General features: G+C 52.6%; 62 protein-coding genes, 1 tRNA gene and 1 other RNA gene (1 of these 64 running past the window's edge). 34 read left to right on the forward strand and 30 right to left on the reverse strand.

Annotated features, from left to right (window positions below):
- Positions 1-969: the 3' portion of a cell division protein FtsZ gene (gene ftsZ, locus SYNCC9902_RS07795; protein ID WP_011360320.1), read on the forward strand. 177 nt of this gene lie to the left of the window's left edge; only the last 969 of its 1,146 coding nucleotides appear in the window; the start codon falls outside the window, past its left edge; it ends in the stop codon at positions 967-969.
- 14 nt (positions 970-983) lie between these two features.
- Here the strand turns inward: ftsZ and ffs are convergent.
- Positions 984-1,080, reverse strand: an RNA gene (ffs, locus tag SYNCC9902_RS12140) — signal recognition particle sRNA small type.
- Between the two features lie 43 nt (positions 1,081-1,123).
- Between ffs and panB the strand changes: the two genes are divergently transcribed.
- On the forward strand, positions 1,124-1,936 hold the full coding sequence (gene panB / locus SYNCC9902_RS07800; protein ID WP_011360321.1) for a 3-methyl-2-oxobutanoate hydroxymethyltransferase: 813 nt from the start codon (positions 1,124-1,126) through the stop codon (positions 1,934-1,936).
- Here panB and hemW read toward each other — a convergent pair.
- A complete protein-coding gene (gene hemW / locus SYNCC9902_RS07805; RefSeq protein WP_011360322.1) occupies positions 1,863-3,065 on the reverse strand; it encodes a radical SAM family heme chaperone HemW in 1,203 nt (400 codons plus the stop codon). The two genes, panB and hemW, sit on opposite strands and share 74 nt — an antisense overlap.
- 39 nt (positions 3,066-3,104) lie before the next feature.
- Between hemW and SYNCC9902_RS07810 the strand changes: the two genes are divergently transcribed.
- The 5 genes from SYNCC9902_RS07810 to cbiB all read left to right on the forward strand — a co-directional run bounded on the left by SYNCC9902_RS07810 (position 3,105) and on the right by cbiB (position 7,686).
- Positions 3,105-4,271: a PIN/TRAM domain-containing protein gene (locus SYNCC9902_RS07810; protein WP_011360323.1), complete on the forward strand. Its 1,167-nt coding sequence runs from the start codon at positions 3,105-3,107 to the stop codon at positions 4,269-4,271.
- A gap of 29 nt (positions 4,272-4,300) precedes the next feature.
- The gene (locus SYNCC9902_RS07815; RefSeq protein ID WP_011360324.1) at positions 4,301-4,972 is read left to right on the forward strand and encodes an ATP-dependent Clp protease proteolytic subunit; all 672 of its coding nucleotides are present in this window, start codon (positions 4,301-4,303) and stop codon (positions 4,970-4,972) included.
- A gap of 45 nt (positions 4,973-5,017) precedes the next feature.
- Complete coding sequence (locus SYNCC9902_RS07820; protein ID WP_011360325.1) at positions 5,018-5,620, forward strand: ATP-dependent Clp protease proteolytic subunit; 603 nt, start codon at positions 5,018-5,020, stop codon at positions 5,618-5,620.
- A 61-nt stretch (positions 5,621-5,681) separates the two neighbouring features.
- A complete protein-coding gene (gene ilvC, locus SYNCC9902_RS07825) occupies positions 5,682-6,677 on the forward strand; it encodes a ketol-acid reductoisomerase (RefSeq protein ID WP_011360326.1) in 996 nt (331 codons plus the stop codon).
- Positions 6,678-6,705: 28 nt separating this feature from the next.
- Positions 6,706-7,686, forward strand: coding sequence for an adenosylcobinamide-phosphate synthase CbiB (gene cbiB, locus SYNCC9902_RS07830; protein ID WP_011360327.1), 981 nt, complete (start codon positions 6,706-6,708; stop codon positions 7,684-7,686).
- A gap of 27 nt (positions 7,687-7,713) precedes the next feature.
- Here the strand turns inward: cbiB and SYNCC9902_RS07835 are convergent, their stop codons facing one another.
- Positions 7,714-8,472 carry a sugar transferase gene (locus tag SYNCC9902_RS07835; protein ID WP_011360328.1) on the reverse strand — a complete coding sequence of 253 codons (759 nt, stop codon included), beginning with the start codon at positions 8,470-8,472 and terminating at the stop codon, positions 7,714-7,716.
- Positions 8,473-8,503: 31 nt separating this feature from the next.
- On the reverse strand, positions 8,504-9,730 hold the full coding sequence (locus tag SYNCC9902_RS07840; protein WP_041425122.1) for a glycosyltransferase: 1,227 nt from the start codon (positions 9,728-9,730) through the stop codon (positions 8,504-8,506).
- Between the two features lie 63 nt (positions 9,731-9,793).
- On the opposite strand from SYNCC9902_RS07840, the gene SYNCC9902_RS07845 reads away from it, so the two are divergent.
- A complete protein-coding gene (locus tag SYNCC9902_RS07845; RefSeq protein ID WP_011360330.1) occupies positions 9,794-10,063 on the forward strand; it encodes a hypothetical protein in 270 nt (89 codons plus the stop codon).
- A gap of 82 nt (positions 10,064-10,145) precedes the next feature.
- On the opposite strand, the gene SYNCC9902_RS12735 is transcribed toward SYNCC9902_RS07845, so the two are convergent.
- The 4 genes from SYNCC9902_RS12735 to SYNCC9902_RS07865 form a co-directional block, all read right to left on the reverse strand.
- Entirely contained in the window at positions 10,146-10,322 is a 177-nt protein-coding gene (locus tag SYNCC9902_RS12735) for a hypothetical protein (protein ID WP_198001731.1), read from the reverse strand.
- Complete coding sequence (locus SYNCC9902_RS07850) at positions 10,323-10,586, reverse strand: hypothetical protein (RefSeq protein WP_011360331.1); 264 nt, start codon at positions 10,584-10,586, stop codon at positions 10,323-10,325.
- Between the two features lie 355 nt (positions 10,587-10,941).
- Positions 10,942-11,238, reverse strand: a complete 297-nt coding sequence (locus SYNCC9902_RS07860; protein ID WP_156771107.1) for a hypothetical protein — start codon at positions 11,236-11,238, stop codon at positions 10,942-10,944.
- A gap of 178 nt (positions 11,239-11,416) precedes the next feature.
- Positions 11,417-12,457, reverse strand: coding sequence for a transcriptional regulator (locus SYNCC9902_RS07865; RefSeq protein ID WP_232179202.1), 1,041 nt, complete (start codon positions 12,455-12,457; stop codon positions 11,417-11,419).
- A gap of 552 nt (positions 12,458-13,009) precedes the next feature.
- Here SYNCC9902_RS07865 and SYNCC9902_RS07870 point away from each other — a divergent pair.
- Together SYNCC9902_RS07870 and SYNCC9902_RS07875 are read left to right on the forward strand one after the other, a co-directional pair.
- Positions 13,010-13,552, forward strand: coding sequence for a YqhA family protein (locus tag SYNCC9902_RS07870; RefSeq protein ID WP_011360334.1), 543 nt, complete (start codon positions 13,010-13,012; stop codon positions 13,550-13,552).
- A 290-nt stretch (positions 13,553-13,842) separates the two neighbouring features.
- On the forward strand, positions 13,843-14,580 hold the full coding sequence (locus SYNCC9902_RS07875; protein WP_011360335.1) for a GAF domain-containing protein: 738 nt from the start codon (positions 13,843-13,845) through the stop codon (positions 14,578-14,580).
- Between the two features lie 67 nt (positions 14,581-14,647).
- Here the strand turns inward: SYNCC9902_RS07875 and SYNCC9902_RS07880 are convergent.
- The 3 genes from SYNCC9902_RS07880 to glyQ form a co-directional block, all read right to left on the reverse strand.
- A tRNA-Ser gene (locus tag SYNCC9902_RS07880) sits at positions 14,648-14,734 on the reverse strand.
- Positions 14,735-14,761: 27 nt separating this feature from the next.
- Positions 14,762-16,594, reverse strand: coding sequence for a ComEC/Rec2 family competence protein (locus tag SYNCC9902_RS07885; RefSeq protein WP_232179203.1), 1,833 nt, complete (start codon positions 16,592-16,594; stop codon positions 14,762-14,764).
- A gap of 96 nt (positions 16,595-16,690) precedes the next feature.
- Positions 16,691-17,563, reverse strand: a complete 873-nt coding sequence (gene glyQ / locus SYNCC9902_RS07890; protein ID WP_011360337.1) for a glycine--tRNA ligase subunit alpha — start codon at positions 17,561-17,563, stop codon at positions 16,691-16,693.
- A 357-nt stretch (positions 17,564-17,920) separates the two neighbouring features.
- Here glyQ and SYNCC9902_RS07895 point away from each other — a divergent pair, with 357 nt between their 5' ends.
- From SYNCC9902_RS07895 to SYNCC9902_RS12145, 3 genes are all read left to right on the forward strand, one after another.
- Positions 17,921-18,457, forward strand: a complete 537-nt coding sequence (locus SYNCC9902_RS07895; protein ID WP_232179204.1) for a hypothetical protein — start codon at positions 17,921-17,923, stop codon at positions 18,455-18,457.
- 136 nt (positions 18,458-18,593) lie between these two features.
- The gene (locus tag SYNCC9902_RS07900; protein ID WP_011360339.1) at positions 18,594-19,079 is read left to right on the forward strand and encodes a hypothetical protein; all 486 of its coding nucleotides are present in this window, start codon (positions 18,594-18,596) and stop codon (positions 19,077-19,079) included.
- Positions 19,080-19,288: 209 nt separating this feature from the next.
- Positions 19,289-19,654 (forward strand): DUF2237 family protein, encoded by a 366-nt coding sequence (locus SYNCC9902_RS12145; RefSeq protein WP_011360340.1) that lies wholly within the window; start codon positions 19,289-19,291, stop codon positions 19,652-19,654.
- Here SYNCC9902_RS12145 and SYNCC9902_RS07905 read toward each other — a convergent pair.
- Positions 19,651-19,974 (reverse strand): Nif11-like leader peptide family RiPP precursor, encoded by a 324-nt coding sequence (locus tag SYNCC9902_RS07905; RefSeq protein WP_011360341.1) that lies wholly within the window; start codon positions 19,972-19,974, stop codon positions 19,651-19,653. The two genes, SYNCC9902_RS12145 and SYNCC9902_RS07905, sit on opposite strands and share 4 nt — an antisense overlap.
- A 315-nt stretch (positions 19,975-20,289) precedes the next feature.
- On the opposite strand from SYNCC9902_RS07905, the gene SYNCC9902_RS07910 reads away from it, so the two are divergent.
- The 3 genes from SYNCC9902_RS07910 (at position 20,290) to SYNCC9902_RS07920 (ending at position 24,233) form a co-directional block, all read left to right on the forward strand.
- The gene (locus SYNCC9902_RS07910) at positions 20,290-21,318 is read left to right on the forward strand and encodes an AraC family transcriptional regulator (RefSeq protein ID WP_011360342.1); all 1,029 of its coding nucleotides are present in this window, start codon (positions 20,290-20,292) and stop codon (positions 21,316-21,318) included.
- Positions 21,318-22,274: a helix-turn-helix domain-containing protein gene (locus SYNCC9902_RS07915; protein WP_011360343.1), complete on the forward strand. Its 957-nt coding sequence runs from the start codon at positions 21,318-21,320 to the stop codon at positions 22,272-22,274. The genes SYNCC9902_RS07910 and SYNCC9902_RS07915 overlap by 1 nt, the downstream gene beginning before the upstream one ends.
- A gap of 729 nt (positions 22,275-23,003) precedes the next feature.
- Positions 23,004-24,233 carry a HEAT repeat domain-containing protein gene (locus SYNCC9902_RS07920; protein ID WP_011360344.1) on the forward strand — a complete coding sequence of 410 codons (1,230 nt, stop codon included), beginning with the start codon at positions 23,004-23,006 and terminating at the stop codon, positions 24,231-24,233.
- A gap of 157 nt (positions 24,234-24,390) precedes the next feature.
- Here SYNCC9902_RS07920 and SYNCC9902_RS07925 read toward each other — a convergent pair whose 3' ends face one another.
- From SYNCC9902_RS07925 to hisF, 3 genes are all read right to left on the reverse strand, one after another.
- A complete protein-coding gene (locus SYNCC9902_RS07925; protein ID WP_011360345.1) occupies positions 24,391-24,741 on the reverse strand; it encodes a hypothetical protein in 351 nt (116 codons plus the stop codon).
- Between the two features lie 94 nt (positions 24,742-24,835).
- On the reverse strand, positions 24,836-25,537 hold the full coding sequence (gene ubiE / locus SYNCC9902_RS07930) for a bifunctional demethylmenaquinone methyltransferase/2-methoxy-6-polyprenyl-1,4-benzoquinol methylase UbiE (protein WP_011360346.1): 702 nt from the start codon (positions 25,535-25,537) through the stop codon (positions 24,836-24,838).
- Positions 25,534-26,310 (reverse strand): imidazole glycerol phosphate synthase subunit HisF, encoded by a 777-nt coding sequence (gene hisF, locus SYNCC9902_RS07935; RefSeq protein ID WP_011360347.1) that lies wholly within the window; start codon positions 26,308-26,310, stop codon positions 25,534-25,536. The genes ubiE and hisF overlap by 4 nt, the downstream gene beginning before the upstream one ends.
- A gap of 57 nt (positions 26,311-26,367) precedes the next feature.
- Between hisF and SYNCC9902_RS07940 the strand changes: the two genes are divergently transcribed.
- From SYNCC9902_RS07940 to SYNCC9902_RS07950, 3 genes are read left to right on the forward strand one after another with little or no spacing between them, the layout of a single operon-like run.
- A complete protein-coding gene (locus SYNCC9902_RS07940; RefSeq protein WP_009789358.1) occupies positions 26,368-26,583 on the forward strand; it encodes a cytochrome b6f subunit PetP in 216 nt (71 codons plus the stop codon).
- 11 nt (positions 26,584-26,594) lie between these two features.
- Positions 26,595-27,548, forward strand: coding sequence for a chlorophyll synthase ChlG (gene chlG, locus SYNCC9902_RS07945; protein WP_011360348.1), 954 nt, complete (start codon positions 26,595-26,597; stop codon positions 27,546-27,548).
- Positions 27,545-29,623, forward strand: a complete 2,079-nt coding sequence (locus SYNCC9902_RS07950; RefSeq protein WP_011360349.1) for a transglycosylase domain-containing protein — start codon at positions 27,545-27,547, stop codon at positions 29,621-29,623. Before chlG ends, SYNCC9902_RS07950 begins: the two co-directional genes overlap by 4 nt.
- On the opposite strand, the gene SYNCC9902_RS07955 is transcribed toward SYNCC9902_RS07950, so the two are convergent.
- Together SYNCC9902_RS07955 and SYNCC9902_RS07960 are read right to left on the reverse strand one after the other, a co-directional pair.
- Positions 29,599-30,936 carry a 16S rRNA (cytosine(967)-C(5))-methyltransferase gene (locus SYNCC9902_RS07955; protein WP_011360350.1) on the reverse strand — a complete coding sequence of 446 codons (1,338 nt, stop codon included), beginning with the start codon at positions 30,934-30,936 and terminating at the stop codon, positions 29,599-29,601. The genes SYNCC9902_RS07950 and SYNCC9902_RS07955 overlap by 25 nt on opposite strands.
- 3 nt (positions 30,937-30,939) lie before the next feature.
- Positions 30,940-31,317 carry an MGMT family protein gene (locus tag SYNCC9902_RS07960; protein ID WP_049749446.1) on the reverse strand — a complete coding sequence of 126 codons (378 nt, stop codon included), beginning with the start codon at positions 31,315-31,317 and terminating at the stop codon, positions 30,940-30,942.
- A 119-nt stretch (positions 31,318-31,436) separates the two neighbouring features.
- On the opposite strand from SYNCC9902_RS07960, the gene trmH reads away from it, so the two are divergent.
- Together trmH and SYNCC9902_RS12740 are read left to right on the forward strand one after the other, a co-directional pair.
- On the forward strand, positions 31,437-32,126 hold the full coding sequence (trmH, locus tag SYNCC9902_RS07965; protein WP_011360352.1) for a tRNA (guanosine(18)-2'-O)-methyltransferase TrmH: 690 nt from the start codon (positions 31,437-31,439) through the stop codon (positions 32,124-32,126).
- Between the two features lie 65 nt (positions 32,127-32,191).
- Positions 32,192-32,365 (forward strand): hypothetical protein, encoded by a 174-nt coding sequence (locus tag SYNCC9902_RS12740; protein ID WP_198001732.1) that lies wholly within the window; start codon positions 32,192-32,194, stop codon positions 32,363-32,365.
- Between the two features lie 11 nt (positions 32,366-32,376).
- Here SYNCC9902_RS12740 and SYNCC9902_RS07970 read toward each other — a convergent pair whose 3' ends face one another.
- Both SYNCC9902_RS07970 and SYNCC9902_RS07975 read right to left on the reverse strand, forming a co-directional pair.
- A complete protein-coding gene (locus tag SYNCC9902_RS07970) occupies positions 32,377-32,592 on the reverse strand; it encodes a hypothetical protein (RefSeq protein WP_011360353.1) in 216 nt (71 codons plus the stop codon).
- Between the two features lie 31 nt (positions 32,593-32,623).
- On the reverse strand, positions 32,624-33,445 hold the full coding sequence (locus SYNCC9902_RS07975) for an ABC transporter permease (RefSeq protein WP_011360354.1): 822 nt from the start codon (positions 33,443-33,445) through the stop codon (positions 32,624-32,626).
- 81 nt (positions 33,446-33,526) lie between these two features.
- Between SYNCC9902_RS07975 and SYNCC9902_RS07980 the strand changes: the two genes are divergently transcribed.
- Positions 33,527-34,963, forward strand: coding sequence for a sensor histidine kinase (locus tag SYNCC9902_RS07980; protein ID WP_011360355.1), 1,437 nt, complete (start codon positions 33,527-33,529; stop codon positions 34,961-34,963).
- A complete protein-coding gene (locus SYNCC9902_RS07985) occupies positions 34,960-35,304 on the forward strand; it encodes a hypothetical protein (protein WP_011360356.1) in 345 nt (114 codons plus the stop codon). Before SYNCC9902_RS07980 ends, SYNCC9902_RS07985 begins: the two co-directional genes overlap by 4 nt.
- 339 nt (positions 35,305-35,643) lie before the next feature.
- Here SYNCC9902_RS07985 and lepA read toward each other — a convergent pair whose 3' ends face one another.
- Positions 35,644-37,452, reverse strand: a complete 1,809-nt coding sequence (lepA, locus tag SYNCC9902_RS07990) for a translation elongation factor 4 (RefSeq protein ID WP_011360357.1) — start codon at positions 37,450-37,452, stop codon at positions 35,644-35,646.
- 65 nt (positions 37,453-37,517) lie between these two features.
- Here lepA and SYNCC9902_RS07995 point away from each other — a divergent pair, with 65 nt between their 5' ends.
- Complete coding sequence (locus tag SYNCC9902_RS07995) at positions 37,518-37,844, forward strand: DMT family transporter (RefSeq protein ID WP_011360358.1); 327 nt, start codon at positions 37,518-37,520, stop codon at positions 37,842-37,844.
- A gap of 9 nt (positions 37,845-37,853) precedes the next feature.
- Here the strand turns inward: SYNCC9902_RS07995 and SYNCC9902_RS08000 are convergent, their stop codons facing one another.
- Complete coding sequence (locus SYNCC9902_RS08000; protein ID WP_011360359.1) at positions 37,854-39,362, reverse strand: malate:quinone oxidoreductase; 1,509 nt, start codon at positions 39,360-39,362, stop codon at positions 37,854-37,856.
- A gap of 80 nt (positions 39,363-39,442) precedes the next feature.
- Here SYNCC9902_RS08000 and SYNCC9902_RS08005 point away from each other — a divergent pair, with 80 nt between their 5' ends.
- Together SYNCC9902_RS08005 and SYNCC9902_RS08010 are read left to right on the forward strand one after the other, a co-directional pair.
- On the forward strand, positions 39,443-39,688 hold the full coding sequence (locus SYNCC9902_RS08005) for a NifU family protein (RefSeq protein ID WP_011360360.1): 246 nt from the start codon (positions 39,443-39,445) through the stop codon (positions 39,686-39,688).
- Positions 39,689-39,819: 131 nt separating this feature from the next.
- Positions 39,820-40,998, forward strand: coding sequence for an aminotransferase class V-fold PLP-dependent enzyme (locus SYNCC9902_RS08010; protein WP_049749490.1), 1,179 nt, complete (start codon positions 39,820-39,822; stop codon positions 40,996-40,998).
- Here the strand turns inward: SYNCC9902_RS08010 and SYNCC9902_RS08015 are convergent.
- The 3 genes from SYNCC9902_RS08015 to yidD form a co-directional block, all read right to left on the reverse strand.
- The gene (locus SYNCC9902_RS08015; RefSeq protein ID WP_011360362.1) at positions 40,989-42,497 is read right to left on the reverse strand and encodes a UDP-N-acetylmuramoyl-L-alanyl-D-glutamate--2,6-diaminopimelate ligase; all 1,509 of its coding nucleotides are present in this window, start codon (positions 42,495-42,497) and stop codon (positions 40,989-40,991) included. The two genes, SYNCC9902_RS08010 and SYNCC9902_RS08015, sit on opposite strands and share 10 nt — an antisense overlap.
- Before the next feature lie 260 nt (positions 42,498-42,757).
- Complete coding sequence (locus SYNCC9902_RS08020) at positions 42,758-43,024, reverse strand: glutaredoxin family protein (RefSeq protein WP_011360363.1); 267 nt, start codon at positions 43,022-43,024, stop codon at positions 42,758-42,760.
- A complete protein-coding gene (gene yidD / locus SYNCC9902_RS08025) occupies positions 43,024-43,302 on the reverse strand; it encodes a membrane protein insertion efficiency factor YidD (protein ID WP_041425480.1) in 279 nt (92 codons plus the stop codon). The genes SYNCC9902_RS08020 and yidD overlap by 1 nt, the downstream gene beginning before the upstream one ends.
- A 75-nt stretch (positions 43,303-43,377) precedes the next feature.
- Between yidD and rpsD the strand changes: the two genes are divergently transcribed.
- Both rpsD and SYNCC9902_RS08035 read left to right on the forward strand, forming a co-directional pair.
- The gene (gene rpsD / locus SYNCC9902_RS08030) at positions 43,378-43,986 is read left to right on the forward strand and encodes a 30S ribosomal protein S4 (RefSeq protein WP_009789340.1); all 609 of its coding nucleotides are present in this window, start codon (positions 43,378-43,380) and stop codon (positions 43,984-43,986) included.
- 454 nt (positions 43,987-44,440) lie between these two features.
- Entirely contained in the window at positions 44,441-45,391 is a 951-nt protein-coding gene (locus SYNCC9902_RS08035) for a carbamoyl-phosphate synthase (RefSeq protein ID WP_011360365.1), read from the forward strand.
- Positions 45,392-45,659: 268 nt separating this feature from the next.
- On the opposite strand, the gene SYNCC9902_RS12565 is transcribed toward SYNCC9902_RS08035, so the two are convergent.
- The 3 genes from SYNCC9902_RS12565 to SYNCC9902_RS12575 form a co-directional block, all read right to left on the reverse strand.
- On the reverse strand, positions 45,660-45,812 hold the full coding sequence (locus SYNCC9902_RS12565) for a hypothetical protein (protein ID WP_156771108.1): 153 nt from the start codon (positions 45,810-45,812) through the stop codon (positions 45,660-45,662).
- 2 nt (positions 45,813-45,814) lie between these two features.
- The gene (locus SYNCC9902_RS12570; protein WP_156771109.1) at positions 45,815-45,958 is read right to left on the reverse strand and encodes a hypothetical protein; all 144 of its coding nucleotides are present in this window, start codon (positions 45,956-45,958) and stop codon (positions 45,815-45,817) included.
- Positions 45,959-46,471: 513 nt separating this feature from the next.
- Entirely contained in the window at positions 46,472-46,672 is a 201-nt protein-coding gene (locus tag SYNCC9902_RS12575; RefSeq protein ID WP_156771110.1) for a hypothetical protein, read from the reverse strand.
- Positions 46,673-46,692: 20 nt separating this feature from the next.
- Here SYNCC9902_RS12575 and SYNCC9902_RS08040 point away from each other — a divergent pair, with 20 nt between their 5' ends.
- Together SYNCC9902_RS08040 and SYNCC9902_RS08045 are read left to right on the forward strand one after the other, a co-directional pair.
- Positions 46,693-47,010: a hypothetical protein gene (locus tag SYNCC9902_RS08040; protein ID WP_156771111.1), complete on the forward strand. Its 318-nt coding sequence runs from the start codon at positions 46,693-46,695 to the stop codon at positions 47,008-47,010.
- A 185-nt stretch (positions 47,011-47,195) separates the two neighbouring features.
- Complete coding sequence (locus SYNCC9902_RS08045) at positions 47,196-47,801, forward strand: DUF4079 domain-containing protein (RefSeq protein ID WP_011360366.1); 606 nt, start codon at positions 47,196-47,198, stop codon at positions 47,799-47,801.
- Positions 47,802-47,848: 47 nt separating this feature from the next.
- Here the strand turns inward: SYNCC9902_RS08045 and SYNCC9902_RS08050 are convergent, their stop codons facing one another.
- Positions 47,849-49,540: a mechanosensitive ion channel family protein gene (locus tag SYNCC9902_RS08050; RefSeq protein WP_011360367.1), complete on the reverse strand. Its 1,692-nt coding sequence runs from the start codon at positions 49,538-49,540 to the stop codon at positions 47,849-47,851.
- A gap of 158 nt (positions 49,541-49,698) precedes the next feature.
- Positions 49,699-50,277 (reverse strand): Maf family protein, encoded by a 579-nt coding sequence (locus SYNCC9902_RS08055; protein ID WP_041425132.1) that lies wholly within the window; start codon positions 50,275-50,277, stop codon positions 49,699-49,701.
- Between the two features lie 112 nt (positions 50,278-50,389).
- Between SYNCC9902_RS08055 and SYNCC9902_RS08060 the strand changes: the two genes are divergently transcribed.
- From SYNCC9902_RS08060 to SYNCC9902_RS11805, 4 genes are all read left to right on the forward strand, one after another.
- Positions 50,390-50,710: an Npun_F0494 family protein gene (locus SYNCC9902_RS08060; protein ID WP_011360369.1), complete on the forward strand. Its 321-nt coding sequence runs from the start codon at positions 50,390-50,392 to the stop codon at positions 50,708-50,710.
- A gap of 13 nt (positions 50,711-50,723) precedes the next feature.
- Complete coding sequence (locus SYNCC9902_RS08065) at positions 50,724-52,214, forward strand: cobyric acid synthase (protein ID WP_011360370.1); 1,491 nt, start codon at positions 50,724-50,726, stop codon at positions 52,212-52,214.
- A 217-nt stretch (positions 52,215-52,431) separates the two neighbouring features.
- The gene (locus tag SYNCC9902_RS08070) at positions 52,432-52,671 is read left to right on the forward strand and encodes a 2Fe-2S iron-sulfur cluster-binding protein (protein WP_041425484.1); all 240 of its coding nucleotides are present in this window, start codon (positions 52,432-52,434) and stop codon (positions 52,669-52,671) included.
- Positions 52,672-53,330: 659 nt separating this feature from the next.
- Positions 53,331-54,140, forward strand: coding sequence for a DUF3598 family protein (locus tag SYNCC9902_RS11805; RefSeq protein WP_011360373.1), 810 nt, complete (start codon positions 53,331-53,333; stop codon positions 54,138-54,140).
- Between the two features lie 13 nt (positions 54,141-54,153).
- Here the strand turns inward: SYNCC9902_RS11805 and SYNCC9902_RS08085 are convergent, their stop codons facing one another.
- A complete protein-coding gene (locus SYNCC9902_RS08085; RefSeq protein ID WP_232179205.1) occupies positions 54,154-54,810 on the reverse strand; it encodes a helix-turn-helix transcriptional regulator in 657 nt (218 codons plus the stop codon).
- Positions 54,811-54,973 lie beyond the last annotated feature (163 nt).

Genomic DNA, 54,973 nt, shown 5'->3' on the forward strand with positions numbered 1-54,973 from the left:
TATCGCGTTCTCAATACGGATGCGCAAGCGCTGATCCAGTCGCAGGCCATTCACCGCCTGCAACTCGGCCAAACCTTGACCCGAGGACTAGGTGCCGGCGGCAACCCCACCATCGGCCAAAAAGCTGCGGAAGAATCCCGCACCGATCTGCATGATTCGCTGCAAGGCGCCGATTTGGTGTTCATCGCGGCTGGCATGGGCGGCGGAACAGGAACGGGTGCTGCCCCCGTTGTCGCGGAAGTCGCCCGTGAGATTGGTGCCCTCACCGTCGGCATCGTCACAAAACCCTTCAGCTTTGAAGGGCGTCGGCGCATGCGCCAGGCCGATGAAGGAATTGCTCGGTTAGCTGAGCACGTCGACACTCTGATTGTGATTCCGAACGATCGCCTCCGTGATGCAATCGCAGGCTCACCGCTTCAAGAAGCATTCCGCAGCGCTGACGACGTTTTGCGGATGGGTGTCAAAGGCATTAGCGACATCATTACTTGCCCTGGCCTTGTCAACGTTGACTTTGCCGATGTCCGCTCGGTGATGACCGAAGCCGGAACAGCACTTCTCGGCATTGGCATCGGGTCTGGTCGTTCCCGTGCGATCGAAGCAGCACAAGCGGCAATCGCCAGCCCACTTCTGGAAACAGAACGCATCGATGGAGCGAAGGGCTGTGTCATCAACATCAGCGGTGGCAAGGACATGACCCTTGAGGACATGACCACAGCCTCTGAAGTGATTTACGACGTGGTGGATCCAGAAGCCAACATCATTGTTGGTGCCGTCGTTGATGAAGCGCTTGAAGGAGAGATTCACGTCACCGTGATCGCTACAGGCTTCGAAAACAACAAGACCTATCGCTCTGAACGCACAAATCGCGTCTCCAGCAATCCTTTATCGCCGCAAATCGCGGAGGAAAATGGAGCCCGGATTCCTGAGTTTTTAAGACGCCGGCAACAGGAAACCGAAAACCAGAGCTGATATCAGCATTGTTTGGTGACCCGGAGTCCACGCCTGTCCTGAGCATCCCGTGTGGCTGCTACCTTCCGGTCCTGACCAGATTTGGGCGTCAGAACCGCATGGGTCCGAGTCACTGCGATGCTAGCAATGTGATGCAGGGGAGAGCAAAAGTTTCATGCGTCCCTTCGACCTGATCCGTTTCAAGCAGAGCGGACGCCCAATCACCATGCTGACGGCTTGGGATTGCTTGTCGGCTGCCCTCGTTGAGGCGGCTGGGGCCGACGTGGTTTTGGTGGGTGATTCGTTGGGGATGGTGGCGCTGGGCCATGCCACAACGCTGCCAGTCACCCTCGATCAAATGCTGCATCACACCCTGGCTGTAGCCAGAGGGTTTACGGCATCCCATGACCAGCAGCCGCTGCTCGTTTGTGACTTGCCCTTCCTTAGCTATCAATGCGGTCCAGACCTTGCTGTGGCTGCCGCAGGAAAACTGCTCAAAGAATCCTCCGCAGCGGCGGTGAAACTAGAGGGAGCAGATCCCGAGATCGTGGCTGTGGTGGACCGGCTAGTGCGAATGGGCATCCCGGTCATGGGTCACTTGGGCCTGACGCCTCAAGCGGTGCATCGTTTGGGGTACCGACGCCAAGCCCTGGATCCAGTGAGTCAAGACCGGCTGATCGAACAGGCCTTGACCCTGGAAAAAACAGGTTGTTTTGCCCTCGTGCTGGAGCATGTCCCCAGTGAGCTGGCCGCGCGAGCAAGGCATGAGCTCGGAATTCCTGTGATTGGCATTGGCGCCGGAGACGACTGCGATGGGCAGGTCCGTGTCACAGCAGATCTCTTGGGCCTGACCCCACATCAACCTCCATTCAGCCCCCCCCAATTGAATGGACGCCAGCTTTGTATTGAGGCCCTCAGGGGCTGGATACAGGAGCACCAGAGCAGCTCTCCCACCACAGCACCACCTCAAGCAGAACCCGATTGCTGAGGGCCATCCCCTCTGGATCTTTTAAACACCAGCGACCGGCACGCCGCTGCATCAATCCCTCTTTGAGGAATGGAGCCCATCGCTCTTCCAAGGATGTGATCTGAGCAGAGCTCAGATCGAATGCAGTCAAATCCATTCCCTCCTCACGCCGCAAGCCCACCAGCAGCTGCTCATCGAGGGGCACTCCGAATCCACCCTCCGGTTCGCGAGGATCGTTTAACCACGCTGAATAGGCCTCACGGGTCCGCGGTCGAGCGACGCGTTCTCCCCATGGGGCGGATGTTGCCCCCATGCCAAATCCCCACCAACCGGATCCGCTCCAATACACCCGGTTGTGCCGCGATGCATGGCCAGGTCTTGCATGGTTCGAAATTTCGTAGCGGCGAAAACCCGCTTCGGATAGGCGCGAGGATGTCAGTGCCATCAGATCGCACGAAACATCGTCGTCGGGCAAGGTCAGGTCACCGTGATGAAGCCTGTGGTGGAAAACGGTTCCAGGTTCAACAGAAAGGTCGTAGATCGAGATATGAGGCGATCCACAGGCGATGGCCTGATTCAATTGATGGCACCAGTCCTCAAGGGTCTGCCCAGGGAGGCTCTGAATCAAATCCAAGCTCCAGGAGCTCAGTTCACCAGACCGATGGGCATCGTCCATCCATTCGCAGGCCTCTAAAAGATCCTTGGAGCGATGGCGTCGACCCAATTGTTCCAAGACCCCATCGTCAAAACTTTGCCCTCCAAGACTGATCCGATTCACCCCAAAGGCCAAAACTTCCTTCAGCTGATGCTGATCAAAACTGGCGGGATCCATCTCCAGGGTGATTTCCGCACCTTCTTGCAGGCCATAACGCAACCGAAGCTGACCCAGTAACTCGGCGATCTGAGCTGGGCTTAAAAGCGATGGAGTTCCGCCACCGAAGTACACCGTTGAAAGCGGTGGACCCTTTGGCGCAGAAGCGATCTCGTGATGCAAGACCTGGAGATAACTTTGGATCGAAGCACTCCCTGGTCCCTGGCCACCGCGGGCCCGATCTCCGAGGGGAACAACAGCAAAGTCGCAGTAGTAACAGCGACGGTGGCAGAAGGGAATGTGGAGGTAGGCGCTGCGAGGTGGAGCGGGATAAGGCATGCTTCGATTATTCGGACTGAGCTGCCACGACCTGAACCCATGGTGGATCCGCTCATCCTGCTGCTGTTCATCCTCTCTGGCTCAGCCGCTGGGTGGATGGGAATTCATCTCCTTCCGATCGGGGTGGTGAATGAAACCACCGATGCGGAACAACTTCGTTTGATCCTGACCGCGTCAGGCGGTGGCATCGGATTGATCGCTGGATTGGTCTTCAAAAGGCTGCGGATCAGCCTGATGCAGCAGGTCCGCACGATGCCGACCGACCTGCTCGTGAGCCGAGCCTTGGGATTAATCCTGGGCTTGCTGGTAGCCAACTTGTTGCTGCTTCCAGTTTTGCTGCTGCCTTTCTCTGGCGGCGTTGCCTTAGTGAAGCCACTTCTGGCAGTCGTTAGCAATGTGTTTTTCGGAATTTTGGGAAGCAACCTTGCCGAAGTGCACGGTCGCACCCTGCTTCGACTATTCAACCCAGCAAGCACAGAGGCGCTTCTTGTGGCCGATGGGGTGCTCACCCCTGCCACCGCAAAAATCCTCGATACAAGCGTGATCATCGATGGACGGATTCGCGGCATGCTCGCCTGTGGCCTGTTGGAAGGTCAGGTGATCGTTGCGGAGTCTGTGATCGATGAGATGCAGCAACTGTCGGATTCCACCAACATCGAAAAACGGGCTAAAGGGCGACGAGGACTGAAATTACTGAGAGATTTACGTGAAACCTATGGCCGCAGGCTGGTGATCAACAGCACCCGGTACGACGGCAAAGGCACCGACGACCGATTGCTTCAGCTCGCAGGCGATACCGGCGGAACTTTGGTAACAGCAGACTTCAACCTGGCCCAAGTCGCTCAAGTGAAATCCCTCAAAGTGATGAATCTGAGTGAGCTAGTCATTGCGCTTCGCCCAGAAGTACAACCCGGTGATGAACTCAATTTAAAAATCGTTCGGGAAGGCAAAGAATCCAGCCAAGGAGTTGGCTACCTCGAAGACGGAACGATGGTGGTGATCAATGATGCGCGGGAACTCATTGGTCAGCGTCGTCCTGTCGTGGTAACCGGTGCCTTACAAACACCAACCGGTCGCATGGTGTTTGGTCGGCTCGAGACCAACAAAGACAGCAAAACCACTAGTAAGGGAAAAAGTCAGGGCAAGACCGAGGCCAAGACCAAAACTGATCAAACCACGACTCAACGACCCATCGACCCCCGCTAGGCTTTTTTCACTCGAGATGATGCGAGGAAATGACCACGTCTGCTCCTTATTACGGCGACGGCGCCGCAATGAGAACGCCTCCTCCCGATCTCCCTTCTTTGCTTCTCAAAGAACGGATTGTTTATTTGGGGCTCCCACTTTTCTCCGATGACGATGCCAAGCGTCAAATGGGCATCGATGTCACTGAATTAATTATTGCCCAGCTGCTTTTTCTGGAATTTGATGATCCAGAAAAGCCAATTTATTTCTATATCAATTCGACGGGAACGAGTTGGTACTCGGGTGATGCCATTGGCTTTGAAACAGAGGCTTTCGCCATCTGCGACACCCTTCGCTACGTCAAACCTCCCGTACACACGATTTGTATCGGCCAGGCCATGGGAACCGCGGCAGTGATTCTGTCTGCCGGAACCAAGGGTCAGCGGGCTGCTCTGCCCCATTCGTCCATCGTTTTGCATCAGCCTCGCAGTGGCGCTCAGGGGCAGGCGACCGACATCCAGATCAGAGCCAAAGAGGTTTTGCATAACAAGCAAGCCATGCTCGAGATCCTCTCCAACAACACGGGGCGCACCGTCGAAGAGTTGAGCAAAAATTCCGACAGGATGAGTTACCTCACCCCCCACGAAGCCGTCGAATTCGGCCTCATCGACAGGGTCTTGAGTAGCCGTAAAGACCTCCCTGGCTCCACAACAGCCAACTAATCGTTTTCGATATCCATTTTTTTCACCACTTCCCCGACCTGACCCATGCCGATCGGTACTCCCAGCGTTCCTTATCGTCTTCCCGGCAGCCAAATGGAGCGCTGGGTCGACATCTACACCCGTCTTGGTGTGGAAAGAATCCTTTTCCTCGGATCTGAGGTCAACGACGGCATTGCCAACAGCCTCGTTGCACAAATGCTCTACCTCGACTCTGAGGACAGCAGCAAACCGATCTATCTGTACATCAATTCCCCAGGTGGCTCCGTCACCGCAGGCTTAGCGATCTACGACACCATCCAATACGTCAAAAGTGAGGTGGTCACAATTTGCGTGGGTCTCGCCGCCTCCATGGGGGCTTTCCTATTGGCGGCCGGTACGAAAGGCAAGCGGGTGGCTCTGCCCCACAGTCGGATCATGATCCACCAACCCTTGGGTGGTACGAGTCGTCGTCAGGCCAGCGACATTGAAATCGAGGCACGTGAAATCCTCCGAATGAAAGACATGCTCAACCACTCTTTGGCAGACATGAGTGGTCAGACATTCGAGAAAATCGAAAAGGACACGGACCGCGACTACTTCTTGAGCGCTGAAGAAGCCATGGCGTACGGCCTCATCGACCGTGTGATTTCTCACCCGACCGAAGCCTGAGCCAAATCAGACGGTGCCTGCGTAAGCTTTTGCACTGCTTCGCTTTGCAAACCCGCCCCGGATGGCCCAGCTCTTTTACGACTCCGACGCCGATCTTGGTCTGCTAAATGGCAAGACCGTAGCGATCATTGGCTATGGCTCCCAAGGCCACGCCCACGCCCTCAACCTCAAGGACAGCGGCGTCAACGTCGTCGTGGGTCTGTATGAGGGCAGTCGCTCGGCGGAGAAAGCCAAAGCCGACGGGCTTGAGGTTTTAACCGTGGCCGAGGCCTCCGCCAAGGCGGACTGGATCATGGTGCTGCTTCCTGATGAATTCCAGAAGGACGTTTACGAGAAAGAGATTGCTCCCCACCTCAAGAGCGGCAAAGTTCTGAGCTTCGCTCACGGATTCAACATCCGTTTCGAGCTGATCAAGCCCCCGGCTGATGTCGATGTGGTGATGATCGCGCCAAAGGGTCCAGGTCACACCGTGCGCTGGGAATATCAAAACGGGCAAGGCGTTCCGGCCCTCTTTGCGATCGAACAGGACGCCTCTGGCAATGCACGGGGCCTAACAATGGCCTACGCCAAAGGCATCGGTGGAACTCGGGCCGGCATTCTTGAAACCAACTTCAAGGAAGAAACAGAAACCGACCTCTTCGGTGAACAAGCCGTCCTTTGCGGAGGCCTCTCAGAACTCGTGAAGGCGGGCTTCGAAACGTTGGTTGAAGCTGGGTATCAGCCTGAATTGGCTTACTTCGAGTGCATGCATGAAGTGAAGCTGATCGTGGACCTGATGGTGAAGGGCGGGCTCACATCCATGCGGGATTCCATCTCCAACACCGCCGAATATGGCGACTACGTGAGTGGACCACGCTTGATCACGGCCGACACCAAAGCCGAAATGAAGCGAGTACTGGCGGACATCCAAGACGGAACATTCGCGAGGAACTTCGTAGCGGAATGCGATGCAGGAAAACCTGAAATGAAAAAGATCCGGGATCGCGATGCCCAACATCCCATTGAGAAGGTTGGCAAGGGGCTTCGGTCGATGTTCAGCTGGCTGAAAGACGCCTGATTTGATCATTGTTCAGCCCGGAATTTGGGTGGTTGCGGCCGCCGCCGGGCTGGATTGGTTGATCGGAGATCCAGCCCAGATTGTGCATCCCGTTGTGGTGATGGGCTGGTTCATCGGGCAAACGCGAACCCTGTTGGAAAGGGTGGTGGGTGACAATCCCATAGCCCTCAGGCTTGGGGGTGGAGTGATCACCCTGGGGGTGGTGCTGGGTAGCGGCACCGTGGGATGGACGATCGAGCGCTTGTGTTTTGCTCCATCACCCATCCATGCATTGGGCTGGAGCCTGCTGTTGATTGGTTTGGCCAGTGCCCTTGCCGCCCGAAGCTTGCGATCCAGTGTGAGTGCCGTGGTTAAGGCATTGCCAACGTCACTCGGCGAGGGAGATCTCGCGACAGCCCGCCAACGACTCAGCTGGATTGTGGGCCGTGATGTTTGCGAACTCAATGAGCAGGAGATTCTTCGAGCAACAGCGGAAAGTGCTTCGGAAAATGCTGTAGATGGCCTGTTTGCACCGCTGTTTTGGATGCTCCTCGGATTGGCCCTTTGGGGAATCAGCCCCAATCTCCCCGGTCCATTAGCCCTGGCTTGGGCCTTTAAAGCAAGCAGCACCTTGGATTCCATGCTCGGATACCGAACGGGTCGCCTCTACTGGATGGGCACCGCTGGAGCTCGTCTCGACGATCTCCTCACCTGGATTCCCTGCCGAATAGTGATGGTGACGTTGCCGCTCGTCGCGCAGCCATGGAGCCGATGGACTGAGTTGGTCCGAGCTGCGGAGCACGATGGAGCCCCTGATCCATCGCCAAATGCAGGCCGCTCGGAAGCGAGCTTCGCTCATTGCGCCGGCATTCGCCTCGGAGGCCGCAATCGCTATGGAGCCAACTGGGTCGATAAACCGATCTTGGCTGAACACTGCCCGTCACCCGATCGAACCGCAATTACGCGGGTACTGAACCTCAACCTAAAGCTCGAGCTCTTCTGGCTTCTTGGGATGATCTTGATCTGGTGAGCTTGAGACAGTTGTCAGACGAATGCCTTAATAAGCGCCACGATCCATAGGCAACAACAACACTCCGAAGGTGCGAAGAATGATGGCGAAATCAAGGACGAATGAACGACCTCGGGCGTAAGCCAAATCGAGTTTGACACGCTTTTTGTAACTGAGATTGTTGCGACCACTGACCTGCCAAAGACCAGTGAGACCAGGACGCACAGCCGCCACTTCATCCATATAAGGTCCGTAACGAGTCAATTCTTTGTCGACAATCGGCCGCGGGCCAACGACACTCATTTCTCCGCGCAGAACATTGATGAATTGCGGTAATTCGTCAAGGCTCGAACGTCTTAGAAACTTTCCGACCCAAGTGATTCGAGGGTCGCTCTTGAGCTTGAAATCTCGTTCATATTCAGCTCTAAGTTCGGGATCCTCCGACAAAACCTTCGCAAGCACAACATCAGCGTCAGGGCGCATCGTGCGGAACTTGATGCAACCAAAACGTTGATAATCCCGACCCACACGTCGCTGAACGTAAAAGACGGGGCCAGGTGAGCTGAGTTTGATTAAACAAGCCAGAAGAAGAAGAACAGGTGAACCCAAGCCCAAAACAGCCAGGGAAAACACCACATCTCCAGTGCGCTTCAGTCCCCGTCCTTTTCTGCTCTGCTGGCGAATCAATGATTCCGCGGTGAGGGTGGAAGGCGGGCCTGATATCACAGCCAAATGGGGGCGATAAGCCCCCCGCCCGATTCCCAAACCGGTGGTTTTACGCAGAGAAGGCCGGGGGGCCGTCGTCAAAGGCTCAGTTTGCGTCTCAACACACTCAACGTCAGGAGAACAGCCCTGGCACCTTGGCGGGGTCACTCGCCGCAACGGCACAGCGCATCTGGTGACCTGCCCATGACCGACGCATGGACGCCTCAAAACGGGCCGCAAACGCTTCCGGACGAAAACGTTCGGCCCAAGACCTGATGCTCTCTGCATGGAACGACTCAAGCCGATGCTGCTGAAACCACTGAACGGCCTGGATCACCGACTCCACCGATTGGTCGGGGAAAAGCACACCAGTGGGCTGTGAACAGCCTGCTGCAGCGCAACGCACCGTATCGAGCAAGCCACCACGACCGAGGCCGATGACTGGAGCCCCTGCCGCCATGGCTTCAACTGGCGCAATCCCGAAATCTTCAAGCCCGGCGTATACAAAGGCGCGACAGCGCGACATCAACGTTTCCACCTGGTGTTGGGACTGACGCCCTAAAAGGGTGATGTTGGACCCTGCGAGCGCCTCCAAGCGCGCGCGCTCTGGGCCATCGCCAACAACCAATAGAGGAAGACCAAGCCGATTGAATGCCTCAACAACCAAATCAACGCGTTTGTAAGGAACCAATCGACAAACACAGAGAAACGTGTCGTCGCGTGGGGACTGCCAACGAAAGCGCGCCACATCGACGGGGGGATGAATCACCTCAGCCTCACGTCCCCAGAACTTGCGAATCCGACGGGCGGTAAAGCGAGAGTTGGCAATGAGATGGTCCACACGCTGGGCACTGAGTTGATCCCATTGCCGCAACGCATGCAATTGCCAGCGAATGAGGGGCCCTAGCCCCCGTCGAGCCAAGGCTGAGCGCTGGAGGTAGGCATGCATCTGGTCCCAGGCATAACGGACCGGCGTGTGCACATAACTGATATGGAGTTGGTCCGGCGAGGTGAGCACCCCTTTCCCGACAAGGTGACTACTGCTGATCACCAAATCAGCATCGCCAAGATCAATTTGCTCAATCGCCATCGGAAGGAGTGGCAGATATTGCTGCACATGGCTCACTCCCCACGGCAAATGCTGAATTGCACTGGTGCGGATTGAACGGCCCGACAACCAACTACCTCGGCGTTTGCTTTCACCATCAACGAGAGCCGCCAGAATGGGTTGTCGCTCGAGATCGGTTAGCAAGCGATCCAATGCCTCAACCACCAGCTCAGCCCCACCGGTTGATCGAGGGGTAAACCATTCATGAACAAGAGCAATGCGCCGGGGCAACGCATCGGAGGCCGGCGACATGATCTTTGACGAAGTATCCATACAAATTCTCTCAGCTCGTTGCAGGGTCCTTAGGAGCTCACGATGCTGGTGAACATGTACAGCTCGAACCTAACGATCAACACCCTCCTTGAGGAGGCGTTGAACGAACCGGACATCGGCACAACCAGCCGATTCCGATGGCACGCAACCGCCATCGGAATCGCTGCCCTTTGGACGGAAACCAATACGCCGAGCACTCCCCCCTTCGAGGATGCTCTGAAGGAAGGATTAACAGTGGGCTTGGACCTCAGCCGCGAAGAACGCGAATTTCACCAAGTGGAACAGGGACTTGTGCTTCTTTTTCATTCTTGATCAAGTCCGTACAAGCCAATGGTTCATCAATGGCCATTCTTCAATCGAACCAGCAATCCCATCGGGGACATATCCCGCCACCTCAGCCTTCAGGATCCCAGCATTCACTCCATTCCACTAAAAGTTGTTCAAGAGTCAAAGAGTTATAAAATCCTCTCCATTTCTTTTCAGAATTAGCGTCGAAGGCCACAAGCGAGACGAGTAAGGCAATGGCTTGCTCTCGATCGAGGCGGTGATTGGATTCAGTAAAAAATTCCATTCATTGCTTTCCGGCAGAAAGATTCACTTTTGCCACTTTTAAAGCCTCTTCGCAGGCCTTTCGATCATCTCCATCAATATCCCCCTGACTACCGTTCAGACGAGCCTCAAGAAAAGCAATTTCATCCATCCAATACTCCTTACCCTTGGGCGAATCAGCAGTCATTTCATTAAAAAGGTCGACACAATCATTGTGACTAGTACAGTCTAGATTTACAATAGACGCGTAGACAAACAGAGATAAATCTCTGACGAGCGTCAGCAATGATCAACACAGAAGAACTGCAAAAATGTTAAAAATTTTCATTGGTATGGTCCTTGGATATCTACTCTTCACATCCCCCCAAGCAAGACGCATTACCGGAGACCTACTTCGTAGTGCAGCCGAAACGATCTCGCCAGAGGAGGAACGCCATCAGCCACCAGCCTCAATCGATCAGACAACCAAACCAGCCCTGAAAGAGTTCGACGCAAAAACAAACAACGCACCACTCAGAATTGAACATCCTGATATTCAATGAAAAAGCATTTACTCTTTGTTGCAACATTTTGGCTTGGAGGATTCACTACACTCATGTTGACTTTTTATCTGATCATCTCCTTAAGATAAGCAGATTCTTTCAATCCCTACGCTTCACAAACCCTTCCCATAGTGGGCTTGACAGCACATTGCCGAGAAGATCAAGAAGTTCTGATCCAGAATTTGTTAGGCGCTCAGCTTGAATGCCAAGAAGGTACTCATGTTGAACTCCCCGACCACGCTGACGAGAACAAACAATCATGACATCGTCATATTGAATCGGGAAATCACTTGTAAATCTCACATCAAGAATCCCTTCTGCAATAAAAAGAAGGAAATCACAAACAACTTGATTGATATATTCCTCATCATCCCGCAAGTCGCCACAGCGAATCATTTGATCCCTCGTTTGCGGCGTATACGTGACAAACGAAAAGAACAGTCGAGACTGCGTTGGTTGCAGATAAATTCGATAAAATGGCTTATAAGACATTACACAATTCAAAATTTAAAAAGTGTTTTTCTTGCAATAGCAATAAGCGATTAAATCTCAAGAAATACTCCACAATAAGCTTCTATGAACTGGAGCGAGTCTTCAGATCAAGCCACTCTTTACCATAGGAATCTGTAAACCACGATGAATTGTATTTACGAAGTCCAAATGCACAATAGGCAGTACTGAGACCTTCACCCAGACGTTTTGAAAACATCTCACCCTCAACATCCTTGGTTGTGAACTCAGCAGAGACAGCATCCATCACCCTTTGCTCAAACTCAGCTTTACCGAGAAGGAAACGCTCCGACTCAACACAAACCTTGAGCTGGCGCAGCGCCTCATCAATCGCCAAGACACGCACGGGCTGGCCTCTCTCATAGAGGCGGTAGTTCGAGGAAACAGTCTTGGGTTTGTTTTTGCATTTATATTTTTTCTTTGCTTTATCGGAATCTTTTTTGAGTTTCTTGATTTCCTTATGAAACTCTTCAAGATCATCCAAACCAGGTTTGATTCGAAATGAAGGGTCAAGCAAATCCTGTTTTAATACATTCACAACAGAATCTTTTGCGGGATCACCCACCATCGCCTCAGCGATAAACAGAATCAACTCTTCACGCCTGAACTCAAGATGAGGGGTGTATCGGGTTTTTTGCAAAGCACCCACACAGGAGTGATACGTACTGGTGGTGACCTTGGTATCACCAATCGTTCGCTCGACAATCTCCTCAACATCACCGCGTTGTTCCAACGGCAATGTTTGAAGAAGCGATAATGCCCTTGGTTTACCAAGAATCCAACGAACTAAGGCACGCTTCTTCGCCCCTTGAACAAATCGCTTGTCATAGCTCTTGTGTCCTGATGATTTCATCAGGGAGTTAATGGCAATCGGAATTTCTAAGGAGCAGTGAGTCAGCACTTCATGGGCAACGTTCCCAGGATCCAACGACGAGGCCTTCTTAAGACGCGCCAGCAAGTCACTGACGGGGTCTTGACTAAATGCATCCCAACATGACTGGATACGCGAACTAACAAATGTTCGGTGATCTTTTCGGAGGGAGCACCAGGCCCTTAAAACGAAAACTCCATCGTCATATTCATATACCTCCTCGGTACGAATCATCCGAGAGGATGATTTACCGGCCTTGCTCACATAATCGATCCGAAGAGTGTCTGTGGCAAGAAACTTATTGCAACAGATCGGGCTGTTCTTAACCGCCTCACTCTCAGTTGTTTTGCGCTGAGTCCCCGAGACCCTGGACAGATCAGCCGTGGATTCCTTGAATCGCTCCAGAAAGGGGGTGGCACTGCTGCTTGAGGTCCGTGGGCTTGGACGCCCTCGTTTTAAGACACCATTGGGGCCGTCTCGCAAGGCATTCCGAAGTTTTTCATAGGACGACTCCCCAATCACACGTTTGAGCAATTGACGCGCAGATGCCCTTAAACCCATCTCAGATCAACAACTTTTCCATAGTTTAAACCTGTAAAAATGATTCGGCCTAACAGCGTGAAACCCATCGAACCGCCAGATGAGGGGCCGTCCCACAAAGAATTCATTCAATCAAGCAAAATGGTTTAAAGCTTGGTTTAAATTTCACTGAATCATCAAGCATTCCCAAACAACAACATATGAGTAATAATCCACTAAAGAGCAACAACTAGAAACGAGCTTGCCATGAATACAAATACCTCGCAGAACAGAAGGAATCGCATTGAAGCAAACTTTGAAAGATGGCTATGGCGCTTCAGGCTGATCAGTATTATTCCCGTTTTAATGAGCCTTTTAGGAAGCATAAGCTGTTTTATTTTAGGAACACAGGAAGAATTATCGGCACTGCATAAACTCTTTAATGGGCACTTCGATTCTGATAAAAGCATCCTCCTTCTTGGCAAAGTCGTAGGAGGAATTGATTACTATGTGATTGGAATAGCATTGCTTATTTTCGGCTACGGTGTCTACGAATTAATTATCTCTGATATCGACCCTCGCTTACAAGACTTAACTGACGACAGAAGAAATATTCTTAGTATCAATTCGCTCGAAAGCCTCAAACAAAAACTGACCAATGTCATTATCGTTGCCTTAATTGTAACGGCATTTAAGTTAATGATTAGCTTTGAGGTCGATTCAATTGTTGAGGTTTTTCAGTACTGCGGATGCGTTCTAATGCTTTCATTTAGTGCTTGGCTCGTCGGCCAGAATAACAACAACCATTGAAGCCTTGCACATAGAAATTATCAATGAACGAAAACTGACTGGACAGGCGCTATGCAGCAACTACATTAAATCAAGCCATATCAGTACAGCCTCTTTTTATTGAGCAACTCCTAATCAGGCGTATATCCCAAGAGAGCTCTATACGGCACTTAAAGCCGATAATTATTGGGTATTAAATCAGTACAAAGCTTCATGACTCGACACTTAAACAATTTCAAATAAATTTTTATTCTCGTTTTTGTCCAATGACGAGATTGCGTCCAAGATTAAAGAAATAGATTGCCGCAACGTTGAAGACCCCGGAAATCCCTATAAATGAAGCAGAACGCCTGAAAGCACTCAGTGAATACAGGATTCTTGGAACGAAACCGGAACAAACCTACGACGACATTACAAAAATAGCTTCTCTCACCTGCGACACACCAATCGCTCTGCTCAGCCTGGTCGATACCAATCGCCAATGGTTCAAATCAAAAGTGGGCGTTGATGTCGAAGAAACAGTACGAGACTGGTCATTCTGTGCCCATGCGATTCACTCCCCTGAGCCATTAATTATTGAAGACGCACTACAGGATGAACGTTTCGTCGATAATCCGCTGGTAAAAGGAGACCCTCAGATCAGACTCTATGCAGGTTTTCCCTTACAGAATGATCAAAACCATCGCATTGGAACCCTTTGCGTCATTGATCGTAAGCCCCATGGCCTCACAGATGTTCAGTGCGAAATCATGGAATCACTGGCAAGGCAAGCGGTTTCTTTTCTTGAGTTAAGGAAGAGATCAATCAAGCTCATTGAATCTTTTTGCTCTCTAACAGATGCAGGAGGAATTATTAGTACTTGCTCTTACTGCCGCAAGGCAAAGGATACGAGCGGACACTGGATGCATCTCGATAAATACTTATCATCTCGCACAAACTTAAACTTCAGCCATGGCATCTGCGATACATGCATTGAAGAACATTTTCCCGATGTTCTTCAAACATGGAGAGCAGAAGAGAAAGCCAATACAAAAGAAACGGCAATCTAATAGATGGTATTTTGTTGCCAAAATCGTATCTCTTTCAAGGCAATTTCTCAACAAGTTTTTTTTTAAACGGAGAGGGAGGGATTCGAACCCTCGAGGGTGTTACCCCTACACGATTTCGAGTCGTGCGCGATCAACCGGGCTCTGCCACCTCTCCTAAACGTCAAAAAGACGCATTTCGATTCTAAGGGTCCACCCGCATGGCGTCTTTGGCCTTTAAACGATGCAGCCAACGTTGCTGATCCTGCGTGGGCTTAAAACCCAGCCATGTTCCTGTCCATCGACCTGATCGAGCACTAGACGATCGGCCTGCTGCCCAAAGCACTTGAGGCTTGGGCAGCAGGCGCCATCGTTGCTCACCAGCTTGCAGCTGAAAAGCCTGCCCCTTATCAGTTAGCAACGAGAGCACCAGGCCCTCGCTCCGCAAGCGTTGTCCCTTCAACAGGGGGAGGTGTCCCTGATGCGGAGCCTGGACATGCTCCGCCATCGACATCCAGCATCCCATCGCCTCCGAAGCCACAGGATCCAACAGAACAATCCCATCCAAACGACGATGTCCATGGGAATGCGCCAGTTGCTTGGCAAAACGACAACTTTGCGGTTCGGCATGGGTACTCACCAGAGCGGCCCGACCGCGATGACGAGCCAACAGCCAGTGGCGGCCAAAGCGCGACGCAACCACAACCCCATCCCCCAGCTGCACAACGGCATGGAGAAAAACGGCACTCAAAAGAGTCACCACGCCAAAACCACGTAATCCGCGTTGGGAGCTAATAACCCAAGGAATCAAACCAAAAGCCATTAGCAGCACCACCCAAGGCTGCGGATGACCGCTCAGTAATTGGGCTGCGGGCCAATGGCTAATCCAGTGCACCAGGGAAATCAACATCCCCGCGAGTTGCTGCACGGGCCAAGACAATCCCACCAAAAGAGGGTGGGGCAAGAGCAAGGCGACCACCGCTAGGCCCATCGCCGACAACGTGAGGGGAGCCAACAGGGGTGCCGCCAGCAGATTGGCCACCAGCGCGTAAAGCGGTGTGGATCCGAAATGAAGTAATTGAAGCGGCAGGGTCCAGATCAAGGCCGCCCAAGACACCGCGATTGCAGAAGCCAGCCAACGGATCCTCGATGGACAGCAGCGCAAAAGTTGTTGTTCCACACCGGGGGCCGACAAGGTGAGGCCAGCAGTGGCAGCAGCACTGAGTTGAAAGCCAACGGATTGGGCCCAATCGGGACGAATCAACAACATCAGAATCAAAGTAAATAGCAACACGCCCGCTCCCCGACTGCGCTGATCTGACTCGCGGATCAGCAATGCCGTCGCCCCCATCAACACCGCACGAACTACCGATGGTTGCCCCCCCGCGAGGGTGAGAAACATGAGCAAGGCAGAACATCCGAGCGACACCCGAAACGGACGGGATAGGCCACGGGCAATGGCCAAGACCGCGCCGAGAACAACCGACAAATGAAAGCCAGAAGCCGCTAAGGCATGCGATAAGCCAGCAACACGGAAGGCTTCGCGCAACTCAGCCGGAAGTTGAACTTGGGCCCCACCGAGAACAAGGGCCGCAAGCAGACCACCGCGTTGGGGACCCGCCACCTGCTGAAACCGTGCGGCAACCGACCGACGTGCATCCGCAATAGGAGTCCAAGATTTGTGCAACACCTGCCACTGATCCGCCCGGAGCTGACTCCAACTACCGAGCCGATGAAGACGGCTAGCAGGCCCAGACACAAGCCGATGAACACCGGCCTGCGGCGCCTTCAACGCACCGGTGAGCTTCAACTGCCAGCCTTGCTGGGGAGGATTTAGGCAAGGTTGCAGGACCACCTCAGTGCGGCCGCGAAAGCGACGACCATCGATACGGTCCACAGCGATCAAGGCCGAACAGCTGGTGTCGAAAACCCGGGCATCAGCGTGCAACCGACCGATCAGTTCAACGGTGCGGCCATTCAGCAGAGATGGATCATGGGCGCCAGGTGATGGGGCCCCCCACAACAGCCCCTTGATCAACAAAAACAGGAACAGACCGAGGGCGATGTAATCAATGGATCGGCGCGTTGGCAGAGCGATACCCGCAGCTAACGCGAGTGTTCCCCCCGTTCTTGGTTAGTTACTGGGAAGCAGCGGGAAACCCAAGGCCTCGCGTTCCACTAACCAGGCCTCTGCCACCTTTCGAGCCAAATTGCGAATCCGGCCGATGGTGGCGGTGCGTTCCGTCACCGAAATCACACCACGCGCCTCGAGCAGGTTGAACGTGTGGCTGCACTTGAGCACGAAATCGAGAGCTGGTGCGGGTAACTGCTGATGGATTAGATCCGACGCCTCAGCCTCATAAATGGCAAACAATTGCTTGAGCCGATCTGGATTGGAGGCCTCAAAGTTGAATTTGCATTGACCTTTTTCAAAGGGGAGCCAAATGTCGCCGTATTTACGGTCGGCGTTCCAGCTCAGATCCCAAATGCTCTCAACATCCTGGAGATACATCGCCAAACGCTCCAACCCGTAGGTGATCTCAATCGAGACAGGCTTGCAATCCAGTCCGCCACATTGCTGGAAGTAAGTGAATTGGGTGACTTCCATACCATCCAGCCATACCTCCCAACCCACACCCCAAGCGCCAAGGGTGGGGGATTCCCAGTTGTCTTCAACAAAACGAATATCGTGATCTGCTGCCTTGATTCCCAACGCCTCCAGGGAAGCGAGGTAGGTCTCCTGGATCGCGTCAGGGGACGGTTTAATCAGAACCTGATATTGGAAGTAATGCTGCGCCCGGTTGGGGTTATCTCCGTAGCGGCCATCCGTCGGACGGCGGCAGGGCTCGGGGTAAGCCACAGCCCAAGGCTCAGGCCCAATGGCACGAAGCACCGTATGAGGACTCATCGTGCCAGCCCCTTTTTCCGTGTCGTAGGGCTGCAGCAACAAACAGCCCTGGTTGGCCCAGAAACTGTTCAGCGTGCCGATGATGTCTTGAAAGTGCATATGTCGGTCTTTTCAAGTGGTGGTGGGGTGTTTGGGCGGAAAGCATTGTTGTTTGCTCGTTGATCCCGCCGGAACAACAAGGCTATTTTCCCAAATGATGTGCAGGGTGAATTGGGAACCACCTTCAAACAAAACCACGTCACAGGACGACAGACAACCCACAGCCCCCCTGAAAACTTTTCAATTGTTTTAAAACGGAGCAAAAAAACAGACCAACAACAACATCAAAAGAATCATTGAGAGTGAACTAGAAATTATCAAGAGCCGGGACTGATATAGTAGGAAGATATAAACATAAGTTGAATTGAGCTTTCTCAACAAGAAACTCGCATCAACAGCTAAAAAACCATGAATCACATGGCAATATCAAGGGGAACGATTCTTCTTTTAGCAATACTTACATTGACGTCTTGCGTCAGACGACATAGTTCGAGGGACGAGGCACAAAAGGCATCAATAGCGTGGATCAACCAAGGTGGCACAGTCACTGTATTAACGCTACCGAATGAAAATGAGATCAAAGCGCAATGGAGACGAGAGCGAATCGCGGAAAACAATAAGTGTGAGTTTGCGAAACAGGAAATAGAAGAGCTCGAACGGTCTGTTCCACCAGATAATTTTGAAGAGAATGAAATTCAAGGTCAGTACAAAGACTTGATCGCGACAAGAGATGATACTTGCCGTGACCGTAAAATCCTAGTCGAAAAAATAGACTTAGCGGACAAACAAGAAGAAAAAAACCGAGAATGCATAGACAACGAACAATCAATGCAATTCATTTGCACAGAAAGAAATATACCGACTGACATGATTTCAAAAGAAGACTGGGACAAATGGCCACGAAAACAAAGTTACTTTGCATATAAACAATACGGAATAAACGATAAGGAATAGTGGAATACATCCCAAAACCATGTCTCAACTCACTTCACACTTATACATCAATCATCACATTAAAATAGTATACTTAGACACAAATGTCTAGACGATGAGGCCATAATATTCCACAAGAACACAGCACAAGCACTCAATGAAATGGCTAAGATCTAAAATAAACTCTCTTAAGAAATATCTAACGGCCAGCGGCATAAACAGCAGAGAGGACAGCCTTAATTACAAAATTAATAATGGAACAATTCAATGCAACTGGACGATCAGGAAAAGCTCAAAAAGATTGATCGATGAAAATTTTAATTCGGCTTTATTTCTAAGAGTTAGAGATATATCAGGAGATGGAACCAACGCTTCTGTGACGCTCGAGACGACAACAAGCACAAATCATGCAGACATTCATCTTCCGACCACTCAAGGCAAGATCTTATTAGAATTGGGATATAAAGCCTACAAAGGTGATTTCATAACGCTAGAATATAAAATATTCAATTTAGGCGAGAAGAAGATCAAAGCGATAAGGTATATCGATTGGTTTAATATTGAGCCGGATAATATTCATCAACAAATGTACGAAATGGCCACTAGAGGTGTTCCAACTGGTGGCTCAGAACAGCGAACCTAAAACTCGAGGCATCATTCAAATCGGTAATCTCATCAGACCCAACTCAATGGCCTAGCGACAGAATGATTACAGCAAAGCGCAACAGCAGCATTTCGCGAAACTCATTTATGAACACTGTGGGCATTATTGCTGATTGAAAATAGTGGTTAGGCAAAATTAGGATTATTTATAACAAGTCTTGGATAACCAAGCTAATTACGACTTCAGGAATGCTCTTCAACCTACTAGGAAAACCATTAAAAATATGTGGATGCAGCCCAAGAACAGGATGGTATTTAGACGGTTATTGCAAAACAGACCAGTCCGACTTAGGCAATCATTCTATATGCAGTGTCGTAACAGATACCTTCCTTAAATATACTAAATCACAAGGTAATAACCTAATTGATCCGAACCTTTTGATGGAATTCCCGGGCCTTAAGGCGGGGGACCATTGGTGCTTATGTGCTGAACGATGGGAACAAGCCAGAATTGACGGAGTAGCACCACCCATCATTATTGAATCGACAAATCTATCTGCAACTCAAGTAATACCCTTAAATATTTTAAAATCATTTGCATTTGAGATTATCTAATATTTTATTCCAGACCTGAAATCCCGCTCCTCTTCTGAAAGATTGCTAGAACTACACGTCGATTGAGCATAATGAATCAGATTTTTGTAACCATCGGGAACTAAAGCAGGACACAGCTGTCCAACCTCGATGGCCTGGGGGCAAAAATAAACACCGCTCCATCGATTGATAAAGCGCCCTTTAATTTCGTCCGAGAACAAAAAACCATGCTGTCCAGCAAATTCAATTATTTGATTGGGATCAAGATGTGCAAGTTTTGAACGAAAATCCTCATCAGCTCGAGCTCTATCGATGAAAGCATGCAATGCAGACTTAGACATCAGACAAGTATCGCTTCAAAATGAATACAACAGATTCTCCAAAAAATGTGACCGAATAGTACTTTTCTCGATTAATATAATGGGGATACAACGAATATGTTCTCCATCAAAATCCAATATTGCTGCCACGCCACAGCGCAATAGCAGGAATAATAACTGCGACAATGAAGAGAAGTAAACAAATCGCGAGAATAGGAAAAAACATGAATCTTCTGGAAAGTTAAAATGTAAAGGCACGCAACAGCAACTATTCACTTCCGCAAGAACAAACTAAAATAGTTTTACTTATTACTGATAACTCACCAATACACAAGAATGAAGGCAAGGAAAGCGAAAGAATTTGTCTTCAACGATCTCCTCTCGATGGAGAGCTATTGCATAAATCATTATTCAGATTATTATTCAAAATCAAATTTTTCATGCAATGTTACCCAACTAAGCAAAGGTGAGCTGGTTACTAGTTCGATTTGTGCGCCAATCAACGATGCGCACCTTGAAATTTTCAAATCAAATCAAACTATTTTGTATGAAGAAGAAGCCAACCAAAACTCTGTAGCCTTCTGCTGGATAAATAGTAACGGCGAACAAGCGCAAACCAATACTATCATCAGTGGTCATAAGATGATGGATCTAAGTATTGCAGGATTTAATCGATTAAACAAAACAGGAGGAAACGTATGGGATATCGTTGGCGCAAATACTCAGCTTTGCTGCATGAGTCTTAAGTGGGAAAAGGTGAAAGAAAAGATTAATCAAATGAATGCATACAATGCATTCGCTAAGCTTGAGGAATGTATTGGAATTGATTCAAATAGTTCAGCAAGCATTCAACTAAAGAGCCTATTTGAACGTCATTTTACAAAAGGATTACGCGAGTCAGAAGCTTTTTATGATTTAGCAATTGCAACATTAGAAGAACCGTGTGATCTAGAAATTCTGACTGAAAGATCAGACAAAACAGAGCTCATAGAAGATCTTGTTAAGCTACTTTATGAAGATAGAGAAGGAATGCCACCCCTAACAATTAGTGAGATCACAAAATATTTGAACACAGAAAAAGAGTCCCTAAGCATTGCATGTAGAACGAATTTTGATATGCCCATTCTCGATTTAATAAAAAGCATCAGACTAGAGCAAGTCAAGAAGTCATACCTCAATCCACACGTACCAAAAGGGCTGAAAAATTTCACAAAGAAGCAAAATGCTTTGTACTATGGATTTAAGAACTGGACAACATTTCAGAAATTTTACCATCAATCATTTCAAGAAAGCCCCGATGAGACTATTAATAAATCAAGCAAGGCCTCTGTATTGGTAACAGATCTATTTACGAGGCGTAGTTAATGAAATTAGAACTCTCTTATTCAGATCATCTCCAGCTCTCAGAATCTCTCAATGAGTTGGGACAGACAACCCGCATCACTCAACTTGAGCCGGGTGAGGGGAAATATACGATGTCGTTCAAACAATCTACTGGAATCGCTTTAGCTGAAATACAGTCAACACAACCACTTTTATATGAGGGCTGGGGAACAACTTGGTCGGTTGACTTCAATTGGATTACACCAACCTGCCATTTGAATGATCCTTTCGGCTATTGCGAGGGGTATGAAATGAAAGAAACTAGTCTTGGGGGATTCAATACTCTCAATACTTCACCAGGGAACTCATGGGGTAAATATTCAAATAATTGCTCATCTACAGCATGCATGCTTGATAAAAATATTTTGATGAAAATGCTTAAAGAATGCAATGCAGCACAAGCAATCGATAATCTCTCAAAAGCAAGAGGTCTCGATGTAAGTAGTGAGTCTTTGTATCAACTTAAGAAATTAACAAGGAAGGACTTGGTGAGAGGAATAATGAATCCGACAAAATATTATGACCTAATCGTTGCCTGCCTAGAAGGTGGCGATAAAAGAGGATATAGGAAGGGATTGACAAAAAACTATCGGTTGCTTGGCGAAATTGTGCAGCTTTCACATGACAGCCGCCGAATGAGCTCTCCAATGACACTTTCAGATGTATGTCAGTATCTAGATACTGGTCAAGCGTCTCTATACAGAGTTTGCCAAGATTACTTCGGCATGGGAATCATTGAAATGATGACGCAAATAAGACTTGAAGAGGCTAGAAGAGCCTTGTTAATGTTCAAGCAAAATGAAAAGAATCATGCCCTAACCGTTCGTGATGTCGCTCTTGGCTACGGGTTTAAACACCAAGGACGGTTTTCAAGGAGATATTTCACTAGTTTTGGAGAACTTCCCAGTCAAACACTGGACAGAAGCCAAGAGCTTTGATGCCAGCTTTGCTGCTTGGGATTAGAGCACGTCTGAGAATGCATGCTTACCATTTTGCCACGAACGATTGAGAGAAAAGCGATGCGGCCCACCATATTGATCGCCCAACAAGGTTAAGCTTCGTAAAGCAGTATCCATTTCTTATCAAAGAAAGTAAAATAAGCGCATAATTCGCGAAAGCAACTGTTGACCAAGTGCATCATCCCTTTCTAAAGAAATAATGAAAAGAGTAACTTTTGAACTTAGTGATGAGCTCCACAAAAAGCTAAAACTTCTTTGTTATACAGAATCTGTATCGATTGGCCATATTTTAAGGCAATGCGTCTCCGACTTTTGTGATAAACATGATGCACATCTGATCGAACTAATCGACAAAAGGTCACACAAGTAGGTCGCGATATTTAAACCATTTTTGCCGAGATTTAAATAACTTTAGACAATTTCAGCCAAAAATAATCATTGCTTGTTAATTGCATTTGCTATGCATGTAAATCTGTCAAGAGTCTCAGTTCATATTGAGTAGCCACCACTGCACATCTATGATTCTTGCATAAATGCATATACGCAAGATGCATAGATGACCTATCAGGCCTACTTGATGCGCAAGAGAGCAAAAGAGCAAAACTACAATGAAGGCTTACAATGACTGCTTAGAGAAAATATTATATGTAGATTATCAAATGGAAAGATATCAATCAATTTATATTCGAATGATCCTATAAATTAAAGATGGCTGAGCGATTTGATGTTCTTGTCCAGGGAATAAGTGAGCAAGATGCACTCTCCCTATTAATGGCTCAGACCTCAACTGTTCCAAGACCTGCAGATCGATATTTTGCAGCAACTCGACTTGGATTGAGCAAGACCAACGAATCTCTAGACGCACTATTAACGGCAACAAATAACCTCAAAATTGATGAATTATATGATCGAATAACACGTAGAAAAGCTATTGAATCCTTGGGACGAAGAAAGGATAAACGGGCAATTCCAGCCTTAACAAATGTTCTGACCTGTACAGATACAGAGGCTGTTATAAACGCAATTTATGCCCTTGTACGCATCGATTGGGATCCAAGTGAAGAGAACAAAGATCTACTCTTATCGCTTTTGAATGGAGAATGTACGTTGGTTCGAGCAGTGATTCAGGCCCATACAAGACTCAACATCAAACATTTAAAAGCCGAAAAATTGATTGCTGAGCTTTGTGATCATGAACAAGCCTTGATTGCAGGTGCAGCACGAGCTTATCAAGCAAAACTTTATGGAAAAACTGAACTTTTAAATCCACTTGAAACCCAGTTACTCGATACCACTGCAGGAAAACGACGTTCGGCAGTGATCGATTTAGGCGATGCTATAGACCCGAATCGAATCAAGAGCTTGGTGGATGCACCGATCTCGATGTCGCTAAGAGCGAATAGTTGTTTTCAGATTATTGATGACCGAAATCAACTACAGCAGAAACATGTCATCTCACAACTTGAGGTTCTTTTAACTGATAATCCGAAACATCTAAAGATCAGACCCGAATGGCAATGCAAACCTACTCCTGAAGAGATCGAACGATGCCTTAGCCATCGAGATGAAGCGATTCAATATGGAGCTGCACTAAGCCTGATGAATCTTAATTCAGAGGATTGCCTGAAAATTATTAACAGCATGGAAGAAAGACTCTGGTCAGACTATGTGACACACTATTACCTCACTTGCATTGTAGGACTAAGACAATTCTCTGAGAAAAGTTACTTAGTAAAATCTGCTCTTGCAGAGACCACTCCGCAATACACGAAGTCGAGGGTTGCAGCAGCCTGGGCTTGCTTGAAACTCGATCTTTATGATCAATTAGACCTTCTTTACCAGTTATCAAGTTCCGCATACTGGAAGCCACTGCGATGGTCTTGCCAACAAGTGTTTGCCCGAATGATTGATAAGCAACAGTCTCAAATAGAACTCTAGATTTTTAATAGTTAATTAGCGAACATTATTGTCTTGGGATGAATCTACGCAGACTCGACAAGACCTTTTGACGCATCTGTTCCGAACGAAATTGGCAACTGTCGTATGCCGGACAGCTCCACAACCGTTGCCCCCCCCCAACGGGGCTCCGCAGAACTCAAGCCGGCAGCTCTAAGCACCGATACAAATGATCAATGGCGTTGTGGCGATGACGCTGCATGGGGCTAAGGCCGATCATCCCCAACCAAAAACGTCCATTCCCCTGACACACCAATACGGGCTTTGCCGCCCCTTTGCCATGGGCCTGCAGCAACGACATACAGAGCTTTTCGGCCACCTCGGCCCCCCTGGGGCGCTGGCGCAACCGGCGTAACAAGGGGTCGACCTGGGAGAACGACACAAAACTGGCTCGCTCGGAGTCGGTCACCAGGATCAAGCCATCGAGCCACTGCACGTCTTGCAGCAAATCCTCAATGTCGGACAACAAATTAGGGAGAGGAAAAGCCAAGAGGGACCCTCCTTCTTTATCTTTTCTTCAGCTTCTTTAGGTCGTTTTGATGGCTTAGCGCAAGCACTCCAAGCAAAGCTTCACGCGCGGAGTTTCAGGCGCGGAGCATCAGGCAGCCCATTTGCCCTCCAACCATGGGCTGATGCTGGACCTCCGAAAATCCAGCTTGACGGGCCAGCGCCTCCTGTTCATCACCCATCGGGAAGCGTTGCAAGCTCTTCTCGAGGTAGGCGTATTCAGCCCTTAAGCCCACTGAAGCGGCGATCGGAACCACAAGGCCTCGGAGGTAAAAGCGCTGAAACTGGGCTGCTGCCGAGCCAGGGAGCAAACGATTGAAATCGAGCACCGCAGCGCGACCGCCTGGTTTCAACACCCGGTGCATTTCCTTAAGACCAAGAGCGGGATCAGCCAGGTTTCGCAGGCCATAGGCCATTACCAAGCCATCGGCAGTCGCCGATGGCAATCCCGTCGCCAGGGCGTCACCTTGCTGAAATCTCACCGGTAACCATGGCTGACGCCGCTGACGCGCCTCAGCCCCTTGCAGTGGGGTGGCAGCGGCATCGACACCGATCACCATTCCGCCTGGACGCACGCAACGGGCAAGCTCCAGGGCCAAATCCCCAGTACCGCAGCACAAATCAAGCCAGTGCTCACCAGCGACGGGCTTTAGCGAACGCACCACTTGCCGCTTCCACTGCCGATGCAAACCCAAACTCAACACATCATTGAGACGGTCGTAGCGAGGAGCGACAGCATCAAAAAGCTGCTCAACAGCAGCAGCATCTCCAGGTTTCATGGTCGAATTTTGAGACCACGAGCCAATAAATCGGCCTTGATTTGCTCCACTGTGAGAACACCGTCATGCAGCAACGACGCCAACAATGCTGCTGAGGCATGCCCACCCTCAGGCCCGGTTTCCAACGCCGCCGCGATGTGGTCCAGACAGCCAGCCCCCCCAGAAGCAATCACCGGCACTGAAACGGCAGCTGCCACAGCCCGGGTGAGCTGGAGGTCATATCCGGCTTGTGTTCCATCTCCATCCATCGAGGTGAGCAAGATTTCGCCTGCGCCTAACTCGGTGACCTGTTGTGCCCAGCGAACGACATCTAAACCGGTGTTTTCTCGCCCGCCTTTGACGTAAACGTCCCAGCCATCCGTGCCGCTGTTACGACGCCGCGCATCAATCGCCACAACAATGCATTGACGACCAAAACGCTGCGCTCCTTCCCGCACCAACTCTGGCCGCCCCACGGCGGAGGAGTTCAGGCTCACTTTGTCGGCCCCGGCCCGCAGTAATTCGGTAATGCCTTCAACCGAAGAAATTCCCCCTCCCACGGTGAAGGGGATCGTCACCGACTCGGCGGTGCGTCGCACCAAATCCACAAGCGTTGCTCGTCCTTCGTGGCTCGCGGCGATGTCGAGAAACACCAATTCGTCGGCGCCAGCATGGCTGTAACGACAGGCCAGCTCCACCGGATCGCCGGCATCGCGGAGGCCTACGAAGTTGATGCCCTTCACCACCCGGCCACGGGCAACATCGAGGCAAGGAATAAGACGCAGGGCAACCATGGTTCTGAGCGCAAAAGCGACTGTTAAGGTTGCGCCACTCTCCAAGCCTCGCAGGCCATGTCCCAGGCTGCATCGATCACCATCGGATCCAAAATCCGAATTTCCCGCGTTCGGGATCGGATTCCCCAAAATTTGGTGGATCTACTCAAGAAAGACCCCACTGGAACCGTGAAGGAGTTCCGGACCGTTGACGGCAAAGGAATTGGCGTGGTGGTTGACCTGAGCGACGGCTCCACCAGCTGGTTCTTTGAAGACGAAATCACCGCTGCCTGAGTTCGGATTCTGTGAGCGACGCACGTCAGCTGCTGGGCATGAAAGGTGCCTCAGGCACCACCAATATTTGGAAGCTGCGGTTGCAGCTGATGAAACCAGTCACCTGGATTCCCTTGATTTGGGGGGTAATTTGCGGAGCAGCAGCCAGCGGTAACTACCACTGGCAGTCGGATCACGTGCTGGCGGCATTCGCTTGCATGCTGATGAGTGGTCCGCTGCTGGCTGGGTTCACCCAGACCATCAACGACTACTACGACAGAGAGATCGACGCGATCAATGAGCCGTACCGGCCCATTCCCTCTGGAGCAATTTCCCTAGGGCAGGTGAAACTTCAAATCTGGATCCTGCTGCTGGCTGGCCTCGGTGTGTCCTATGGGCTCGATGTGTGGGCCCAACACACCACACCCGTGGTGTTCCTGCTGGCGCTGGGTGGCTCCTTTGTGAGCTTTATCTACTCAGCCCCTCCCCTGAAGCTGAAGCAGAACGGTTGGCTCGGGAACTATGCCCTCGGCGCGAGCTACATCGCGTTGCCATGGTGGGCCGGCCAAGCCTTATTTGGGCAGCTCACCTGGACGACAGCATTGCTCACCCTGGCCTACAGCTTGGCGGGACTGGGAATCGCGGTAGTGAACGATTTCAAAAGCGTTGAGGGCGACCGTGCCCTTGGACTTCAATCTCTTCCTGTGGTGTTTGGCATCAAACGTGCCAGTTGGATCAGTGCAGGAATGATCGATATTTTCCAACTCGCGATGGTCGGGGTATTGATTGCCATTGGCCAGCATTTCGCAGCTGTTCTTCTGGTGCTGTTAATCATTCCCCAGATCACATTTCAGGACATCTGGCTGTTGACTGACCCCGTTGAATTTGATGTGAAATATCAAGCCAGTGCTCAGCCTTTCTTAGTTCTTGGCATGTTGGTAACGGCTTTAGCTGTTGGCCACAGTTCTCTGACCCAGGTGATGTGAATCGCACCCGTCTCCATTGGGCCCTTATCGCAGGAACAGCAGCGGCTGTTGGCGTCGGCGCAGCCCTAGGAACCCGTGCGGTCACGCAACTGGTTGATTCGACGCTTCCCGATGCACGGGGAATCGCCAGTTTTAATCGACCCGGAACCATCACGCTGCTCTCGTCCCAGGGCAAGATCATCCAGAAATTGGGTCCTGCGACTCGAGAAAAGATCAAGCCGGGCGCCATGCCGCCATTGGTTCAAAACGCTTTTATCGCTGCGGAAGACCGCCGGTTCTTTCAGCACGATGGCGTCGACGCTTGGGGCATTGCACGGGCGGCGGTCACCAACGTGCGACAGGGTGCCGTGCGTGAGGGGGCGAGCACGATTACCCAACAATTGGCTCGGATCGTTTTTCTGAGCCAAGACCGCACCATTACGCGCAAACTGAAGGAAGCCGCTCTGGCACTGAAGCTTGAGCGGCAACTCAGTAAGCAACAAATCCTCGAGCAATATCTGAACTACGTGTATCTGGGCTCCGGTGCCTACGGCGTTTCAGATGCAGCATGGATTTACTTCTCAAAAACCACCGATCAACTAACGGTTGCTGAGGCTGCATTGATCGCGGGGCTCCCACCCGCTCCGTCGATCTATTCACCCTTGGTGAATCCAGATTTAGCCCGAAAGCAGCGGGCTTTAGTGCTTGATCGCATGGCCCAGTCGGGAGCGATTAGCCGCGTGGAAGCGGAACGAGCAAGCGCCTCTCCCCTCGCTCTGAAGCCGGCCACACCCAAGTATTTCAACAGCTCCGCTCCGTACTTCACCACCTGGGTGGCTCAGGAATTACCCAAGCTGGTGACCCCAGAACAACTGGAAGTGGGCGGGATCAAGGTGAGAACCAGCTTGAACCTTGACTGGCAAATAAAAGCTCGCGATGTGATCCTCAAAAACGCCCCGTTCGATACCGAGGGCGTCATGGTGTCGATCGAACCGGGCACCGGACTTGTTCGCGTGATGGTGGGAGGGCGCGACTTTTACGAGAGTCAGTTCAACCGAGCCACCTTGGCGTTGCGCTCGCCGGGCTCCACTTTCAAGCTGTTCCCCTACGCCACAGCCATCGACCTGGGCGTTAAACCGGAAACCATTGTTCTCGATAAGAAGCGCTGCTGGAATGGATATTGCCCGAAAAATTTTGGCAATAAGTATTACGGGAAGGTGTCGCTTGCGAATGCGCTGAAGAACTCCCTCAACACCGTGGCTGTGCAATTACAAGACATCGTGGGGTTCGACGCCATCATCGAAACCGCCAACAAATTTGAGATCGGCACCCAACGCCCCCTCGGCAAGTACTACCCGATGGCGATTGGTGCCTATGAGCAAACCGTGTTGGATATGGCCGCGGCCTATGCCGGTGTTGCCAACCGTGGCGTCTTCGTTAAACCCAGTCCCTTTGAAGAAATCCGAGGGCCGGAAGGCAACATTCTCTGGAGCCGTCGGGTGGATGGAGACCGGGGACGGCGGGCTCTCGACAGTGATGTTGCCGATGCGATGAATTGGATGTTCCAGCGCGTGGTAACTGGAGGAACCGGCATCGCAGCAAAAATGGATGATCGTCAGGTGGCCGGCAAAACAGGCACCTCAGAGGGTGCACGGGATCTGTGGTTCATCGGTTCCATCCCCCAACTCACCACCGCCGTTTGGTTCGGCTATGACGACAACCGTGAAACCAAAAGCAACAGCGGCGAGGCGGCATGGGCTTGGAAACAATTCATGCTTCAAATCGAAGCGGAAGTCCCCGTTCAGGAATTTCCGCCAAAGCCTGAGCTGAATCGTCCATGGCGAGTGCCTGGCAGGAAGAAACCGAAGAAAACCGACAAAAAGGCTGCCTACCTCGGCTATGAGCACGAGAAAGAATCTCCGGAACAGCTCGACGCCCCAGCTGGGAGTGCATTTCCATCAACAGGCATGCCATTCCCTCCGGAGTTTGCACCGCCTGCACCGGTTCCATCCCCGAGAGAGAGCCAAGCACCTGCTGCAAGCCCACAACGAAATTGGATGAAGCCACGCATTCAGGAGCGGCGCTGGACCCGCTGAAGAACGGCGGCATAAAAGCCATCACCACCTTCTTCCGCATCCGGCCAACGTTGTTGTTCCCGCTCCAAGGTCAACTCAGAACAACGGCTGAGAAGGTTGGCCACTTGTTGGGCGTTTTCAGCTGGATGCATCGTGCAAGTGGCATACACCAAGCGTCCACCAGGAGCCAATAAAGGAACGAGGCCGTCTAACAACGCCTGTTGCTGCGGGAGCAATTCTTGAATGGCTTTCGGTGTCATCCGCCATCGCGCATCGGGATGGCGGGCCAAGGTGCCCAACCCCGAGCACGGTGCATCGATCAGGATCGATTGAAAGGTTTCATTCCACTCGGGGCGCTCTCTCGAGAGCTGCGCCGCATCAGCGGCCAAAGCCTGAATCGAACCCAGTCCAAGCCTCGCCGCATTCACTGCCACCCGTTTGAGACGCCCCGCAGAGCGGTCAATGGCCCAGATTTCACCCACATCACCCATGAGCTCCGCCAGGTGTGTGGCCTTACCGCCGGGAGCTGCACAAGCATCCAAAACTCGGTCCCCAGGCTTGGGCTCCAGCAGTGGAGCCACCCACTGAGCCGCGCGGTCTTGAACACACCAATGTCCCTCCACATACCCCGGCCAATTCCGCAGATCACCGCTGTGGCCCAACACTTGCAATCCATCCGCGCAGCCTGAAATCGGACGGGTTTCAATTCCTGCCTCCGCTAAATCACGTCCCACCTGCTCGGGCGTCGAACGCAACCGATTGATACGCAGATCAAGATCCGGCACGTAATTACAAGCGGCGGCCACAGCTGCGGCCCCCTCTTGCCCCCGCCATTGGATCAACGATGCAGCCAACCAATCGGGCAATGAAGTCTGCTGAGCCAACCGAATCGCTGGATCGGCGGACAACTCCAGCATTTCGCCCGCTTCATGGGCCCGCAGCACCCCCCGAAGGAGGCCATTCACCACCGGTGCCAAACGACCAAGACCACTCACTTTGGCCAGTTCCACCGTGGTGTTCACCGCTGCCGCGGATGGAATCCGCTCCATCAACAGCAGTTGATAGAGCCCCACATGCAGCAACCAACGCAACTTTGGTGGTTGCTTCGAGGCAGGCACCTTGCCCATTCGATCGAGCCAGCCATCCAAAACACGACGCTGACGAATCGCTCCGTAGGCCAGCTCCGTAGCCAAGCCTCGATCAGGCCCCCGCAGCGGATGGTCCCGCAGGCAGCGTTCCAGCGCCACATCCGCATAGGCCCCAGCTGCAACCGCTTGCAACACCTTCCATGCCAGCTGGCGTGGCGCAATTCCGATGCTCGAAGGGGTGGTCAAGGGCTATTGGCTTGATGCACCAGAGATAGCGACTGGACGCCAAAGAAACCGCTTCAAAGGCAAACGTCCCTCCTGATCCACTGGAATTCCCTCCGTGATTAGCAAGTGTCGTTGCATCCAATCGCTGCCTTCACGGCTCGGGCTCATCGAGATTTGCCCTTTGGCATTCACCACACGATGCCAAGGAACATCCGTTGGCAATTGCAGCCGGCGCAGCGCCCAACCCACCTGCCGTGCGCAACCCCAAGCACCGATCAGATCAGCGATCTGACCGTAGGTGGCAAGTCGACCATGGGGAATTTGCTCCACAACGGACCAAACGCGTTGATCGAAGGTTGGTTGAACCAAGGGTGGAGCCAAGGATTGATCACCTTTTGGCATTGGCCATTGATGTCTTGAAACTATGGGGTGATGCTTTCAATGGAACAGCCTGGGACGTACGGTTTAGCCAGGGATCCATCAACACGGATCACGACATTCTTTGACGATCAACTCTGTCGATGCCCCTGCTGCCTCGTCGGTTTGAACGACTCAAGTCCGTCTTGAACCACCGCATGGCGGATCTCACCGTGCTGCTCGAGCACGTGGAGAAGCCCCATAACCTTTCGGCCATCCTGCGTAGCTGCGATGCCGTTGGAGCCCTGGAGGCCCATGCGGTGAGTTTCTCGGGACGGCCGCGCACCTACAACAGCACTGCCCAAGGGAGCCAAAAGTGGGTGCCGTTGAACGATCATCCCGACATCGAAACGGCAATCAAGGTTCTGAAGGCCAAGGGATTCCGCTTGTATGGCACCCATCTCGGTACGAATGCCAAGGACTATCGGGACTGCGATTTCACCGGGCCGACCGCCTTCGTGCTGGGAGCAGAAAAATGGGGCCTAAGCGATCAAGCTCGTGATCTGATGGATGAAGCCCTGTTCATTCCGATGCGCGGGATGGTGCAGTCCCTGAACGTGTCCGTCGCCACGGCCACGCTGCTATTCGAATCCTTGCGCCAACGACAAGCGGCGGGGGTGGCCCCAAGTCATGGGGAAGGGCTAACAGCCGAGCACTACCAACAACTGCTGGTCGAATGGTCGTACCCCGAGGTGGCGGCATGGTGCCGTGAGCAGAACAGGCCCTATCCAGGCCTCAATGAACAAGGGGAACTGATGGAAGAGTTGCCGCGCACGGTGAAGCTGCGCTGCTGAAACTTCATCAAATCTTGTTTCCCACACATCCTTGAGCCATAACTCCATCAGTTGCTTTGTCAGGGATGGATCACAAACAGATGCATCAGTACGCGGTGACATATCACTGCGGCAAGGACTGGGGCGAGGAAATGGTCCAATCCGTGGATCTTGGCCATGCCGTGGAGGCAGCCCATGCGATCTTCCCGAGTTCCTGCAGGATCTCCATCCGGGAAGTGAAAACCAAAACCCAGGGCTAGTTCGTCCTGATTCAGGAGGGGGGGCGACGCGCTTTCGGCAAGAAAAAGGCGATTAACAAAGCCACCCCCTCCAAGAGCACACTGCGATTGAGCAGCACTACAAGCATCACGGCGGTGACGGCGATGATCTTCTCGAGAAGACCGATCACATCGTCGGAGTTGTCACGGGCGATCAGCCAAAGCAGAACAGCAGCCGTAAGGAACAGAGCGCTGACTCCCCAAGACATCAGAACTCCTCAGGCAACATCAGTGTGACGTTCAGTCTGATGCTGGACGTGCTTCGCCGCCGCTCACCCACGCCTCGATCCCCTCACCAAGGAAGGAGAGACCGAGCACAAGGATGAACATCGCCAAGCCCGGGAAGAGAGCCGTCCACCAAACACCCGTGGGTACGGCTGCGAGGGCGAGGTTCAAATCCCCTCCCCACTCCGGCACCGTTTCAGGCAAGCCAAGGCCGAGGAAACCAAGGCCGCCCAACACCAAAACGGCATCGGCAGCATTCAGGGTGAGCAACACCGGCACCGACGTGATCACGTTGCGAAACAGGTAGCGCCGCAAGATCCACACCGGCCCGGCCCCAAGAGACTGGGCTGCTTCCACAAACAACTCACTTTTGACCTGTGCCGTTTGGTTGCGCACCACCCGGAAGTACTGGGGCACATAGACAACGCAGAGGGCCGCTGCGGCATTGGGGATGCCCTTACCGAGCAGGAAAGCAAGCACCACCGACAACAACAACACCGGCAGGGTGTAGAGGGTGTCCATCAGCAGCACCAGCGTTCGGTCGATCGCTCCGCCGAAATAACCGCTCACCATTCCGAGGGGAACACCCAACACGAGGGCAAAACCCACAGCGAGCAGTACCACCTGGAGGGCCACGCCACTTCCGGCCATCGTGCGAACACACACATCTCGACCCAGGCGATCGGTGCCACACCAGTGGCTCCAACTCGGGCTGTTGTAAATCGGGTTGGACAGTCCGGCATTGGCATCGGGAAGCCAGCCCAAGTGGATCAAGACTGGAGTGATCAAGGCCACCAGCAAGTACAGCCCAACAATCACGAGCCCCCAACGGGCCATTCGAAAAGAGAGGCTGCGGATCACAGGCCGAGGACGGTCCGAATTCACTGCATTTTCCACCGAACTGATGAGAATGGATTGATGCCATCCCAACGACGCTGGCGACAACGGCTGCTCGGCAGCCTTCAGGGGCAGCTTCAGCTCGCCACCTATCTCGTGGTGTTTGCTGGTTTTACTGGCGCCTCAACGGCGGGGTTATGGGTGGGTCAACGGAACCTGATCCACAACGAAACACAAACACTTCGCAGCAGTGCGGGCGAAATTCAGGCATCGCTTCGGTCCGATCAGAGCGCTAAGGCCAATGCCGATGGTGCGAATGCGATTGAACATCTTCAGCTGGAGCTCCTGGTTCACTCCAGCCATCGCACCCGGCTGTGGATTGAACAGCCCGATGGACGCCTGATCCTTCCTCAACGAGAGCATCTGAAAATTTCGGACACGGCGCTTCGCGCCGCCATGCAAAGCAATCCAGAGCGCGTTGTGGGTCGTCAAGAACAGATCAACCTCGGCAACACGCGCTACCTCAGCGAATTAGTGGAAGAGCTCCCCGGTGGAGGGCGGCTCTGGATCTTGCATGAAGTGGGAGCCAATCAACAGGCCCTCGGCAACTACTTGCAGTTGATGATCCTCACCTGGGGCAGCTGCTTAGCAATCACCTTGTTGGCCGTGAGCTGGCTGGTGCGGCGCATCGTGAAACCACTGGAACAGCTCAATGCCACCACGTCCCTCGTCACGGCCGACAACCTCAATACAGCGCGGCTTCAACTCAGCACAGGTCCAATCGAGGTGGTGCAGCTGGGGCGGACCTACAACGAGCTCCTGGAACGGTTGGCCTTGTCTTGGAGCCAACAGCGGCAATTCGTGAGTGCGGTGAGCCATGAGCTGCGCACGCCGCTCACGATTGTTCAGGGCTACATCCATCGCACGATCAAGCGGGGCGACAACCTCAGCAGCGAGCAAGTGCATGGCTTGCAAACCGCCAAGGACGAAAGCATTCGCATGCAACGGCTGATGGATGAGCTGCTGGATCTATCCCGAGGAGATTCAGGCCAGTTGGCGATCAGCTGCGAACCGGTGCGTTTAGCGGATCAATTGGAGCAAGTGGCCGACATGGCACGCCACACCCTGCAGCGCCCGTTGGTGTTGCACCTCCCCGATGATCCTCAGCAGCGTGATGGGATCGCCCAGGCTGACCCGGCCCGTCTGCGTCAGGTGTTGCTCGATCTGATCGAGAACGCCGACAAGTATTCCCCCGAGGGTCGTCCGATCCTGCTCAAACTCCAACACGACGGGAACAACTCTGCGATCGAGGTGATCGACCAAGGCATCGGCATTCCAGAGGACGAGCTCGATGCCGTGTTCGAACGCTTTCAGCGCGGTAGCAATGCACCTGTGAAAACCGGTTCCGGTCTGGGACTGTCACTGGTGAAGCTGCTGGTGGTGGGCATGGGCGGCAGCATTGAGGTGCGTAGTCGTCTCAACGAAGGGAGCTGCTTCACCGTGCATCTGAGCCCATGATTCCCTTTTTGGTGTTTTGCTCATTTCTGATCCCGATCAATGCCTGGGCTGCAGTCACACCGCATTTGCACAGTGATTTGTCGATGCGGCTGCTGCATGGGGTCTGCACCCTGGTGTTGATCCCGCTGTTGTGGAGCCTGTGGCTGCGACGCCATGATTTGAGCCGCTGGCCTGCTCTCAGCCTCACGCTATTTGCGGTGGTGATGGTGGTGGTGAACAGCTGGATTGCTGGGATGGGAATGGGAGTGGAATTCGGCTGGCTCGACCACGTGATGCTGGCCTGCATCGAGGTGGCCTTAATCGCCTACTTCCTGCTAGGGCCAGATCCTGCTGAAGCGTGAAGACATCACCGAATCACCTTCAGCCAACAGCCCGTCAGCCAACAGCCATCGAGCGAACAGGCTTCGACTGATTGCTGTTGGCGCCAACGGTGGTAGTTGGTCAAACTGGGATCAAGAGCCGACAGCAGATTTTTATTCTTCCCAGAACACAAATCGGCAATTCAACAATCAAGATCGCGCCTTAATTGTGAATACCACATCTCTGGGGCTAAGCTCACCATGGCTAGAACATCTATCTCAAAAAACCCAGGGTTACTACAATCAAATCGACAAAGAATCGATTGAGAACAACCAAGAAGATTTAGGTTAGATGAATAACTAAAAAGGCTTAGCAACCTGTTAATCATTCAGCTTCAATACCGCCATGAAGGCTTCCTGGGGCACATCCACCTTGCCCATCGCCTTCATCCGCTTCTTACCCTTTGCCTGCTTCTTCAACAGTTTCTTCTTCCTTGAGATGTCACCGCCGTAACACTTGGCCAACACATCCTTGCGGATCGCACTGATGCTGGTAGACGCAATAATCCGGCTACCAATTGAAGCCTGAAGCGGAATCTTGAACTGCTGGCGGGGAATCAGTTCTTTTAATTTATCCACCAAGGCCTTACCCACGTTGTAGGCCTTGTCTTGGTGAACAATCGTGGTGAGCGGATCAGCGCGATCACCATTGATCAAAACATCGAGGCGCACCAGCTGATTTTTGCGATAGCCGATCAGGTGATATTCCATTGAGGCATAACCCTGGGTGCGGGTTTTCATCTGATCAAAGAAATCGGTCACCACTTCAGCCAATGGCAATTCATAAATCAAGGTGACCCGATCTTTGGTGATGTATTTCATATCGATGTATTCACCGCGCCGCTCTTGGCACAAACCCATTAGGGCTCCGTTGTAATCATTGGGCGCGAAGATTTCCATACGCACGTAGGGCTCTTCAATCGATTCACGCTTTTGAGGGTCTGGCAGCGTGGCGGGGTTATCCACCAACTCCTCACTGCCATCCACCATATTCACGTTGTAAATCACCGATGGTGCGGTGACTATCAAGTCGAGGTCGTATTCACGCTCCAGCCGTTCTTGCACGATCTCCATATGCAACAGACCCAGAAACCCGCAACGGAAACCAAAGCCCATCGCGCTGCTGGTTTCGGGCTCGAACTTCAGCGCCGCATCCGATAACTGCAGCTTGTGCAGGGCTTCGCGTAGGTCGGGATATTGATCGGCCTCGGTGGGGAACAACCCGCAAAACACCATCGGCTTGGCTTCGGCATATCCCGGCAGCTCTTCGTCGGCTGGCGCGTTGAACAGCGTGATCGTGTCGCCCACCCGGGCATCAGCCACCGCTTTGATCGATGCGGCGAGGTAGCCCACTTCACCGGCGTGAAGTTCTTCGACCTTGCGCTCATTGGGCGCCATGATCCCAATTTCATCCAGCTCATAGGTTTTCTTGCTGGCCATCAGCAGCACTTTGTCTTTGCAACTGATCCGGCCACTCATCACCCGGAAATACACAATCACACCCCGATAAGGGTCGTAATAGGAATCAAAGATCAGCGCTTTGGTGGGTTCTTCGACGGCATCAGCGGGAGCCGGAACCCTATCGACCACCGCTTGAAGGATTTCCGGCACCCCGAGCCCGGTTTTGGCTGAGCAGTAAATCGCGTTACTGCAATCCAAACCGATGATGGCCTCCACCTCTTCCTTAATCCGATCCGGGTCAGCGCCGGGAAGGTCGATTTTGTTCAGCACTGGAATGATCTCAAGATCATTTTCCAAAGCCAAATACACGTTGGCCAGGGTTTGCGCTTCAACGCCCTGGCTGGCATCCACCACCAACAACGCTCCCTCACAAGCCAACAGGCTGCGGCTCACCTCATAGGAGAAATCGACATGCCCAGGCGTGTCGATCAGGTTGAGCACATATTGCTCACCATCCGCCGCCGTGTAGTTCATCCGGGCGGCCTGGAGCTTGATCGTGATCCCCCGTTCTCGCTCCAGTTCCATGTTGTCGAGGAACTGCTCTTGCATATCCCGATTGGCCACCGTGCCCGTGTCCTGCAGCAGACGATCAGCCAGCGTCGACTTGCCGTGGTCGATATGGGCAATGATGCAGAAGTTGCGAATCCGTGAAACGGGGGCGTCGGTCATGCAGCGGCGAACTCCCTTCCTTGGGGCAACGATCTGAATTGAACTAATCCTAAGGAGAAGCTCGGTTGCCTTTGAACAATCCCTGGACCCTGCTCCTTCTCGCCATCAGCGCCGAAGTGATTGGCACCTCTTGCCTACGACTCTCCGAGGGGATGACACGACCGGTCCCCACACTGCTGGTGTTTTCGGCCTACGCCATTGCCATGGGGTTGCTCTCCAAGGTGGTGATGAGCCTCCCCCTTGGCATCACCTACGCCCTCTGGAGCGGCATCGGCACCGTGGCGATCGTTCTGGTGGGTCGCTTCGCTTATCAACAAACGATGGGAGTGGGGCAACTGATCGGGATCGCCCTGATCACAGCGGGGGTGGTGCTGGTGAACCTCAAGCAGTGATGACGGGTATCAGCGGCTGAGACCCAACAGGCCATCGCTGCGCTCCCGCATCCCCTTCAACACATCGGGATCGCTCTTGGGATCGCTATAGAAACTCGGCAGCAAGGCCTTGAGTCGTGCTTGCCAATCCGCACTGGCGAGCCGTTCTGGGAAGCAGCGCTGCAGCACCTCCAACATGATCGTCACCGCCGTACTGGCCCCTGGCGATGCCCCCAACAACGCCGCCAATGAGCCATCGCTGGCAGCCACCACTTCCGTACCGAGTTGCAGGCGACCGCCCTCTTTGCTGCGTTTGATGATCTGGACCCGCTGGCCCGCTACCGACAAACTCCAGTCGTCTTGGCGCGCTGTTGGCAGAAAATCCCGAAGCGCATCAAAGCGTTGGTCTGGGGTCTGGCGCAGCTGATTGATCAAATACCGCACCAACTCAATATTGGTGGCTCCCACTTGCAACATCGGCAAGAGGTTTGTTGGCCGCACCGAGGCCGGCAAATCCAGCAGAGATCCCTGCTTTAAAAATTTGCTGCTGAATCCGGCGAAGGGGCCAAACAACAGGGAACGACGCCCATCCATCCAACGGGTATCGAGGTGGGGCACCGACATCGGTGGAGCCCCCACCGCCGCCTTGCCGTACACCTTGGCCCGCTGCTGTTCCGCCAGGTCTGCGTCGTTGCACACCAGCCAAAGACCGCTCACCGGGAAGCCAGCAAAATCGTCGCCTTCCGGAATCCCCGACCGTTGCAACAGCGGAAGGGCACCACCGCCGGCCCCAAGAAACACAAAGGGCGCACGCACCTCACGTCGACCGGAAGGCCCCTTGGTGATCACCCGCCAATCCCCTTCAGTCATGTTGGGGCGACGCAATCGCTTGAGATTGCTCACCTCGGTGCCGTATTGCACCGTGAGTGCACCGCTGCTCTGCAACGGCAGCAGGTAGGCCCGGGTGAGCGCACCAAAATCCACATCGGTTCCGCGCTCAATCCGGGTAGCAGCAACCGCCTGGTTGGGATCGCGCCCCTCCATCACCAGGGGCATCCACTCCGCTAAGTCCTGCCGATCTTCGGTCCATCGCATCTCAGCAAAGGCTGGGATGTCTTTGAGCTGCTCAAAGCGCTGACGCAGAAAAGCGATGTTGGCAGGACTCCACACGGCACTGATATGGGCTGCTCGATGCAGAAAATCGGTGGACGTGAGCCGACCTCGCTCGAGCAGAGACCCCCAGAACTCAAGGCTGCGCTCAAAGGCGGCATTGATGGCCACGGCTTTATCGGTGGCGACCCGACCATTCGGTTGCATCGGGGTGTAATTCAGTTCGCAGTTGGCTGCATGCCCTGTGCCCGCGTTGTTCACCGCAGCGGAGCTCTCCAACGCTGGCGCCTCGAGGCGTTCCACCAGCAACAGGCGCAGCTGCGGGTCCAGCTCATGCAGCAACGCCGCGAGAGTCGCGCTCATGATTCCAGCGCCCACCAACACAGCGTCGTAGCTGGCTTCCGGATCGAACGTGCCGTCGTTTTGCACCAGTGCCTTGGGTGGAAACCGCTCTCGTCAGCCTATGGGGGCACTCCGTAGGGTGGGCTCAAAGTTGTAGTGGACGTTCGATGAGCACCGAAACCATGGCCCTCACCTTGGACAACGTGGAAAAGGTGCTCGATGAATTGCGTCCCTTCCTGATGGCCGATGGCGGCAACGTTGAAGTTGTTGAAATCGATGGCCCAATCGTGAAGGTGCGCCTGCAGGGAGCCTGCGGCAGCTGCCCCAGCAGCACCATGACGCTGAAAATGGGGATTGAACGCAAGATGCGCGAGTCAATTCCTGAAGTGAGTGAAGTGGTTCAGGTGCTCTGAGGGCACCAAGCCTCGATCCCGATTTCCTAGCTCCCCGTTGCCGCAGCAACAACAGCAAAAGCCCTCTGCGATCCAGGGATCAACAGGATTTGTCGTCGGCGATCAAGATGGAATCCACCGGTCTGAGCCCGATGCAGCTTCGCCAACAGATGCCGGCCCTGGCGAACAAGACCTACTTCAACTACGGAGGGCAAGGCCCGTTACCAACGGCTTCCCTGGAAGCCATCACCGCCAGTTGGCACCGCATCCAAGAACTCGGCCCGTTTACCACCGATGTGTGGCCCTTCATCGCCGCGGAGGTGAATCGCACCCGCCGTCTCCTGGCGCAATGGTGCGGGGTCCCTCCCCACCGCATGGCACTCACTGAAAATGTCACCAGTGGCTGCGTTTTGCCGCTCTGGGGCCTGCCGTTTAGCAGCGGAGACCATCTGCTAATCAGCGACTGCGAGCACCCGGGGGTGGTGGCCGCTTGCGTCGAGCTCGCTCGCCGCGAACAGCTGGTGATCGACACCCTTCCGGTGAAGCATCTGCGGGGAACAGCAAGCGACACCGATGCAGGTGTTCTCCAAAACCTGGAGACCACTCTTCACCCCCGCACACGCCTCGTCGTGCTGAGCCATCTGCTCTGGAACACCGGCCAAGTGATGCCGATTGAAGCGGTGGCCAATCAGCTCAAGCAGCATTCACAGCATCCGTTTCTGCTCGTGGATGCTGCCCAAAGCATGGGGCAGATCCCTGTGCAAGCCGCAGCGGCTGCCTCCGACATCTACGCCTTTACTGGCCACAAATGGTGTTTTGGACCGGAGGGGCTCGGCGGGGTTGCCCTCTCCCAACGCGTCCTCGAGCAGGGCCAGCCCACCCTGATCGGCTGGCGAAGTTTGCAGGATGAAAGCAAAGCGGTTTTTGATGCAGAGGATCCCTTTCATCACGACAGCCGTCGTTTTGAAGTGGCCACCAGCTGCGTGCCGCTAATGGCAGGGTTGCGCTGCTCACTCGAGCTCATGGACCAAGAGGGGCCCGCCGAAGAGCGGCTCGATCAGATCCTTCAGCACAGCCAAATGCTCTGGCAGAGCTTGGATGCAATGGAGGGAATCACACCGCTGCTGTCGGTGCCACCAACCAGCGGCCTGGTGAGTTTTCAGCTGGAGAATGCTCCTCCACCGGCCGACGTCGTGACGGCACTCGGCAAACAAGGAATCTGGATCCGAGACCTTGCCGACCCGGCTTGCCTCAGGGCTTGCACCCACATCACCACTTCAAGTGAGGAACTCAACCAGCTGAGTGAGGCCCTCGCCACCCATCAAGGTTGAAGCCGAAGACGTAGTGCTTTTTGCGCTTCCTCTCGGTCGTCAAAGTGCACCTTCTCGGTGCCAAGAATCTGGTAATCCTCATGGCCTTTACCAGCCACCAGCACCAGATCAGCGGCATCAGCCTCAGCAATCGTTTGGGCAATCGCCACCCCACGGTCTGATTCCACCACCCGATCAACACCGTCCGGAATGCCCTGCAGCACATCCTCAAGGATGCGCTGGGGATCCTCGGTTCGTGGGTTATCGGAGGTCACCACCACCCGATCGGCCAAGCGCGCCGCAATCGCGGCCATTTGAGGACGCTTGCCCCGGTCGCGATCACCACCGCAGCCAAACACGCAGATCAACTTGCCCTCGGCAAAGGGTCTTGCAGCGGCAAGAGCGTTCTCCAACCCATCCGGCGTATGGGCATAGTCCACCAACACCGTGGGGAGCGAATTGGTCATCGCGTCCTCCAACAGCACCCGTTCCATCCGGCCAGGCACGCCTCGGAAATCACTCACTGCCCGCAGCAGATCTGGCAAGGGCAACTGTTGCTGGAGCAGAACACCCACCGCTTGCAACAGATTCATCAAATTGAAGCGACCCAACAGAGGCGACTGAAACGCACCCTCTCCCAGGGGACTGATCAACCGGCCTGATACCCCGCGGCTGGTCATGCTGAGATCCTCCATTCGCAACTCCGCCGTGGAATCGGTAAAAGAGCTGCGCCAGCACTGCGATCCAAGCCGTTCAGCCAGCTTTGCCCCCCAGGGGTCATCGCCATTCACCACCGCCCGGGCGGGGCCGGCTTGCAGCAACGCCTCCGAAAACAACAGGGCCTTCGCCTCGAAGTAGTCCTGCATCGAGAGGTGGTAGTCGAGGTGGTCCTGGGTGAGATTCGTGAACACAGCGCCAGCAAACCGGCACCCCGCCACCCGGTGCTGTGCCAGAGCATGAGAACTGATTTCCATCGCCGCCAGCTGGCTCCCAGCCGATGCCGCCTCCGACAATTGGGCCTGCAGGCGATCAGCAAACGCCGTGGTGTGGGTGGCGGTGACGCTGTGGCCAGGCCAACGATTCACGAGGGTGCCAAACAACGCGGTGGATCGTCCACAGGCCAAGGCCAGATGTTCGATCAGATAGGTGGTGGTGGTTTTTCCATTCGTCCCGGTCACACCCAACAGCGCCATTCGCTCACTCGGTCGGTTCCAAAACGACGACGCCAGCTCACCAAGCGTGCTGGCCACTGGCTCGGACACCACCAACACCTGATCGTGATCCCCTGGTGGATCCGAAGCAGCAGCCGCTGGACCAATTACCGCCGCCGCGGCACCCGCGTTTAAGGCTTGACGCCAAAACAAACCTCCATCGACCCGCTCACCAGGCAATCCCACAAACAAGCTGCCTGGGCCAGCCAAGCGGGAGTCACTGGTGACGGCCTCGATCTGCGGATTGGTCCCACCTGCGGGGGGCGTGAGGCCCACATCTCGCAGAAGCTCATCCAGGAGCTGACCCATCGAAAACTCCGATCAACCTGAATCCTGAGGCCTTTCTAAAGCGATCCGGGCAAGAAGAAAAGTGGCTGGCCTCAAAAAGGTTTTAACTCATCAATCAGCCAATGCCATTGCATCCAACAATCAAACCGCTTAGCAGAAGAAAGCATTTTCCCGGCATTCATCTCCACAAAATATGTGTTTACAGCGAACGGAACTTGTTGACCGTTTTAGTAGGATTCATCAATCGACATGCGCATCCTACATAACATTTTGAGCGACGTTTATTGCGGCAACTGTTTTACAAGCCACTTCAACAATCCATCCCCCGACAATCTCGGCGACACCCGCGGTAGTTCGTTGCTGTCCAGCACTAGAACCGGAACCTCGAGGTCGTAGCGGGCTTTCCACTCGGAGGGGGTCTCGGGATGGTCGATATCCACTGTGAGTAGCTCCAGGTGAAGGTTGTCCAAATCCAGCTGTCGCAGGCGCTCCTCGAGGCCAGCGCAAAGGCAGCAGCCTGCTCGGCTGTAGAGACGTAATTCGTGCATCAATCAGGAACCGGATCGCAACCGCAGGGCGTGAAGGGATGGCAACGCAGGACACGTTTCAGCGTGAGCCAGCCGCCGCGCCACGGCCCATGGCGTTGAATCGCTTCCAACCCATAGGCGCTGCAAGTGGGCGTAAAGCGGCAACGAGGTCCGAGCAGAGGCGAGATAAAGGTTCGATAAAAGCCAATCAAAGCCAGCAACAGCGCCGCTACACGCCGATTCAAGCCAGCCCATCGATTGGGTTGGTCTCCATTGGATAAGATGGGAGATTCGTGCATCGATGGATGCGCTGGCACCTGTAATGGGTCCAGCATGCCCAAAGATCGCGCGATTTGATCTAACTCCCTTCACTTATGTCTCGCTACCGCGGCCCTCGCCTGAGGATCACGCGGCGCTTGGGAGACCTCCCTGGTCTCACCCGGAAGGCCGCAAAGCGGTCCTATCCCCCCGGTCAGCACGGCCAAGCCCGTCGCAAGCGCTCCGAATACGCAATCCGTCTCGAAGAAAAGCAAAAACTTCGCTTCAACTACGGAGTCTCCGAGCGCCAACTCGTGCGCTACGTGAAAAAGGCCCGTGCCCAGGAAGGTTCCACAGGAACCAACCTGCTCAAGCTTTTGGAAAGCAGACTGGACAACATCTGCTTCCGCCTCGGCTTCGGCCCCACCGTTCCAGGCTCTCGTCAGCTGGTGAACCATGGCCACGTGACCGTGAACGGTCGCGTCACGGACATCGCCAGTTATCAGGTGAAACCCGGTGACGTGTTGGCCATCCGCGAAAAGAAAGGCAGCAAGCAACTGGCCGAAGGCAACCTTGCCTTCCCCGGCCTATCCAACATCCCTCCTCACTTGGAGTTGGACAAAGCCAAGTTGAGCGCCAAGTGCACCGGTCGCTGCGAACGCGAATGGGTTGCCCTGGAAATCAACGAACTGCTGGTGGTGGAGTACTACTCCCGCAAGGTGTAGTCGCAACAGCTTTTTTATTCATTCAATCCCCCACCAAATGGTGGGGGATTTTTTTTTGCAATTAAGTACATAGCATCATCCAGACATGCATGGATTAAACGCTTACTAGATGCAGCGGACAATTCGCTGCGATCACCAACGAATAAGCGTTCTCAATTCTGCGCCCTCCAACAGCATCTCTTCGATGGCGTCATAGAGACGATCCATCCCATCGAAATAAGGATCAGCAAAGACTGTGTGAATTTCTTCTCTTGTTGCTATTTATCAGTCGTATGAAGAGCGTGGGCAGCAGAAAGTAATAGGTCGTGTGTTCGAATCACACAGGGGGGTTAGCAAGAGCGACGAGTTTCGTTGGCTTTGAAGGACTGCCGTGAAAGTCACCTTGGGGACTGCACTTTTTACGTAACAAATATCATAAATCGCTGTCACCATTAATTCGTTTATAAATCGTTTAATGCTGCGTCGTCTTTCTGCAGGGCTGCTTGCCACTGCTGCTTTTGTTGCACCACTGGCTGCTACTGCTCAAGAAGGCTCAGCAGAAGACCTTGGTGTGATGAGCATCAGCCTCGCTGATATCGTCAAACCCACCATTGGTTTTCAAGGCGCACTACAAGGTGCAGGAACACCAAACCAAGCAGGCATCGGTGGTTTTCTCCCGCTCTCTGTTGGTGAGAACAGCGTGTGGTTCCTTGATGCCCTGGTCAACGCCAACTTCGCCGATCGCGACGGCGAAAGCAGCCTCATCAATACCGAGGTTGCTGGTGGAACTTTGTCCACTTCAACCCGTGTTGGTTATCGCTGGCTGAACAACGACCGCAGTTGGATGTTTGGCCTGAATGGTGGTTATGACAGCCGTACATTGAAATCAGGTGATGCCGATACCGGCGTCAACGTTAAAAACAAGAAAACCGTCGGGTTCCAGCAGATCGCACTGAATGCAGAAGCGGTTTCTAATAGCTGGACCTTGAACGGCTATGGACTGATCCCTGTTGGTGATGTGGAGCAGAGACTCAACAGTGTCTTTGACTCTGGTGCGTTGAACACCTACGGCCTGGATGCCGGTTATTTCATCACTCCAGTTCTAAAAGCATCCATAGGTTATTACTACCAACACCGTGATCAAGAAGATGTCGATGGTTCTGGTATGCGAGGACGCTTGGCCTATGAGATCAGCAATGGATTAACAGCTGGTGTGAATGTCTCCTATGACGAAGAATTTGACACCAGAGTTTCTGCAGACCTTAAGGTTCGCTTTGGTGGTGCAAATACAACAGCGCAACGCAAAGCTGTTCAACAACTACCTGTAATCAATGCCTTAACATCAACACCAATCGAACGGGATGTGAGGGTTCACGATTCCTGGCTTCAAAAATGCGAGGAGTGGTGTCCGATTATTTTTATGTAGCCTAGGCTCTTAAAACTCTTTTAACCTCAGGCACTTTTATTTCTTTAATCACTGGCTAATCACGCATAAATGCCATCCACTGCCTGGCACTTAATAAACATCATCCCGCCGCAAGGTGTGGTTTTTTAGTAGTTGATCATGCCCCAACGTGTTTCCGGCAGAGGTTCAAACTCTTGGCTCGATGTGCCTCAGCGGATCAGCGTTGACCCAACGAACCACACACACCCCAATCAAGTACGGCCACTTGAAAAATGGATAAGTGATCGCCTCAGTCTTTGAACTTCTCTATTTCAGCTTTTAGCTCTGTGAGGTTTTGCTCCAGCTTTGAGTAGTTATCAGGGTCTTCATCCCAAGTCTCGATCAGCTTTTGAGCCGTCTCGATAAAGCTCCTCAAGTCATCACAAGCCCGCAAGAGATTCATAGTCAGCCTTCCTTGTCACCGAGCTTCAATAGCTTTTCAAGCTTGAGAAACTTCAAAAGTTTTACCCCCCAAATAGCAGCAGCAGGTTTCACCAACGTCTGCTCGATACGAAGCTGATCTTGTGGAGTGATTCTTGGTTCAGGCATAGTTGCTATATACAAAAAAGGGGGTTGCAGGAATGGCTCCTTACATGCTTCTGGGATGATGTAATGATTTTATGACATTCACAAAAAAAGCCGTTATAAAGAACAAAAGTTCAACAGCCGACATTCACGTTTATGAAGATCTGTAATAGCTAATTTAAATCCATTCGAAAGATATATAAAACACGCTCGTTTGATTTCAGAAGGAAAAGGCCACGGGCTGACCACTCCAAAAGAAAGAACCAAGTGGGCGTTAGTTGCGCCAGGGCTACACGGTCAGACTGCACCAGCTAGCAGATAATTTTTCTGCAGGAATAGCCAAAACAAAACCCCCGCCAAAGGCAGGGGTTCCGAAAACTCAGTGGGAGTGTGGCCTTGTTTCCACCCCGTAAGTTTTTATCCTCACCTCATGAACCTAGCCTAGGGAATTGGCACAGTGCCAGTTAGGAGTGGACGGCATCGGAGTTGACAACCCAGACCTTGGGCTCGGCATGTCGATGCCTGCACTCCAAGTAATCATTCCTGTTCTTTCAGGTCGTCCTCGGGAGGGCAAACAGGAGCTACTGCATAACGCTTTTGGATGTGGCGTTGCGCCCACCGCTCCAATACAAATGAACTGAGGTGACTCTCTCCAAGAACTTTGGTGAGGCTTGGCATTTGGCTTGTGGAGATTGCTTGAGTCACTAAGGTGATGAGCACTTTCTGATTACTAGCCACAGCTCCATGCAAGTGCAGTGGTGGCTAGCAAAACGTTGTGCGAGCTTGAGCTGAAAACCAATGCGCAGAAGAATGAACGAATGAACAGAATTACTTACATTGCAGGACTTTTAACAAACAAAAACTATCTCTTCTCTATATTTCCGGGAGCCGGGACACAATTTGAGAGAGAATTAGTCGCACTCCCAATCAAGATACCAATCGAATTCAAAAGCAGACTTGCCATCAAGAGTCAATTCTTGAATTCATACAAGTTAAATTTTCTATCGCAAAACGTTAAAGCAAGTCACCAGAATATGAGTTCAAAATACCCGGGCTGGATAGCAAGTTTATTGTGAAAACAAGCGAGAACAATAGCATCTAAAGCAAACACCAAATGCTGAAAAATTCAATACGAATATCACTGAACCAATCAAGCAAAAAGTTTGTATTAATTCGGTGGATGTCAGATACCAATAAAACAGCGGCATCTGAGAGCTCATTCATAGAAGATAGTCATTGAGGCTTCGTGATTGCTTTGGCCATGGAATCCATAAGCCCCCACGACTGGTTGAGCCTGGCTCATCCTGTGTTGATGATTCTGTTCGTGTACCCCGTGTTCGGGGCCACGGTGCGTCTCGGAATCCTCGCCCGCGAAAAACGCTTGGAGCTCAACCCGATTGCTGAAACGGTCCCGGTCGAACATGCCCAACATGCTGCCTGGGCCGTGGGAGGGATCCTTGTTGCCATTCCGATCGCCCTTAGCGTCAGCCTGCTCAACACCACATCTCCCCTCGCACTGGTGCTGATCGCTGGGACGGTGCTCTTCAGCTACAGCAAAGTTTTGAAAACCAAGCTGATTTGGCAGCGCCTGGCCTGGGCCGCCATCAGCTGGATCGGACTCTTACTGCTCGGACTCCAGCCGGCTGTCGAGCGACTGAGCGATCAGCCATGGACGGCGTTGTTCTGGCAATCTCACTTTTGGATGGGGATGGCGCTGATCGCCCTGCTCCTGGCAACCACAGCGATGCAACCCAGCATTGGCCGCAATATGCAAATCAGACGCCTCCATATCAGCGTCAATGTGATCGTTGCCCTTTTGCTCTTTATGCAAGCTGTCTCGGGAACCAGAAATTTATTACTCCGCTAATCAAGTGTTTTCATTGATTCAACGAAAACAAAACTGGGCACACCGTTTTAACGAGCTCCTGAGGGCAGCAGGCCTAATGGAGAAATTTCCAGGCCATCGGCAAGGTCCACACCACGCCGATGAAGCGCCTTCAGAATCCGACGCTGGAATTCCCGTTCCGTTGTCCACTGTTCACCGGCTCTGGTCACCAACAAAATTTGCATATGGACGCCTAGGGCGGATGTGCGTTTCACACCACGCAAAATCGGATCAGCAATCAGTCGCGAGCCCCAAAGGGGATCTTGCTTAAAATCTGAAATCTCAGCAGCCAACACTCGGTAAACAACATCGAGATCAGTTTGCCGGTGCGAAATCAACAGTGTAATCAAACTACCCGAACGAAGTTTTGTGTGATTACGCATCTGCACAATAGACGCATTATCAACAACATTGACCCGCTGATCGAGGCAACGAACTTGGGTACTAAACAGACCAACATCAATCACTTCACCCTGAATTCCATCCACCTCAATCCAATCTCCAATCGCACAACGATCCTCAAGCAGCATTAATAGTCCCGTGGAGAAATCCCGCAAAAGACCTTGAAAAACGAAGGCCAAAGCACCTAATAAAGCACCACCAGCTAACAACAACGATGTCGATGTGGAGCGAACCCCTGGAACATCGAGCACAACCCAAAAACCAACGATCAAAATACCGGCAACATTCACCAATCGATGACTAATTCGGACAAGACTGCGATAGCGCTGTTGTCTGCGATTTTGCTCCTGCAAAGGAACATCAATATCTGCCGACCACTGTCGTAACAAGAAGGTGACCAAACTACGAAGCAAGTAAGCACAAAAACTAATGAAGACAAACTTGGCGATTGCCAGCAACGGTTGCAGCAGCAATTTCATGCTTAATGGCAGTTGACCAGGAATGGCCATCAGGCCAAAGGCCAACATCAACACCAACTCCGTCAGCATCAGAGCAAGCACAGCAATCGTGAGGGCCTGCTCGACATGAAGACGCATTTCGCTCCACCGATGATGTTGCCGCCGCTCTAAATGCTCACGTTGCAATCGTGTGGTGCGCTGACGCAACCGATTCCAGAGCAGAACAGTCGCCGCCACCGCAACACCCAACAGAAGTTCCATCAGCAAGGCCAAGCGGAAACGATGTTGCAGCTGTTCTGGGGAGTAAACCTGCCGGGCATAGTTCAAACGCTTTTCCAAACGATCCCGCCAAAGCTCAGCCAAAGCCTTTTCATCAAGGCCATTAATCTCTGCATCTGCATTGGTTATTGTGAGAAGCGGAAACGATGCTTCACGGCCAGATACGCGAACTGATATCTCATAAAGACCATTATTTTCCTGGACAATATTCAGGGTGATGGGCTCATTCGATCGCATCAATCCATAACGTTCACCAGCGCGACAAACTTGAGAATTTCCCTCCAAAATTGAGTTAAGTATTCCCTCACTCAGTCGCTCACTCCATGAACAAATCTGATCTGGGTGATACAAAGCACGCAAATTTCCTTCAATCACTCGAGCACGAACAGAGGCTCCAATCGATGATGATTCCTGAAGGGGAACAAGGGTTGCCACATTGATCGCCGGCACCCCAAGAATACGAACCTTGGCTAACTCAAACTTCCCTTCTTGTGTAAATTCTGGGTTGCCATGGGTGACTGGAGCAAGCCCATTTTTAGGCGTCAAATCAATCAATGAAGCCCGACTAGTTAGTGGCAGCATGAGCAATGCCACTACAACAAGACAACAAAAACTTTTAAAGCGTTGCCTGAGTCGAAACCACACAACAAAGTTCTACAAATCGACCCCATGATGCGGTGATTTATCCATCTGTGCACCCACCACAATCGAAGTCAACACCGTTAGAGCCAACACCGTGATCAACCAGCGCAGTGATCCTCTAGGGCAGTGCGCAACCAGGGCAGGCTCAAGCCGATCACGTTCGAATAACAGCCATTTAATCCGCGAATCAACAACCCACCACGCCCTTCGAGGGCAAAGCCTCCCGCACAGTTCAATGGCTCTCCACTGGCCACATACGCTTCAATCTCTCCCAAACGAAGCGCAGCGAATTGCACCACGGTGCTAACGCAAGCCATGGTCGCCCCCAGCCCATCAGCGACCAAACAGTGGCCGGTCAGCAACTCTCCACTCCCACCAGCCATGCGTTGCCAGCGATCGATCGCCTCCTTGGCATCGGCTGGCTTTCCAAACACCTCTCCCTCGAAAACAAACACCGAATCACATCCGAGCACAGCTGTAATCCCCCCATCAACTGAGGGATCCAAACAACTCTGAACAGCTGAAGCCTTGGCAAACGCCAGCTTCTGCACGAGTGCCCTTGGGTCTTGGTCATGAATGGTGCTTTCGTCGACACCACTAACGCGAACACGATGGGGGATCGCCGCCTGCTCCAGCAAACGTCGACGGGCGGGAGACGCCGAGGCAAGGAGGAGCACGAAAACACAACGCTGAACAACGGTTCGTAGGCTGCCAGGAATAGGCCGTATTGCCATCGCTCACCCCACCGACCTGCTCGACCAACGCAGCCGCAATCGGGCCAGTAGGGCAATGCGCTGCCTGCCATTTGCTGAAGCTGTTTATCGAGGCCTTCAAGAGCAGGGGCTGGATGCGGGCCAACTCCTCAACAACCCGCGCCTGTATCAACGCAAGGGGAGCTGGTATCGCAACAGCGATTCTCTCGAGAACGATCTGCTTTGGCTGATTTGCGTGGGGGTCCTACGCCGGGAAGTGGATGGCCAGGGCCTCACCAGCCGATTCCGACTGACACCCCTCGGCCGCCAAATGCTCGACGACACGCCAGACCTTCTGCGTCTGCCGGTGTCTTGGAACGAGTGGCTCCAACACTGGCTTCGGCGCAGGATGTCTTGAAAGGAGGCTTGCGATGCAGCGCCCACTGATGGTGCTCGGCACCTCTAGTGGTGCCGGCAAAACCTTGATGACAGCAGCCCTCTGCCGGGTCCTGAAACGTCAGGGAGAGCAACCCCTGCCTTTCAAAGGGCAGAACATGAGTAACAACGCCTGGGTGGATGGCGCGGGAGGCGAGATGGCCTACTCCCAAGCGATGCAGGCCTGGGCAGCCGGTCTTGAGCCCTGCTGCGCGATGAACCCTGTGCTGCTCAAACCGAAGGGCGACAGCACGAGCGAAGTCATCCATTCAGGCCAAAGCGTCGGCACCGCCCGCGCCGAGCACTACTACCGCGATTGGTTTCGCCCAGGCTGGCAAGCCATTCGCAGCGGGTTAAGCGAACTGCAGCAGCAATGGCCTGAAGGACGTTTAGTCCTGGAAGGAGCCGGCAGCCCTGTGGAGGTGAACCTGCAGCGCCGCGACCTCACCAACCTCAGATTGGCGCAATACCTACGAGCCAACTGTCTGCTCGTCGCCGACATCGAACGGGGCGGCGTCTTTGCGCAAATCGTTGGCACCCTCGCCTTGCTTCGACCGGTGGAACGACCGCTAATCAAAGGAATCCTGATCAACCGGTTCCGCGGCCGCCGCGAATTGTTTGATCAGGGGAGAACCTGGCTGGAAGACAACACCGGAGTGCCAGTGCTGGGAGTGATGCCCTGGCTCAATGAGTTATTCCCCCCCGAAGACTCCCTCGACCTGCTTGAGCGAAAGCCCAGCAGGGGTGCCTCCGACCTGGACATCGCCGTGTTGCGATTGCCGTCGTTGAGCAACTTCTCAGATCTCGATCCTCTGGAAACGGAAGCGACGGTGCAGCTGCGATGGGTTTCTCCAGGGGAGGCGCTTGGCGTGCCCGATGCCGTGGTGATTCCGGGCAGCAAGCAAACCCTGCGGGACTTGTCTGCCATGCGCAGCAGTGGACTTGCGGCCGCCCTTCAGGCTTACAGCGCTAGGGGAGGCCACGTGTTTGGTATTTGCGGTGGCATGCAGATGCTCGGCCAGGAGCTTGAGGATCCCCAGGGCCTAGAAGGTGGCGCTCACTCCTGCGAAACCGGGCTTGGCCTCCTTCCGCTTCACACCGTCTTCACCGACAACAAAGCATTGCGGCAGCGCAGCAGTGCAGCTCTCTGGCCCCAAGGAAACACAACGCTTCAACTAGAAGGCTTTGAGCTGCACTACGGCCGCACCACAGCATCTGCCCCCTGCGAACCGTTATGCGGTGAAGCCGAGCTGGGCTGGGTTAAACGTTTCGGAGAGGATGGGGGATTGGTGGCAGGCACCTATCTGCATGGAGTGTTTGAAAGCGGCCCTTGGCGACGGCGCTGGCTCAACCAACTCCGAGCGACTAAAGGATTGCCGCCGCTTACCGAGCAGCAGCAGCATCACAGCAAGCAGCGGGAGGCACTGCTCGATCGGCTCGCTGATGCCTTCGAAGAACACATCAATCTCGAACCACTCTTGCGCTGAGAGTGGTTCATCACGTCATCTAAGAAACAGAGGTTTGATATTGCGGCCGTCCCTCATTGAGCTTTCTACACCGCAACCAAATGAACAAGCTTCTCAACACAATCCATTCCATAAAAGAATTGAATTGAGCCGAGCAACTTGATATTGACGGTTCCAACAGATAAGAACCACCGAGTGAACGTTATCTTTAACCATAGTGATCATCACGATGACAGCGATGAGCAGCATTCCTGTGCGTTGGCCCCATGGCCAAACCACCATGGAAACCGTTGGCGAGGACTGGTTAAAAGCCGCTAGCAACGCAGACGTTTCGATCCCAACCGGCTGTCTGGGGGGCAGCTGTGGCGCCTGCGAAATCGAAGTGAACGGAAAGATGGTTCGGGCCTGCATCAGCACAGTTCCACCCTCCAAATCGGGGGAATTAGTGGTGACATTTGCCACCGACCCCTACTGGTAAATGAACTCAGCCAGATTGCATTGCCACAAGACATTCCATCACCTTCGAGGTTTGCAAATCCTGCACAAAAAGTTCAAAAGATTGCTTTGTTTGCTTGTAATCGGGCCGCCATGCAAAAGGCTGACTCATCAATTGGGCAAGCTGTTCTCGTTCAGCTCGCATGGTCAGTGTAGGAAGTTGAACCATAGTTTTTCATTGTGGATACTCCAAGTTTCACCCCATGAAGGCGTGATGTCGTCCCATGAATGGGTGATCTGTTTAGTGAGATCCAGCCAACGAAAGAAGTCAGCAAACGGGGTGGACCAGCAAGGGGTTGAGCGATACCGTTCAGCCATCGGCAATCTTGAGATGCGGAGCTACACCAAAACGTTAAGGAGCGCTGCTTTAACAGGATTAGCGATGCTCGCAGCAGTAGCAATCACCATTCATATCGTGCTCACATTTTTTTTCATGCACGGCTTGCTCCTCACGATGTGCTTCCTTGCAGCCTTAATTTTGATCATGCCAAGAATTGGACGATGGCATAGCAAACGACAACTTCATTCATCTACAAATTAAAATAATTTTGGCGCATCGGGCCGTCGAACTCAGAAATTGATATCGCCTATCCTGTCCAAGCCAAGACAAGCAGTTTGCACCTTATAAGCGACAACAATAGTATGGTCAGCCGATCCACAACCAATTGGAATTTATTTTGGCAGCACCATTTAGGCAGCTGGCTAGGCCAGTGGACGCGATATTCCCAATCGGGCAAAATTCAGGAATCATTTAAAAGCAAACGTTCATTTTCAGCCAATTCAGACTGCTCTGAGATCGCTCAAACTAATCAACAAATGTATGCCAATGGCGATACAAATACAATGCGATGGAATTATTCCATCGATGAACATAGCCACAACGATGGATTTGCTCATCCAGCAAGCACCTTGATGCGGGGCTTCGCCTTTGAGAATGGTGCAGCGGCATGGTTAATACCACAGCTTAAAAACACCCAATATCAACCCTTTGAACTCTTTCTAACGCAAAAAGACATTCGCCATAGCGTGGGAGTTCTCTATGGAGACAGCGGACAATTACTGCATACAGCAAGCATTCGTGAATACCGCGGAGACCCATGGAACAACAACTGGTCGACCAACACTGAGCAAGTCAATCCCTGGACGATTGAGGGAAGATGGCAAGGGGAAGAACTCCGAATTCAATCAGACCTGTTCCGAGATCCAATACAAGCCCGTCAATGGCAGTGGAACGAAGATGAACTTAAGGACAATCATGCCAATCATTTCTTTCCTGACAACATCATTCTTCGCTGCCCAAAAGTGTTATTACAAGACAAGTCATTTGGCATCACAATTTACTGGCAAACAAAAAATAATCAGCTTCAAATTATTCAAGCAGATTATAACCAGACCCATCAACTCATTGCAATCAGCCAGCAGACGATGGATCAGACCTCTGAACAATCTTAAAACAACAGATTCATTACATCCCTGCGCGTATGGCAGAAATCACTGCTTGAGTTCGGTCTTTAACACCAAGCTTGCCAATCACAGTACTAACGTGGCTTTTAATTGTTTCAGGACTGACGAACAAGACTTCAGCCATCTCTTTATTACTCATTCCTTGGCACAACGCTTCTAAAACTTCTGATTCACGGTCGGACAATCCGGCAAGTGCGATACTTTTGACATAACCAGCCATGGTTCTCACTTCCTTCGGGTAATAACTTGATCCATTCGCAATCGCGCGAATCGACTTCAAAAAATCGCCATCGGCACTTTGACCAATGGAATGAACGAAGATAATTCCATCAACATTCGCCTCAATTGCTTCTCGCACAACGTCTTGGCTTTCACGGTGTAAAAACACTAAAACACTAGTGGCTGGGGAAATATTTTTAACTTTTAAAGCAAGATTAATACCATATCCCTGTTCCAACTGTTCCGTGATGTACAGCAAATCAGGCTGCTTATCCTGACAAGCCATTAACGCTTCTCGCTCTGTTGTAAATGCACCTAGAAGTGAATTATTGATGGGAATAGCATGACTAAAGGCTGCCAGCGTGAGCATATCTCCCATACAAGCCATCGAAGTTTTACCTGCTAGCAGGCCTTTCACCTCCTCGAAAGCTTCGCGCACGCGATCCGATTGAACAAAGTATTCCACGTTCGGGGAAAGGGAAGCAGTCCCTGTTGATCATGATCCATTTTGGAGCTGATCTTGGCCAATGTCACTACAACATGAACAAAGAGCCAGGCCCCACCAACTCTTGAAGATGAATCGTGAAAGTGGCTGGAGCGCG

The organism is Synechococcus sp. CC9902, assembly GCF_000012505.1.
Taxonomy (GTDB): Bacteria; Cyanobacteriota; Cyanobacteriia; order PCC-6307; family Cyanobiaceae; genus Parasynechococcus.

Excerpts from the sequence above, each read along its gene's own strand:
- panB (WP_011360321.1), top strand. The coding sequence starts at position 1,124 with ATGCGTCCCTTCGACCTGATCCGTTTCAAGCAGAGCGGACGCCCAATC.
- hemW (WP_011360322.1), bottom strand. The coding sequence starts at position 3,065 with ATGCCTTATCCCGCTCCACCTCGCAGCGCCTACCTCCACATTCCCTTC.
- SYNCC9902_RS07810 (WP_011360323.1), top strand. The coding sequence starts at position 3,105 with ATGGTGGATCCGCTCATCCTGCTGCTGTTCATCCTCTCTGGCTCAGCC.
- SYNCC9902_RS07815 (WP_011360324.1), top strand. The coding sequence starts at position 4,301 with ATGACCACGTCTGCTCCTTATTACGGCGACGGCGCCGCAATGAGAACG.
- SYNCC9902_RS07820 (WP_011360325.1), top strand. The coding sequence starts at position 5,018 with ATGCCGATCGGTACTCCCAGCGTTCCTTATCGTCTTCCCGGCAGCCAA.
- ilvC (WP_011360326.1), top strand. The coding sequence starts at position 5,682 with ATGGCCCAGCTCTTTTACGACTCCGACGCCGATCTTGGTCTGCTAAAT.
- SYNCC9902_RS07840 (WP_041425122.1), bottom strand. The coding sequence starts at position 9,730 with ATGTCGCCGGCCTCCGATGCGTTGCCCCGGCGCATTGCTCTTGTTCAT.
- SYNCC9902_RS07845 (WP_011360330.1), top strand. The coding sequence starts at position 9,794 with ATGCTGGTGAACATGTACAGCTCGAACCTAACGATCAACACCCTCCTT.
- SYNCC9902_RS12735 (WP_198001731.1), bottom strand. The coding sequence starts at position 10,322 with ATGGAATTTTTTACTGAATCCAATCACCGCCTCGATCGAGAGCAAGCC.
- SYNCC9902_RS07860 (WP_156771107.1), bottom strand. The coding sequence starts at position 11,238 with ATGATTCGCTGTGGCGACTTGCGGGATGATGAGGAATATATCAATCAA.
- SYNCC9902_RS07865 (WP_232179202.1), bottom strand. The coding sequence starts at position 12,457 with ATGATTCGTACCGAGGAGGTATATGAATATGACGATGGAGTTTTCGTT.
- SYNCC9902_RS07870 (WP_011360334.1), top strand. The coding sequence starts at position 13,010 with ATGAATACAAATACCTCGCAGAACAGAAGGAATCGCATTGAAGCAAAC.
- glyQ (WP_011360337.1), bottom strand. The coding sequence starts at position 17,563 with ATGCACTTTCAAGACATCATCGGCACGCTGAACAGTTTCTGGGCCAAC.
- SYNCC9902_RS07895 (WP_232179204.1), top strand. The coding sequence starts at position 17,921 with ATGGCAATATCAAGGGGAACGATTCTTCTTTTAGCAATACTTACATTG.
- SYNCC9902_RS07900 (WP_011360339.1), top strand. The coding sequence starts at position 18,594 with ATGAAATGGCTAAGATCTAAAATAAACTCTCTTAAGAAATATCTAACG.
- SYNCC9902_RS12145 (WP_011360340.1), top strand. The coding sequence starts at position 19,289 with ATGCTCTTCAACCTACTAGGAAAACCATTAAAAATATGTGGATGCAGC.
- SYNCC9902_RS07905 (WP_011360341.1), bottom strand. The coding sequence starts at position 19,974 with ATGTCTAAGTCTGCATTGCATGCTTTCATCGATAGAGCTCGAGCTGAT.
- SYNCC9902_RS07910 (WP_011360342.1), top strand. The coding sequence starts at position 20,290 with ATGAAGGCAAGGAAAGCGAAAGAATTTGTCTTCAACGATCTCCTCTCG.
- SYNCC9902_RS07915 (WP_011360343.1), top strand. The coding sequence starts at position 21,318 with ATGAAATTAGAACTCTCTTATTCAGATCATCTCCAGCTCTCAGAATCT.
- SYNCC9902_RS07920 (WP_011360344.1), top strand. The coding sequence starts at position 23,004 with ATGGCTGAGCGATTTGATGTTCTTGTCCAGGGAATAAGTGAGCAAGAT.
- ubiE (WP_011360346.1), bottom strand. The coding sequence starts at position 25,537 with ATGAAACCTGGAGATGCTGCTGCTGTTGAGCAGCTTTTTGATGCTGTC.
- hisF (WP_011360347.1), bottom strand. The coding sequence starts at position 26,310 with ATGGTTGCCCTGCGTCTTATTCCTTGCCTCGATGTTGCCCGTGGCCGG.
- SYNCC9902_RS07940 (WP_009789358.1), top strand. The coding sequence starts at position 26,368 with ATGTCCCAGGCTGCATCGATCACCATCGGATCCAAAATCCGAATTTCC.
- SYNCC9902_RS07960 (WP_049749446.1), bottom strand. The coding sequence starts at position 31,317 with ATGCCAAAAGGTGATCAATCCTTGGCTCCACCCTTGGTTCAACCAACC.
- trmH (WP_011360352.1), top strand. The coding sequence starts at position 31,437 with ATGCCCCTGCTGCCTCGTCGGTTTGAACGACTCAAGTCCGTCTTGAAC.
- SYNCC9902_RS12740 (WP_198001732.1), top strand. The coding sequence starts at position 32,192 with ATGGATCACAAACAGATGCATCAGTACGCGGTGACATATCACTGCGGC.
- SYNCC9902_RS07970 (WP_011360353.1), bottom strand. The coding sequence starts at position 32,592 with ATGTCTTGGGGAGTCAGCGCTCTGTTCCTTACGGCTGCTGTTCTGCTT.
- SYNCC9902_RS07975 (WP_011360354.1), bottom strand. The coding sequence starts at position 33,445 with ATGGCCCGTTGGGGGCTCGTGATTGTTGGGCTGTACTTGCTGGTGGCC.
- SYNCC9902_RS07980 (WP_011360355.1), top strand. The coding sequence starts at position 33,527 with ATGCCATCCCAACGACGCTGGCGACAACGGCTGCTCGGCAGCCTTCAG.
- SYNCC9902_RS07985 (WP_011360356.1), top strand. The coding sequence starts at position 34,960 with ATGATTCCCTTTTTGGTGTTTTGCTCATTTCTGATCCCGATCAATGCC.
- lepA (WP_011360357.1), bottom strand. The coding sequence starts at position 37,452 with ATGACCGACGCCCCCGTTTCACGGATTCGCAACTTCTGCATCATTGCC.
- SYNCC9902_RS08005 (WP_011360360.1), top strand. The coding sequence starts at position 39,443 with ATGAGCACCGAAACCATGGCCCTCACCTTGGACAACGTGGAAAAGGTG.
- SYNCC9902_RS08010 (WP_049749490.1), top strand. The coding sequence starts at position 39,820 with ATGCAGCTTCGCCAACAGATGCCGGCCCTGGCGAACAAGACCTACTTC.
- SYNCC9902_RS08015 (WP_011360362.1), bottom strand. The coding sequence starts at position 42,497 with ATGGGTCAGCTCCTGGATGAGCTTCTGCGAGATGTGGGCCTCACGCCC.
- SYNCC9902_RS08020 (WP_011360363.1), bottom strand. The coding sequence starts at position 43,024 with ATGCACGAATTACGTCTCTACAGCCGAGCAGGCTGCTGCCTTTGCGCT.
- yidD (WP_041425480.1), bottom strand. The coding sequence starts at position 43,302 with ATGCACGAATCTCCCATCTTATCCAATGGAGACCAACCCAATCGATGG.
- rpsD (WP_009789340.1), top strand. The coding sequence starts at position 43,378 with ATGTCTCGCTACCGCGGCCCTCGCCTGAGGATCACGCGGCGCTTGGGA.
- SYNCC9902_RS08035 (WP_011360365.1), top strand. The coding sequence starts at position 44,441 with ATGCTGCGTCGTCTTTCTGCAGGGCTGCTTGCCACTGCTGCTTTTGTT.
- SYNCC9902_RS12565 (WP_156771108.1), bottom strand. The coding sequence starts at position 45,812 with ATGAATCTCTTGCGGGCTTGTGATGACTTGAGGAGCTTTATCGAGACG.
- SYNCC9902_RS12570 (WP_156771109.1), bottom strand. The coding sequence starts at position 45,958 with ATGCCTGAACCAAGAATCACTCCACAAGATCAGCTTCGTATCGAGCAG.
- SYNCC9902_RS08045 (WP_011360366.1), top strand. The coding sequence starts at position 47,196 with ATGGAATCCATAAGCCCCCACGACTGGTTGAGCCTGGCTCATCCTGTG.
- SYNCC9902_RS08050 (WP_011360367.1), bottom strand. The coding sequence starts at position 49,540 with ATGCTGCCACTAACTAGTCGGGCTTCATTGATTGATTTGACGCCTAAA.
- SYNCC9902_RS08060 (WP_011360369.1), top strand. The coding sequence starts at position 50,390 with ATGCGCTGCCTGCCATTTGCTGAAGCTGTTTATCGAGGCCTTCAAGAG.
- SYNCC9902_RS08065 (WP_011360370.1), top strand. The coding sequence starts at position 50,724 with ATGCAGCGCCCACTGATGGTGCTCGGCACCTCTAGTGGTGCCGGCAAA.
- SYNCC9902_RS08070 (WP_041425484.1), top strand. The coding sequence starts at position 52,432 with ATGAGCAGCATTCCTGTGCGTTGGCCCCATGGCCAAACCACCATGGAA.
- SYNCC9902_RS11805 (WP_011360373.1), top strand. The coding sequence starts at position 53,331 with ATGGTCAGCCGATCCACAACCAATTGGAATTTATTTTGGCAGCACCAT.